Below are 57,671 nucleotides of genomic sequence, written 5' to 3'. Positions count from 1 at the left end.
TTTTAAGGCCGAGAATGCGGGTGGAACGGTTCAAGGGTACAGTGGGAGTATCTATTTTAACTTTAATTTAGCGAATGTGACCTTATCACTTCCGACCTGTTTTTCCTCAGTGATTACAGGAAAAACAGTCAATGGAACGACTGTTGAACTTGGCAGCTATACAACCGGTCAGATCAAAAATGGTGCAACTCCAGTACCTTTTCAAATAGCCCTACAAAACTGTATTCGTGTGCAAAATATTGAAACCAAAATGTCCTCTGGAAACATTGGGGTGCAAAACAAAAAATTAATCACTAATACGTTGACTGGTTCCAATGCCGCAGAAGGCGTCGGTGTTCTGATCGAAGGGTTAAAAAACCGTGTGAGTGAAAAAATGGTTCTCGAACCTAACGTAGGAACCTCTGTGTATAAAGCTTATGAAGATGAAATCGATACTTCAGGTGGCATCTACCCAGGCAAAGGCCAGGGAACAACGCAGGTACTTGAGTTTCAGGCAACATTGCAACAAGACGGAAACGAAGCTATCAAGGGAGGCGCTTTCGAGGCCACCAGCAGATTCCAGATAACTTATCCTTGATAGACAGATCAGATTGCTGGAAAAGTGTTCGTTGTTACATGCCGGATGTGACGCGGACACTTTATCCAGCCTATAAAATTGTGAAAAAATTCAATAAATTGTGATGCGCCATGTAAGCCTGATAAGCGTAGCGCATCAGGCAATTTTGCGTTCGTCATCAGTCTCAAGTCATATCATCAGTTAACTGGTGATATGAGCGTACCGAAATGATTGCCCCACCCGATATGGCTGCTAGAATGCCAATAATTGCACTTTAGCCATCAGGATACGTTATGAAACCGACGACTATTTCGCAGCTTCAAAAATACAAGCAGGAAAAAAAACGCTTCGCAACCATTACCGCTTACGACTACAGCTTCGCCAAATTGTTTGCTGACGAAGGCCTTAACGTGATGCTGGTAGGTGACTCGCTAGGTATGACCGTTCAGGGACATGATTCCACCCTTCCCGTAACAGTTGAAGATATCGCCTATCACACCGCCGCCGTGCGTCGCGGTGCGCCAAACTGCCTGCTTTTGGCCGATCTCCCCTTTATGGCTTATGCCACGCCGGAACAGGCATTTGAAAACGCTGCCAGGGTAATGCGTGCCGGAGCCAATATGGTCAAAATTGAAGGCGGTGCATGGCTGGTAGAAACGGTACAAATGCTGACAGAACGTGCCGTGCCGGTATGTGGTCACTTAGGCTTAACGCCACAGTCCGTGAATATTTTTGGTGGCTACAAAGTGCAGGGGCGTGGTGATGAGGCTGGCGACCAATTACTCAGCGATGCGTTAGCACTAGAAGCCGCAGGTGCGCAATTGCTGGTACTGGAGTGTGTACCCGTTGAGCTAGCAAAACGCATTACCGAGGCACTGGCGATCCCCGTCATTGGCATTGGTGCGGGTAACGTCACTGACGGACAGATCCTCGTGATGCACGACGCATTCGGCATTACCGGTGGTCACATTCCTAAATTCGCCAAAAATTTCCTCGCTGAAACGGGCGACATCCGTGCTGCGGTGCGGCAGTATATGGCTGAAGTGGAGTCCGGCGTCTATCCGGGCGAAGAACACAGTTTCCATTAAGGAGTGACGTTGTGTTAATTATCGAAACCCTGCCGCTGCTGCGTCAGCAAATTCGCCGCCTGCGTATGGAAGGCAAGCGCGTGGCACTGGTGCCCACTATGGGTAACCTGCATGATGGCCATATGAAACTGGTCGACGAAGCCAAAGCCCGCGCCGATGTGGTGGTGGTTAGCATTTTCGTTAACCCAATGCAGTTCGACCGCCCGGAAGATCTGGCGCGCTACCCGCGCACCTTGCAGGAAGATTGCGAGAAGTTAAACAAGCGTAAAGTGGATTTGGTCTTTGCGCCATCGGTAAAAGAGATCTACCCGAACGGTACAGAAACCCACACCTATGTTGATGTTCCCGGCCTTTCCACTATGCTGGAAGGCGCCAGCCGCCCGGGACATTTCCGTGGCGTGTCGACCATCGTCAGCAAGCTGTTCAACCTGGTCCAGCCAGACATCGCCTGCTTCGGAGAAAAGGATTTTCAGCAACTGGCGCTGATCCGCAAAATGGTCGCTGATATGGGCTTTGATATTGAGATTGTCGGCGTGCCGATTATGCGCGCGAAAGACGGCCTTGCGCTCAGCTCCCGTAACGGTTATCTGACGGCAGAACAACGCAAAATTGCACCAGGTCTGTACAAAGTTTTAAGTTCGATTGCTGACAAATTGCAGGCTGGAGAGCGGGATCTCGATGAAATTATCGCCATTGCTGGGCAAGAGTTGAATGAAAAAGGCTTCCGCGCCGATGATATTCAGATTCGCGATGCCGACACGTTGCTGGAAGTCACTGAAAAAAGCAAACGGGCAGTGATTCTGATTGCCGCCTGGCTTGGCGATGCTCGCCTGATCGACAATAAAATGGTCGAACTGGCGTAATACTTAACTGGCGCTACGGCTGATAGCGCCAATTATTAATTGCCACGTCATCTGTCATAACACAGGTAACTTAGTTAAGGTTAATTAGCTTATCAATCTCTGTAAGTGGTAAATTTGCCAACTCTGCAACATCCTCACGAAGCATTCCTTTACTCAGAAGACGCTGGGCGAATTCCTGTCTTACCTTCTGGAGTCCCTCTTTATATCCCTTCTGAAATCCCTTCTCTTCAAACCACTGCGCCAACGTCTGCCTGGTTTCTCTCCGTGTCTTTATGTCCATAGGTTCCCTTAATTATCTGGTCAGTTAATAATAATCATTATCTGGCTATAACTGATAATGCCGGCAACTTAGTTAATTAGCTTATCAAGCTCAGCAAGAGATAAATTCGTCATCTCTGCAACGTCTTCCCGAGACATCCCTTTACTCAGAAAACGCTGGGCGAATTCTTGCCTTTCCTCCTGTCTTCCCTGCTGAATCCCCTTCTCAATTCCCTTCTCAATTCCCCTCTCAATACCCTTCTCAATACCCTTCTCTTCAAACCACTGCGCCAGCGTCATCATAGACTCCCCTCCCGTTTCCCTGTCTCTCACCACACCGTAAAACAAATCCGCTTGTTCAGTATGACCGCGTTGCAGCATATAGTTTTGCATGGCAACTAACTGACTTCCGCTAGTGTACCCTTCGTCAATCAGCGTGACCAGTTGCTCCAGCAATAACATTAAGTCGCGCTGGCGAATATGTTTTTGCAGCAGTTCGAGAATCGCAATCCGCCGATGTTTCATGATTTCATCATCTGGCGTGATGGTGATATCCACCAGCGGGAAAGGGTTGTTATAGACACGTCGCGCCAGCTCCGGTGAGTAAAACATATCAAACCAGCACATCGAGAGTGGGTAAGGCGTGGCCTCGCCCTGATAAAACAGAATCGGCACCACCAGCGGCAGCTTATCGTGGTCCGCTTCCAGATGTCGGTGCATGGCGGCAATAGAGTAGCGCATCATGCGAAAGGCCATTTTTTTGTCCGGCTTGCTTTGATGTTCAATCACAACATGCAGATAGCCGGGATTACCCAGCATTTGCACAGAATAGAGTACGTCAGTGCTATGCCCTTTCAGGCTTTCTTCGATAAAACTCCCCGACTCAAGATGCAGCGTGTCGAGATCACACAGCTCGCGTAATTCCGCTGGCAAATGTATCTCCAGGAAATCGCGGGCCGTTTCCGCATGCATTAAAAATTGTTTAAAAACAGCGTCATGCGGAGTGGTACTTGGTGCGTCCATCTTCCCTGTCTTCCATGTTGGCTTGCGTGAAGGCAGTATCCAGTCAATGTATACCGTCGTCAGCCGTCTCTTTATTGTTTACCGAGCAGCGTTCAGAGAAATTTCAATCGGTTACAGGAGTTGCATAGCGGGCTTCGGCGCGGCACGCAAACTCCCGCTGTAAATGGCCTCAGATGAGTAGACACTAAACAAAAATCGGGCAATACTGCGTGAGAATTTTCTCAAGGCAGGCATCGCCTGCTTCGTTAACGACAGGGTAGAAAGGTAGAAGTTATGATTCGCACGATGCTGCAGGGCAAACTCCACCGCGTGAAAGTGACTCATGCGGACCTGCACTATGAAGGTTCTTGCGCCATTGACCAGGATTTTCTTGACGCAGCAGGTATTCTCGAAAACGAAGCCATCGATATCTGGAATGTCACCAACGGCAAGCGTTTCTCCACCTACGCTATCGCGGCAGAACGCGGTTCGAGAATTATTTCTGTCAACGGTGCGGCGGCCCACTGCGCCAGCGTCGGTGATATTGTGATCATCGCCAGCTTCGTCACCATGCCGGATGAAGAAGCCCGTACCTGGCGGCCAAACGTCGCCTACTTTGAAGGCGACAACGAAATGAAACGTACCGCAAAAGCCATTCCGGTACAGGTTGCCTGAGTATTACCCCTGCGGCTGGTTACTCACCAGCCGCGACATTGTCTCCAGCGAATCCGTTCTTAAGATATAAAGCCGTTTTAACAACAATGGATTATCCCCCGGTTTAACTTTACCTTTCATGGTGGTCACCGCCAGATGAAACCCGGCTTCATTTGCCGCTTTAACCGCTTTATCATTAAATCCGCCAAACGGGTAAGAAAGATACAATACATGCGGATTAAATTGCGTCAGCGCCCGGCGTGAGCGTTCGAAATCAAACAGAATATTGTGCTCACTACGGCTGAGTAATATTGGTCGTCGATAACCATCAACCCGATGTAAAAAATGGGTATGTGACTGGAAATCAAAAACATCGCTGACATCACGTAGTTCAGAAATACTCATAAACTGTAATGACTGCGGATTCCATTTTTGTGGGTGACGTTTAATACGCGAGGTAATAATAAATGCCGTCGCCTTCATACCATATTGTTTCAGAACAGGATACGCATAGCGACTTACCGATTTTAAGCCATCATCAAAAGTCAGCACAACCGCGCGAGCTGGAAGATTTATCGAATTATGCAAATATCCTTCCAGTTGATACAAGGTTAACGTGGTATATCCCCTGTCGCGCAACCAGGTCATCTGGTTATTGAATGCACGTACCGACGTTGTGGTCGAAGTATGGCGAAAACGGGTATTCTCTTCATCGCGTAAAATATGATGGTAGGTCAATACAGGAATACCATTATCCTGCTGCGCATCTAACGCACTGATATAGGCCAGACGTTCGCCAATACGAATTTGATACCAGGTTTGATTCAGGCGATCTTTCAATTTATTAATAATGGGATAACGCAAATTATCGGCCAGCACGCCAAATGGTGCGCTGCCAGCATCAGGCGCGTTGTATATCGGAGTATCTTTCCATGTAATAAGATTTTGGTTGCTCAGTGGCTTATGCAAATCCCCCAGGCCATCTTCAACTTTTTGCCGCCCTTGTACCGGTTCCAGATGACCTTTATCAATATATCCCGTACCAAAACCAAAGTTGAATTCATAATAATCGGCTGCGGTTGGCATGACCGAAATAATCTGCCCGGCGCGAATGTTACCAACAGTTACCGTTTTGTCGCCAATTTTACCCCAGATAGCCGCATCCTGAGTGGTTTGCATATAACGCATGGGAAGCGCTGCGCCGGCACCAGATGAAACCAGCAGCAGTAGAAAAATAAACTTTTTAATCATGAGGAAACAACCAGGCGAGAAACAACGCCGTTAGTGTAGCAAAATCGGAATGCGATTTAATACTCGAACCAATTGTGCTTTAGCACAAAGGGGGGATTTTTTTGTTGCTGATGCCAGAGACTACTGACTTCAGGAGCCCCCAGTTCGACAATGCGATTGCGGAACTCTGCACTCGACATTGTTTCACGACAAGCAATCATCTGTTCAATTAACGGTAGCGTGATACCAGAAATCACTTCGCAACAGGAATGTTTGTGGCTTAATAAAGACGCAACGCGATAAGGCGCTGCGCCCGCGATATCCGTGAAAAAGATCACGCCATCGCCGGAATCCGTCCCATGCAGGGCATCACATAACATTCGGCTAAGCATATTGGCACTAAGACCACGCCAAAAATTCACTGCCCGGCACTGGATAAGTGCGCCATATTTTTTTTCCAGCGCATCCAGTATCTCTTGCGCCCGATCGTCGTGACAGGTAATGACCCAACCTAACATCGCTTTCCTCCTTAGCCGAAAATCAGTCTACCCTGACCATTGTTGATAAAGGGTGATAACCGTCAAAACTCCCCTCCCCCGCATCCGGAGGAGAGGAGATCAACTTAGCTACGCAAGCCGCGTCCGCGCTGAATCAGCGACCAGCAGATCAGATAAAACGCAATAATAAAGACAACCAGCACACCAAAGGTAGTAACCAACGGCACATCATTAATGCCGAGGAAGCCGTAGCGGAAACCACTGATCATATAGACTATCGGGTTCAGGTGCGACAGCCCCTGCCAGAACGGCGGCAGTAAAGTCAGGGAGTAAAATACCCCGCCCAAATAAGTGAGTGGCGTTAACACAAAGGTCGGCACCAGGCTGATGTCATCAAACGTTTTGGCAAACACACCGTTCAGCAGTCCGGCAAGAGAGAACAACACCGCCGTGAGCACCAGCGTTAAAGCAACAAATACCCACGAATGCACCTGAAACGGCACAAAGAATAGCGAAATAGCCGTCACCAGCATGCCAACAAGCAGTCCGCGCGCCACGCCACCGCCGACATATCCGGCAATGATGACGTGTGTTGGCACCGGCGCTACCAGCAATTCTTCAATATTACGCTGGAACTTGGCACCAAAAAATGATGATGCAACGTTAGCGTAGGCATTGGTGATCACCGACATCATGATCAGCCCCGGCACGATAAACTGCATATAACTAAAGCCATGCATATCGCCAATGCGCGAACCAATCAGGTTACCAAAGATAATAAAATAAAGGGTCATGGTGATGACCGGCGGCACCAGCGTTTGTATCCAGATACGCATAAAGCGATGGATCTCTTTCGCCCAGATGCTTTTTAGCGCCACCCAGTAAAGATGCATCATGCGCGATCTCCTTGTTTTTCATTAACCAGTGAAACAAACAGCTCTTCCAGACGGTTGGCTTTGTTACGCATACTTAATACCTGCACGCCCTGCTCACTTAGCTGCGTGAATACGCTGTTAATCCCCTGCTCGCGCAACACTTCAACTTCAAGCGTAGCGGTATCCACCAGCCGATACTGGTAGCCATCGAGCTTCGGTAATGGACTTTTCGGCGCAAGATCGAGAATAAAGGTTTCCGATTTCAGCTTCGCCAATAGCGCCTTCATCGAAGTGTTCTCCACCAGTTCACCATGCTGAATAATGCCGATATTGCGACACAGCATTTCTGCTTCTTCCAGGTAGTGCGTGGTGAGAATGATCGTGGTGCCTTTGTCGTTTAAATCCTTCAAAAATCCCCACATTGAGCGGCGAAGTTCGATATCCACGCCTGCCGTTGGTTCATCCAGAATCAGCAGTTTAGGTTCATGCATTAACGCACGGGCGATCATTAAACGGCGTTTCATCCCACCAGATAACATACGCGCACGTTCGTTGCGTTTTCCCCACAAATCAAGCTGCTTAAGATACTTTTCGCTGCGGATATACGCTTCTTTGCGCTCTACACCGTAGTACCCCGCCTGATTCACCACAATTTGCTGCACGGTTTCAAACGGGTTGAAGTTAAATTCCTGCGGCACCAGTCCTAACTGGCGTTTGGCGTTCACGACATCTTTTTCAAGATCGTAGCCAAATACGCTGACCCGCCCGGAGGTTTTATTCACCAGCGAGCTAATAATACCGATGGTGGTCGATTTCCCGGCTCCGTTCGGCCCCAGAAGCGCATAAAAATCGCCGGCTTCGACCTGTAAATCTATTCCACGAAGCGCCTGAACGCCGCCTGGATAGGTTTTTTTAAGCTGTTGAAGTTCCAGTGCAATGGTCATAAATTTTTACTTACCTTACGTTCTTACACTTTATCTGTGGTTTAAATCGTCCCGGAGTTGCCCTATATTAGCCAAACGTAATTATTTGGTTACAGGTCGTTAACCTCCATGAAAGACATAGATACACTCATCAGCAATAATGCACTATGGTCAAAAATGCTGGTGGAAGAGGATCCCGGGTTTTTTGAGAAACTGGCACAAGCGCAAAAACCGCGCTTTCTATGGATTGGATGTTCCGACAGTCGCGTTCCTGCAGAACGTTTAACCGGTCTTGAGCCGGGCGAACTCTTTGTTCACCGTAATGTTGCCAACCTGGTCATTCACACCGATCTCAACTGCCTCTCCGTGGTGCAGTATGCAGTGGATGTTCTCGAAGTTGAACACATTATTATCTGTGGCCACTATGGTTGCGGTGGTGTGCAAGCCGCGGTTGAAAACCCGGAACTGGGGCTGATCAACAACTGGCTGCTGCACATCCGCGATATCTGGTTCAAACATAGCTCATTGCTTGGCGAAATGCCGCCAGAGCGCCGTCTGGATACCCTGTGCGAACTGAACGTAATGGAACAGGTATATAACCTGGGCCACTCCACCATTATGCAGTCAGCATGGAAACGCGGGCAGAAAGTGACCATCCACGGCTGGGCTTACGGCATTCACGACGGCTTGCTGCGCGATCTGGATGTTACAGCCACCAACCGCGAAACCCTGGAGCAACGTTATCGCCACGGGATTTCCAACCTCAAGCTAAAGCACATCAACCACAAATAAATTCGCCATGCCGGATGCAACACATCCGGCACATCCGCACTTACTCGTCCAGCAGCACCACTTTGCCGATATACGGCAGATGACGGTAACGCTGTGCGTAATCGATGCCGTAGCCAACCACAAACTCATCCGGAATAGAGAAACCGATAAATTCTACCGGTACGTTCACTTCACGGCGAGACGGTTTATCCAGCAGCGTACAAATCGCCAACGATTTCGGTTCGCGCAGGCTTAAGATTTCACGCACTTTCGACAGTGTATTACCCGAGTCGATGATATCTTCAACAATCAGCACATCCTTGCCGCGGATATCTTCATCCAGATCTTTGAGGATTTTCACATCACGGGTGGTGGACATGCCGCTACCGTAGCTGGAGGCGGTCATAAAATCGACTTCATGAGATACCTGAACTTCACGGCACAGGTCCGCCATAAACATAAATGAGCCACGCAGCAGGCCTACCAGCACCATATCGCTGCCGCTGTCTTTGTAACGCTCAGTAATCTGACGACCCAGTTCAGCGATACGCGCTTTAATCTCCGCTTCGGGGATCATTACTTCTACAGTATGTTTCATATCTCTAACCATATGATTTAAAAACAAATCACTTCGCACGGGCGGGTTTCAGCGCCGCAACAAAGCGCAAGACACGCAGTATACCAGCAAAACTATTCATTGGCGGAATCTGTTAATAAAGCTCAAATTGTGATGACGATCACACATGTTAAAACCTATAATTAATTGCTACTAAAATATTAATGAATTGAAATGGTGTTTCTTTATGGCAATTAACAATACCGGCTCGCGACGCTTACTCGTGTCGCTAACCGCCCTTTTTGCAGCACTCTGCGGGCTATATCTTCTCATTGGCGGAGGCTGGTTGGTCGCGATTGGCGGCTCCTGGTACTACCCCATCGCTGGTCTGGTGATGCTTGGCGTCGCCTGGATGTTGTGGCGCAGTAAACGCGCAGCACTTTGGCTGTACGCCGCTCTGCTGCTCGGCACCATGATTTGGGGCGTCTGGGAGGTCGGTTTCGATTTCTGGGCACTCACTCCGCGCAGCGATATCCTGGTCTTCTTCGGTATCTGGCTGATCCTGCCGTTTGTCTGGCATCGCCTGGTCATTCCTGCCAGCGGCGCAGTTGCCGCACTGGTGGTCGCACTGTTGATTAGCGGTGGTATCCTCACCTGGGCCGGATTTCACGATCCGCAGGAAATCAACGGCACCTTAAGCGCTGATGCCACACTTGCCGAAGCTATCTCCCCCGTTGCCGATCAGGACTGGCCTGCCTATGGCCGCAATCAGGAAGGTCAACGCTATTCACCACTGAAGCAGATTAACGCCGATAACGTCCACAAGCTGAAAGAAGCCTGGGTGTTCCGCACAGGCGATGTGAAACAGCCGAACGATCCGGGCGAAATCACCAATGAAGTGACGCCGATTAAAGTAGGCGACACGCTTTACCTGTGTACCGCTCACCAGCGTCTGTTTGCGCTCGATGCCGCCAGCGGCAAAGAGAAATGGCATTACGATCCTGAGCTGAAAACCAACGAGTCTTTCCAGCATGTAACCTGCCGTGGCGTCTCTTACCATGAAGCCAAAGCAGAAACTGCTTCGCCGGAAGTGATGGCGGATTGCCCGCGTCGTATCATTCTTCCTGTGAATGATGGTCGCCTGATTGCAATTAACGCTGAAAACGGCAAGCTGTGCGAAACCTTCGCCAATAAAGGCGTGCTCAACCTGCAAAGCAACATGCCGGATACCAAACCGGGTCTGTATGAACCGACGTCGCCGCCGATTATCACCGATAAAACCATCGTGATGGCCGGTTCAGTCACCGATAACTTCTCAACCCGCGAAACGTCTGGCGTAATCCGTGGTTTTGATGTCAACACCGGTGAACTGCTGTGGGCTTTTGATCCGGGCGCGAAAGATCCGAACGCCATCCCATCAGACGAACACACCTTTACCTTTAACTCGCCAAACTCGTGGGCACCTGCGGCCTATGATGCGAAGCTGGATCTGGTGTATCTGCCGATGGGCGTGACCACGCCCGATATCTGGGGCGGTAACCGCACACCGGAACAGGAACGTTATGCCAGCTCGATTCTGGCACTGAATGCCACCACCGGGAAACTGGCGTGGAGTTACCAGACCGTTCACCACGACCTGTGGGATATGGATCTTCCGGCACAACCAACGCTGGCGGATATCACCGTTAACGGTGAAAAAGTGCCGGTCATTTACGCTCCTGCAAAAACTGGCAACATTTTTGTACTCGATCGTCGTAATGGCGAACTGGTCGTTCCGGCTCCGGAAAAACCGGTTCCACAAGGCGCAGCGAAAGGCGATTACGTTACTCCTACCCAACCGTTCTCTGAACTCAGCTTCCGTCCGACGAAAGATTTGAGCGGTGCGGATATGTGGGGTGCCACCATGTTTGACCAACTGGTGTGCCGCGTGATGTTCCACCAAATGCGCTATGAAGGCATTTTCACCCCACCATCTGAACAGGGTACTCTGGTCTTCCCAGGTAACCTGGGAATGTTCGAATGGGGCGGGATTTCCGTTGATCCGAATCGTGAAGTGGCAATTGCCAACCCAATGGCGCTACCGTTTGTGTCGAAACTGATCCCGCGTGGCCCGGGTAACCCGATGGAACAGCCGAAAGATGCCAAAGGCACAGGTACGGAATCCGGCATTCAGCCGCAATATGGCGTGCCGTATGGCGTAACGCTCAACCCGTTCCTTTCGCCGTTTGGTCTGCCGTGTAAACAGCCTGCCTGGGGATACATCTCGGCGCTGGATCTGAAAACCAATGAAGTGGTATGGAAGAAACGTATTGGTACGCCGCAGGACAGTATGCCGTTCCCGATGCCCGTTCCGGTGCCGTTCAATATGGGGATGCCAATGCTCGGCGGGCCAATCTCCACTGCGGGCAACGTGTTGTTTATTGCCGCTACGGCAGATAACTACCTGCGCGCTTACAACATGAGCAACGGTGAAAAACTGTGGCAGGGCCGTTTACCAGCAGGTGGTCAGGCAACGCCGATGACCTATGAAGTGAATGGTAAGCAATATGTGGTGATCTCCGCAGGCGGTCACGGTTCATTTGGTACGAAGATGGGCGACTATATTGTGGCTTATGCGTTACCGGATGATGTGAAGTAACCATAATGCCCGGAGAGATCCGGGCATATTCCCGAAGACGCTGTTTTTACACTGTAAACCCTAACATCATCCCCGTATCTTCATGCTCCAGCAGATGGCAGTGCGCCATATAAGCATGTTCTTTCGGTGCATCGTGATTAAACTTCACCAGCACCTCACTGACATTACCTTCCACCTTCACAGTATCTTTCCAGCCCGCGCGATGCACCGCTGGTGGTTGGCCATTTTCCGACAAGATACGGAACTGGGTGCCGTGAATATGGAACGGATGCAACATCATGTCGCCAACGCCAGAGATAACCCAACGTTCGAACTTCCCTTTCGCCGCCGCAAACATCGGCTTGTTCATATCGAAGGCCTGACCGTTGATTTTATTAGCATGGTGAAAATCGAACTTCCCGCCGTGGTTCATATGATTCATATTGCCGTGGCCCATGTGGCCCATCATCTGGCTGTGGTTCATTCCGCTCATTGCCTGATCGCCATATTTCTCCATTAACATCTGCATCCCCATCATATCGAGCATCGGATCCATAGAGAGTTGCAGTTTGCGTATCGTTAATCCGTCCAGCGAAGGTAACGCTGGCAGGCTACTCAAGGTATCCGGCAAAGCACCAGAGGCACTAATGGCAATCGGCTGAATACGCATTACCGGGTGCGGCTTGTCAAACGGTGCAATCGCCATTCCCATCTGGCTGACAGGCAGTGTCACCAGATCAAACGGTTTGTTGTCGTTAACCTCCACCAGCACTTCAAAACGCTCGCCCATCAGCACCGGAAGTTCACTCACCTTCACCGGTTCAGGCAACAGGCCACCATCGCTGGCGATCACATACAGCGGGCGATTGTCACTGGTGGCAAAATTGAGCGAGCGGGCGTTACAGCCATTGAGCAAACGCAGCCGCAACCAGCCACGCGGCGCGGCATGTTGCGGGTAAATAGCGCCGTTGGTCAGCAACGTATCGCCAAACCAGCCCACGGCGGCGGTCATCACATCGAGTTGATAATCAATCTGCCCGTCGGCGTTAAATTTTTTATCCTGAACAATCACCGGGACATCATCGATCCCCCACTGTTTTGGCAGCATTAATTTCAGGATCTCATCGTCCTCAATCACCACCAGCCCAGCCAGCCCCATCGCCACCTGACGCCCGGTTTTGCCATGTTGATGCGGGTGGAACCAGCAGGTAGCGGCAGGCTGATCGACATTCAGCGTCACTGTGCGTTTACCGCCAGGCGGAATAATTCCCTGCGGGCCGCCGTCCACTTCCCCCGGCACTTCCAGACCGTGCCAGTGCAACGTCGTCTCTTCCGCCAGTTGGTTATAGATATCAACCGTCACGGCTTTTCCACGCTGTAACTTCACCGCAGGCCCCAATAAATTACCGTTATAGCCCCAGGTGGTCGCCGTTTTTCCAGCAAAGGTGGACTGGCCTGCGCCAATGGTCAACTGAATGCGATTACGGGCATCGGTAGCGAGCAAATCAGGGATCGGTAATGTTGGGCGTTCAGCAGCAAAAACCGCGCGGCTCCATAGTGGTAAAGCAGAAGCCACGCCCAACGCGACGGAATATTTTAAGAAATCACGACGTTGCATAGATATTTCCTTATTCTCAAGCAGGCGAAACAAAATCAAACGTTGAGCATAGTCCTTCCCCTTACGGGAAGGTCAAGCCACAGACACAACTTAATCCACAATAATGGTCGTCGCCTCGCTCGCAGTGTGCTAACGTTTATCTTCTTTAAGCCCCTGGTAGAAGCAATGAAGACGTTTTTCAGAACAGTATTATTCGGCAGCCTGATGGCTGTATGCGCAAACAGTTACGCGCTCAGCGAGTCTGAAGCCGAAGATATGGCCGATTTAACGGCAGTTTTTGTTTTTCTGAAGAACGATTGCGGTTACCAGAACTTGCCTAACGGGCAGATTCGTCGCGCACTGGTCTTTTTTGCCCAGCAAAACCAGTGGGATCTCAGCAACTACGACAACTTCGACATGAAAGCCCTCGGTGAAGATAGCTACCGCGATCTGAGCGGTATCGGCATTCCCGTCGCTAAAAAGTGTAAAGCCCTGGCCCGCGATTCCTTAAGCCTGCTTGCCTACGTAAAATAATTCCTGATACCTTTTTGTAGAAACATTGACCGTGCATCCGCGGTCAATGTTAGCTATTATGTTGCGCCCTTTTTTTACGGGTGTTAACAAAGGAGGTATCAACCCATGGCCGAAAAAAAACTGTGGCATGAAACGCTACACGACCAGTTTGGGCAGTACTTTGCTGTAGATAACGTTCTGTATCATGAAAAGACCGATCACCAGGATCTGATCATTTTTGAGAACGCCGCATTTGGTCGCGTAATGGCGCTGGATGGCGTAGTACAGACCACCGAGCGCGACGAATTTATCTATCATGAGATGATGACCCACGTTCCGCTGCTGGCTCACGGTCACGCTAAACACGTGTTAATCATTGGCGGCGGCGACGGCGCGATGTTACGTGAAGTAAGCCGACATAAAAACGTTGAGTCAATCACGATGGTGGAAATCGACGCGGGCGTAGTGTCTTTCTGCCGTCAGTATCTGCCTAACCATAACGCCGGTAGCTACGACGATCCGCGCTTTAAACTGGTGATCGACGATGGCGTCAATTTCGTGAATCAAACCAGCCAGACTTTTGATGTCATCATCTCCGACTGCACCGATCCCATCGGTCCCGGCGAAAGCCTGTTCACCTCAGCATTTTATGAAGGCTGCAAACGCTGCCTGAATCCTGGCGGTATTTTTGTCGCGCAAAACGGCGTCTGCTTTTTACAGCAGGAAGAAGCCATCGACAGCCATCGCAAACTCAGCCATTACTTCAGCGATGTTGGCTTTTATCAGGCGGCAATCCCGACCTATTACGGCGGCATCATGACCTTTGCATGGGCGACAGATAACGACGCCTTACGCCATCTCTCTACCGAAATTATTCAGGCACGTTTTCTCGCCTCTGGCCTGAAATGCCGTTATTACAACCCGGCAATCCACACGGCAGCGTTTGCCTTACCCCAGTATCTGCAAGACGCACTGGCTTCACAGGCGTCCTAAGGAGAAGATAAGAAATTGAAAAAACTGAAACTGCATGGCTTTAATAATCTGACCAAAAGTCTGAGTTTTTGTATTTACGATATCTGCTACGCCAAAACCGCCGAAGAGCGCGACGGTTATATCGCTTATATCGATGAACTCTATAATGCCAACCGTCTGACCGAAATCCTGTCAGAAACTTGTTCCATTATCGGGGCCAATATTCTTAACATCGCCCGCCAGGATTACGAACCACAAGGTGCCAGCGTCACTATTCTGGTGAGCGAAGAACCTGTCGACCCGAAACTTATCGACAAAACGGAACACCCCGGCCCGCTGCCAGAAGCCGTGGTTGCGCATCTCGATAAAAGTCATATTTGCGTACATACCTACCCGGAAAGCCATCCTGAAGGCGGTTTATGTACTTTCCGCGCCGACATAGAAGTCTCTACCTGCGGCGTGATTTCCCCGCTGAAGGCGTTGAATTACCTGATCCACCAGCTTGAATCCGATATCGTGACCATTGATTATCGCGTGCGCGGTTTTACCCGCGATATTAACGGTATGAAGCACTTTATCGACCATGAGATTAATTCGATTCAGAACTTTATGTCTGAAGATATAAAGGCGCTGTATGACATGGTGGATGTAAACGTCTATCAGGAAAATATCTTCCATACCAAGATGTTGCTTAAAGAGTTCGACCTTAAGCACTACATGTTCCACACCAAACCGGAAGATTTAACCGACAGCGAGCGCAAAGAGATTACCGCTGCGCTATGGAAAGAAATGCGCGAAATTTATTACGGGCGTAATATGCCTGCCGTTTAACGGCTCTGGCGGAGCACGAAGGCTCCGCCAGATTTACCTACTTCTGCAGTACGAAATTGCGGTACGCCGCCACCACCTGAAGAAAATCCTCAACGCCGCACAGCGACAGGCTTTCTTCGTCGTAGTAGTTCATCCCTTCTTCCATTTCGTCACCCGCAAATTCCAGTTGATTGGCGCGGATCATCACCTCCTCGCCATCCATCCACAGGGTGTATTCGTGCCCTGCCCGCTGCCAGGAACGTTCGCTACCTTTTAATGTGCGCGCGGCTTGTTCCACTTCATCAAGCAAGGCCAGGTTTTCTTTCACCTCTTCATTAAACCAGTGCCCGACCACTTCATGCCCCATGGACATGCGCACCTTTACCACTCCGGTAATATCGCGCAGAAATTCGTAATCCATAGTGTGTTCCTCTGCTCCCGGCAATGCGCCGAAATCGCATTGCGCCATTGATGTAATTATCGCAGCCTTACCAGAGAAAAACAGCGGAACGACGATGGTTTAGAGATAAAAATAGTGAAAAAAGCGTTCCAACCACCATGGTCAGAATTTTTGTCATTTTCGACAGACATCTTCTTACCAGGGAAGAAGACAATCCAGTGCTACTCTGCGCACAAAACATAGATTAATAAAGAGGGTGAATTGTTTTATAATCAAAAATCCACCAGTCATCCGTAATCTTGCCATTATCATAAAGTTGAAGATCGCTACTTCCCTCTGCGTCGCTGGTTGTTATCACATCAGCATTTCGCTTCCAGTGTGATATAGGAGATTCAGTGCTCATGGTTAAAAGGTTTTCTTTCATCGGCTCACACTGTGCGCATCCCCTGACATTACCGTCCTCATAAAAACCCACTAATCCACCATTTGCGACAAACAAATATTGTAATTTTGCTGTCGCGGCAAAAGCGTTGCCGCATAGTAGAAAAAAGATAATTATAATAAACGCTTTTTTCATTCACTTTATCTCCATTAAGTGAAAAACTTCACCCTGTAATAACCAGCAGAAAACCAAATAAGATAAACACTATCATTAAGGAAAAGAGTGCGGGTTCTGAGAATTAACGTTATTGAATTGCCCGTCAGATATTCCGGCAAAAAAAAGCCACTCCCCAAAAGAAGTGGCTCAGATTGCTGACAAAGTGCGCTTTGTTCTTGCCGGATGCGGCGTAAACGCCTTATCCGGCCTACAAAATAGTGCAAATTCAATAAATTGCAGAAACGTTGTAGGCCTGATAAGCGCAGCGCATCAGGCAATGTTGCGTTTATCATCAGTCTTAGCCACTTCCCAAAAGAAGTGGCTTTTCACAACAGGCTACTACCTTAAACCGCAGTCTGGAAAATCACCCCATCCGCTTTTTCGGTGTACTGAGAAAGCTGGTTGAAGTTCAGATAACGATAAGTATCAACGGCTGTTTTATCTACCTGCGCAACGTAGGTCTGGTACTCTTCCGGCGTTGGCAGTTTGCCAAGAAGCGCTGCAACGGCTGCCAGTTCCGCAGAAGCCAGGAAGACGTTCGCGCCAGTACCCAGACGGTTCGGGAAGTTACGGGTAGAGGTGGAAACCACCGTCGCGCCGTCCGCCACACGCGCCTGGTTACCCATGCACAGTGAACAGCCCGGGATCTCGATACGCGCGCCGCTCTTACCGAAGACGCTGTAGTAGCCTTCTTCTGTCAGTTGCGCGGCGTCCATCCGGGTTGGCGGTGCTACCCACAGGCGGGTCGGCAACTGGCCTTTATGCGCATCCAGCAGTTTACCTGCTGCACGGAAGTGACCGATGTTGGTCATGCAAGAACCGATAAACACTTCGTCGATCTTCTCGCCCTGAACCGCTGACAGCGGACGTGCGTCGTCCGGATCGTTCGGTGCACAGAGGATTGGCTCTTTGATATCTGCCAGATCGATGTCGATCACTGCCGCGTATTCGGCATCAGCATCGGCTTCCAGCAGCTCAGGATCCGCCAACCATTTTTCCATGCCCTGAATACGACGTTCCAGGGTACGACGATCGCCGTAACCTTCCGCGATCATCCACTTCAGCAGGACAATGTTGGAGTTCAGGTATTCGATGATCGGCTCTTTGTTCAGCTTGATGGTACAGCCCGCAGCGGAACGTTCAGCGGAAGCATCGGTCAACTCAAATGCCTGCTCAACTTTCAGATCCGGCAGACCTTCGATTTCCAGAATGCGGCCAGAGAAGATGTTTTTCTTACCTTTCTTCTCAACGGTCAGCAGACCTTGCTTGATTGCGTACAGCGGGATCGCGTGTACCAGATCGCGCAGGGTGATGCCCGGCTGCATTTTGCCTTTAAAACGCACCAGAACGGATTCCGGCATATCCAGCGGCATGACGCCAGTCGCCGCAGCAAACGCGACCAGACCAGAACCTGCCGGGAAGGAGATACCGATCGGGAAACGCGTATGGGAGTCACCACCGGTGCCCACGGTATCCGGCAGCAGCATACGGTTCAACCAGGAGTGGATTACGCCATCACCTGGGCGCAGCGACACACCGCCACGGTTCATAATGAAGTCAGGCAGCGTATGGTGCGTGTTAACGTCAACCGGCTTCGGATACGCCGCTGTATGACAGAAAGACTGCATCACCAGGTCAGCCGAGAAGCCCAGGCACGCCAGGTCTTTCAGTTCATCACGGGTCATTGGGCCGGTAGTGTCCTGAGAGCCGACAGAGGTCATTTTCGGTTCGCAGTAAGCGCCCGGACGAATGCCTTTCACGCCACAGGCGCGACCCACCATTTTCTGTGCCAGCGAGAAGCCACGATCGCTTTCAGCGACATCTTTCGCCTGACGGAACACATCGCTCTGCGGCAGACCGAGCGCTTCACGCGCTTTGGTGGTCAGACCGCGACCGATAATCAGCGGAATACGACCGCCCGCCCGCACTTCATCAATCAGTACGTCGGTTTTTAGTTCAAAGGTCGCCAGCAGTTCACCGGTTTCGTGGTTACGCACTTCACCTTTGTACGGGTAAACGTCAATCACGTCGCCCATATTCAGGTTGGAAACGTCCACTTCAATTGGCAGTGCACCGGCATCTTCCATCGTGTTAAAGAAGATTGGCGCAATTTTGCCGCCGAGACACAGACCGCCACCGCGTTTGTTCGGCACATGTGGAATATCGTCGCCCATAAACCACAGTACAGAGTTAGTGGCGGATTTACGCGAAGACCCCGTACCCACAACGTCACCCACATAAGCCAGCGGGAAACCTTTCTGTTGCAGGGCTTCGATCTGCTTGATCGGGCCAACAACACCGGGTTGATCTGGCTCGATCCCTTCGCGGGCGTTTTTCAGCATCGCCAGCGCGTGCAGCGGGATATCCGGGCGTGACCACGCATCCGGTGCCGGAGAGAGGTCATCGGTGTTGGTTTCGCCGGTGACCTTGAAGACGGTAACGGTCAGTTTTTCAGCCAGTGCCGGGCGATTCAGGAACCATTCAGCATCCGCCCAGGACTGCATAACCTGCTTCGCGTATTTGTTACCTGCTTTGGCTTTCTCTTCTACGTCATAGAAGTTATCGAACATCAGCAGCGTGTGGGACAGTGCTTTAGCAGCGATCGGTGCCAGTTTGGCATCGTCCAGCGCGTCGATCAGCGGATGAATGTTGTAACCACCCTGCATGGTGCCCAGCAGTTCAATGGCTTTTTCCGGAGTCAGCAGCGGAGATTTGGCTTCACCTTTTGCGACGGCGGCCAGGAAGCCTGCTTTTACATAGGCTGCTTCATCGACGCCAGGGGGAACACGGTTGGTTAACAGATCTAACAGGAATTCTTCTTCGCCCGCGGGCGGGTTTTTCAGCAGCTCTACGAGCGCGGCCATTTGGTTTGCATCCAGGGGTTTGGGCGCAATCCCCTCAGCGGCACGCTCAGCTACGTGCTTACGGTATTCTTCTAGCACGACGGTTCTCCTCGCTCTCATTGTCATAGTGCGGCAGGCGATTCTCTTCACGCTCCTGTGAGACAGCAGTTTGTAGGGTAAATGCCCAGTACCGCAACGGGCAGAATAGCAGGATTTTGACGATGTGTTAATCTGTTTACAAAAAAGCAACATAAAAAAGTGGCTGAATCGTTAAGGATAGTCTAGAGATTGTTTCCCTCCGAAAAACCTGTTAATTCGCATTGTGATAATCACCCTTCTCAACAAATCCCAACATTAGTCAAAATTTAAACTACCGCCTCTTTATACTCGTGCCTACAGCACCTGCGGGTGGCAGTTCGTCGACCATTGCGATTTCCTTGAGATCAGGACTATGAAAATTACTTTGCCGTTTAAACCCCATGTGCTGGCGCTAATTTGCAGCGCCGGGCTATGTGCCGCTTCCGGTACGTTGTATGTGAAAAGTCGCACGGTGGAAGCCCCCGTAGTAGCGCAATCAACACAACAGTCTGCGCCTGACGTCGCTGCGGTTACGCTTCCTGCAACAGTTTCCATGCCCCCGGTAACGCCTGCCGTCGTCAAATCTGCCTTCAGTACTGCGCAAATCGATCAATGGCTCGCACCTGTCGCGCTGTACCCCGATGCACTGCTTTCGCAAGTGCTGATGGCATCGACCTATCCGGCAAATGTCGCCCAGGCCGTGCAGTGGTCGCACGATAACCCGCTCAAACAAGGCGATGCGGCTATTCAGGCAGTATCCGGTCAGCCGTGGGATGCCAGCGTCAAATCACTGGTGGCTTTTCCGCAATTGATGGCGTTGATGGGTGAAAACCCGCAGTGGGTACAAAATCTTGGCGATGCGTTTCTGGCGCAGCCGCAGGATGTGATGGACTCGGTACAACGTTTGCGGCAACTGGCGCAACAAACCGGGTCACTGAAGTCATCAACTGAACAGAAAGTTATTACGACCACGAAGCAAGCCGTACCGCTAAAACAGACTGTCACGGCTCCTGTCACACAATACAATACCGTTTCAACATCCAGCCCCGTCGTCGCAGAACCTGCGCCGACCGTAATAACCATTGAGCCAGCCAATCCGGATGTAGTTTATATTCCCAACTACAACCCAACCGTGGTTTACGGGAACTGGGCCAATACCGCGTATCCGCCGGTTTACCTGCCGCCACCAGCCGGAGAACCGTTTGTTGACAGCTTCGTGCGCGGATTCGGCTACAGCATGGGCGTTGCCACCACATACGCGTTATTCAGCAGCATCGACTGGGATGACGACAACGATGATTATCATCACCACGACGGTGGTCATCGTGACGGCAACGGCTGGCAACACAACGGCGACAACATCAACATCGACGTCAACAATTTCAACCGTATCACCGGTGAGCATCTTACGGATAAGAATATGGCATGGCGGCACAATCCGAATTACCGCGATGGTGTGCCTTATCATGATCAGGATATGACTAAGCGATTTCATCAAACCGATGTCAAAAGCGGTATGAGCGCCACACAACTACCCGCACCGTCGCGCGACAACCAGCGCCAGGCGGCTGCAAGTCAGTTTCAGCAACGAACACATGCTGCACCAGTCACTACGCGCGACACCCAACGTCAGGCTGCGGCACAGCGGTTTAATGAGGCGGAACACGATGGGAGTTATGACGACTTCCGCGAGTTCAGCCGTCACCAGCTACTGACCCGGCAGCAAAAGGACACCGCTCGCCAGCGTTATCAATCGGCCTCTCCTGAGCAGCGCCAGGCAGTCCGCGAGAAAATGCAAACCAGCCCGCAGAATCAGCAGCGAAGAGAGACGGCACGTCAGCATATTCAGTCCACTACTCCCGAACAGCGCCAGGTATTTAAAGAAAAAGTACAGCAGCGCCCGCAGAACCAACAACAGCGTGATAACGCCCGCCAGCGTATTCAATCGGCATCACCAGAACAGCGGCAGGTCGCACGCGCGAGAATTCAGAAGAGTCACCCGCAGCGTTTAAACGACAATAACCGTCCGGCCAGACTGAATAACGAACAACGGTCAGCGGTACGCGAACGGTTGTCTGAGCGTGGAGCAAGGAGACTGGAAAGGTAAATTGCAGGCATAAAAAAAGCGGCGCTGTTAGCCGCTTAAGACTGATGACAAACATCGAATTGCCCGATGCGCAAGCTTATCGGGCCTACACGGAACCTGCAATATATTGAATTTGCATGATTTTGTAGGCCGAATAAGGCGTTTACGCCGCATCCGGCGTAAACAACCAGCACTTTGCCAACAATCTGAAGCCTCAGAATAGCCGCTTCTTAATTTACCGGATGCCCCGGCACAAGAAAAATTACTTCTTCTTCGCTTTCGGGTTCGGCAGGTCGGTAATGCTACCTTCGAACACTTCTGCCGCCAGGCCCACAGACTCGTGCAGAGTCGGGTGCGCGTGGATGGTCAGCGCGATGTCTTCAGCGTCGCAACCCATTTCGATTGCCAGACCGATTTCACCCAACAGCTCGCCGCCGTTAGTACCGACAATCGCACCACCGATCACACGATGAGACTCTTTGTCGAAAATCAGCTTGGTCATACCGTCCGCGCAGTCAGAAGCGATCGCACGACCAGAAGCAGCCCACGGGAAGGTGGCAGTTTCGTAGCTGATGCCTTTCTCTTTCGCTTCTTTCTCGGTCAAACCCACCCATGCAACTTCTGGTTCGGTATAGGCAATAGACGGAATAACTTTCGGATCGAAGTAGTGTTTTTTACCGGCGATAACTTCAGCGGCAACGTGACCTTCGTGAACACCTTTGTGTGCCAGCATCGGCTGACCGACGATATCACCGATAGCAAAGATGTGTGGTACGTTGGTACGCAGTTGTTTGTCAACGCGGATGAAGCCACGGTCGTCCACTTCCACGCCTGCTTTGCCTGCGTCGAGGTTTTTACCGTTCGGCACACGACCAATCGCCACCAGCACGGCGTCGTAACGCTGTGGTTCAGCCGGTGCTTTTTTGCCTTCCATCGTCACGTAGATACCGTCTTCTTTTGCTTCAACGGCAGTGACTTTGGTTTCCAGCATCAGGTTGAATTTCTTGCTGATACGCTTGGTGAAGACTTTAACGATGTCTTTATCTGCTGCCGGGATAACCTGGTCGAACATTTCAACCACGTCAATCTGTGAACCCAGCGCGTGGTATACCGTCCCCATTTCCAGACCGATGATACCGCCACCCATAACCAGCAGGCGTTCTGGCACTTCTTTCAATTCCAGAGCGTCAGTGGAGTCCCAGATACGCGGATCTTCATGCGGAATAAACGGCAGTTGGATCGGGCGAGAACCCGCCGCGATGATCGCATTGTCGAAGTTGATCACAGTCTTACCGTTCTCACCTTCAACTTCCAGGGTGTTCGCCCCGGTGAATTTACCCAGACCGTTGACCACTTTCACTTTACGGCCTTTCGCCATACCAGCCAGACCGCCGGTCAGTTGAGTGATAACTTTCTCTTTCCAGGTACGAATCTTGTCGATATCGGTTTTCGGCTCACCGAAAACGATACCGTGTTCAGCCAGTGCTTTAGCTTCTTCGATAACTTTTGCTACGTGCAGCAGTGCTTTAGAAGGGATACAGCCGACGTTCAGGCAAACACCGCCGAGGGTGTTGTAGCGTTCTACGATTACGGTTTCCAGACCTAAATCAGCGCAGCGGAAGGCAGCGGAGTAACCTGCGGGGCCTGCCCCAAGTACCACGACCTGAGTTTTGATTTCAGTACTCATCATGACCTCTATATATTTATCTCCGGCGGGTCTGACGTTTTTTTTATGACGCCCATTATCCACCGGGTCGTTCTATCCGTCGGTATTTTACAAAATTGTTAACAATTTTTAAACAACAAACGGCAACCGATTTGTCTATTACCTGATAACCTCAATATATTCATAAGATTACCAGAAAAAAGCCGGCCGTTGGGCCGGCTCTTTTATTTACATCACCAGACGGCGAATGTCAGACAGCGTGTTGTTAATGATGGTAATGAAACGCGCACCATCAGCACCGTCGATCACGCGGTGGTCAAAGGAGAGAGAAATCGGCAGCATCAGACGCGGCACGAACTCTTTACCATTCCACACAGGTTCCATCGCGGACTTGGAAACGCCGAGGATAGCCACTTCCGGTGCGTTCACAATCGGCGCGAAGTGGGTAGTACCCAGGCCGCCGATACTGGAGATGGTGAAGCAACCACCCTGCATTTCGCCCGCAGTCAGCTTACCGTCACGCGCTTTCTTGGAAATGGTCATCAGCTCGCGAGACAGCTCGATGATGCCTTTCTTGTTGACGTCTTTGAATACCGGAACAACCAGGCCGTTCGGAGTATCCACCGCCACACCGATGTTGATGTATTTCTTCAGGGTCAGACGCTGACCGTCTTCCGACAGCGAACTGTTGAAGCGAGGCATCTGCTCAAGTGCCGCAGCAACGGCTTTCATGATGAAGACAACCGGGGTGATCTTCACATCCAGCTTACGTTTCGCAGCTTCTTCGTTCTGCTGTTTACGGAACGCTTCCAGCTCGGTGATATCGGTCTTGTCGAAGTGGGTAACGTGCGGGATCATCACCCAGTTACGGCTCAGGTTAGCACCAGAGATTTTCTGAATGCGACCCAGTTCCACTTCTTCGATTTCACCAAACTTGCTGAAGTCCACCTTCGGCCACGGCAACATGCCTGGGATACCGCCGCCAGTCGCTGCCGGAGCCGCTTCTGCACGTTTGATGGCTTCTTTCACATAAGCCTGAACGTCTTCGCGCAGGATACGACCTTTACGGCCAGTGCCCTTCACTTTCGCCAGGTTAACGCCGAACTCGCGAGCCAGACGGCGGATCAGCGGAGTCGCGTGAACATAAGCGTCGTTTTCAGCAAATTCAGATTTGCCTTCCGCTTTTGCAGCCGGTGCTGCTGCCGGAGCTTCAGCTTTTGCAGCCGGGGCCGGAGCAGCCGCTTCCTGTTTCGCCGGAGCTGCCGCAGGCGCTGCGCCTTCAACTTCGAAGATCATAATCAGCGAGCCAGTTTTCACTTTGTCGCCAACATTCACTTTCAGTTCTTTCACCACGCCCGCGAACGGAGCCGGAACTTCCATAGAAGCTTTGTCGCCTTCTACGGTGATCAGTGACTGCTCAGCGGTAACTTTGTCGCCCACTTTCACCATCACTTCGGTCACTTCAACTTCGTCACCGCCGATATCCGGAACGTTAACTTCTTTCACGCCAGTCGCTGCCGCAGGTGCCGGAGCCGCTTCCTGTTTTGCCGCCGGAGCCGGAGCTGCCGCGCTGGCTGCCCCCGCAACTTCGAAGACCATAATCAGTGAGCCGGTAGACACTTTGTCGCCAACGTTCACTTTGATCTCTTTCACGATGCCCGCAAACGGAGCCGGAACTTCCATAGAAGCCTTGTCGCCTTCTACGGTGATCAGCGACTGTTCAGCTTCAACTTTGTCGCCCACTTTCACCAGGATTTCGGTCACTTCAACTTCGTCGCTGCCGATATCCGGAACGTTAACGTCTTTTGCCGCCGCAGCCGCTGGTGCTGCTGCCGGAGCTGCTTCTTTCTTCTCTTCTGCCTGAGCAGGTGCAGCGTCTGCTGCACCGTCGGCGGAATCGAAAATCATAATCAGTGCGCCGGTCTGGGTTTTATCGCCAACAGAGACTTTGATCTCTTTAACGATACCCGCCTGCGGAGACGGAACTTCCATAGAGGCTTTGTCGCCTTCTACGGTGATCAGCGACTGTTCGGCTTCAACTTTGTCGCCCACTTTGACCAGGATCTCGGTGATTTCAACTTCATCAGCCCCGATGTCCGGTACTTTGATTTCGATAGCCATTATTCTTTTACCTCTTACGCCAGACGCGGGTTAACTTTATCTGCATCGATGTTGAATTTGGCGATTGCGTCAGCAACCACTTTCTTATCGATTTCGCCACGTTTAGCCAGTTCGCCCAGCGCCGCAACCACGACATAAGAAGCATCAACTTCAAAGTGGTGACGCAGGTTCTCACGGCTGTCGGAACGACCGAAGCCATCAGTACCCAGTACGCGGTAGTCGTCAGCCGGTACGTAAGTACGGACCTGCTCAGCGAACAGTTTCATATAGTCGGTAGATGCCACTGCCGGAGCGTCGTTCATCACCTGAGCGATGTACGGAACGCGCGGAGTTTCCAGCGGATGCAGCATGTTCCAGCGTTCACAATCCTGACCATCACGCGCCAGTTCGGTGAAGGAGGTCACGCTATAAACGTCAGAACCTACGCCGTAATCTTTCGCCAGGATCTGTGCTGCTTCACGGACGTGGCGCAGGATAGAACCGGAGCCCAGCAGTTGAACTTTACCTTTGCTACCTTCAATGGTTTCGAGTTTGTAGATACCTTTACGGATACCTTCCTCAGCACCTTCCGGCATTGCCGGCATGTGGTAGTTTTCGTTCAGCGTGGTGATGTAGTAGTAAACGTTCTCTTGTTTTTCACCGTACATACGCTCCAGACCATCATGCATGATGACAGCAACTTCGTAAGCGTAAGCCGGGTCGTAAGAGATACAGTTCGGGATAGTCAGCGACTGAATGTGGCTGTGACCATCTTCGTGCTGCAGACCTTCGCCGTTCAGGGTGGTACGACCGGAAGTACCGCCGATCAGGAAGCCACGCGCCTGCTGGTCGCCAGCCGCCCAGCACAGATCGCCAATACGCTGGAATCCGAACATCGAGTAATAGATGTAGAACGGAATCATCGGCAGATTGTTGGTGCTGTAAGAGGTCGCCGCAGCCAGCCAGGAACAACCTGCGCCCAGCTCGTTGATCCCTTCCTGCAGAATCTGACCTTTCTCGTCTTCTTTATAGTACGCAACCTGCTCGCGATCCTGCGGGGTGTACTGCTGACCGTTCGGGCTATAGATACCAATCTGACGGAACAGACCTTCCATACCGAAAGTACGCGCTTCGTCAGCGATGATCGGCACAAGTCGGTCTTTGATCGACTTGTTCTTCAGCATCACGTTCAGGGCACGAACAAAAGCGATAGTGGTGGAGATCTCTTTGCTCTGTTCTTCCAGCAGCGCACCGAAGTCTTGCAGGCTCGGCAGCTCCAGCTTCTCGGTAAAGTTCGGCTGGCGGCTTGGCAGATAACCGTGCAGTTTCTGACGCTGAGCGTGCAGATAGGTATGCTCTTCAGAACCTTCCGGGAAGGTGATGTACGGCAGTTTTTCGATATCTGCATCAGACACCGGCACATTGAAACGGTCGCGGATATGGCGCACGCCGTCCATGTTCATTTTCTTAACCTGGTGCGCAATGTTTTTACCTTCAGCCGCATCGCCCATGCCGTAACCTTTAATGGTATGAGCAAGGATTACTGTCGCTTTGCCTTTGGTTTCCTGCGCTTTCTTGAATGCAGCGTAGATTTTCTTCGGATCGTGACCGCCACGGTTCAATGCCCAGATCTGCTCGTCAGTCCAGTCTGCAACCAGTGCTGCGGTTTCCGGATATTTACCGAAGAAGTGTTCACGAACGTACGCACCATCTTTCGATTTGAAGGTCTGGTAGTCACCGTCAACGGTTTCGTTCATCAGTTGGATCAGTTTACCGCTGGTATCTTTACGCAGCAGCTCATCCCAACGGCTACCCCACATCACTTTGATCACGTTCCAGCCAGCACCTTCGAAGATGCCTTCCAGTTCGTTGATGATCTTGCCGTTACCGGTGACCGGGCCGTCAAGACGCTGCAGGTTACAGTTGATAACGAAGACCAGGTTATCCAGTTTTTCACGGGTAGCGATGGTGATCGCACCTTTGGATTCTGGTTCGTCCATCTCGCCATCACCAAGGAATGCGTAAACGGTCTGTTTAGAGGTATCTTTCAGGCCACGGTGTTCCAGATATTTCAGGAACTTCGCCTGGTAGATAGCACCGATTGGCCCCAGCCCCATAGATACGGTCGGGAACTGCCAGAATTCCGGCATCAGTTTCGGGTGCGGGTAGGAAGAGAGGCCATTACCGTGGACTTCCTGACGGAAATTATCCAGTTGCTCCTGAGTCAGACGACCTTCCAGGAAAGCTCGTGCGTAAACGCCCGGGGAGATGTGCCCCTGGAAGTAAACCAGGTCACCGCCATCCTGCTCGTTGCGTGCACGGAAGAAGTGGTTAAAACACACATCATAAATGGTTGCGGAAGACTGGAAAGACGCCATGTGGCCGCCCAGTTCCAGATCTTTTTTGGATGCACGCAGAACCGTCATGATGGCGTTCCAGCGGATAGCTGAACGAATACGGCGTTCCAGTTCCAGATTACCCGGATACTCCGGCTGTTCTTCAACGGGGATGGTGTTGATGTAGTTGCTGACGCCGGTGCCTGCGGCTACGTTGACTCCGCCTTTGCGGGCTTCAGCAAGCAGTTGGTCGATCAGATACTGAGCACGCTCAACACCTTCTTCACGGATGACCGATTCGATCGCCTGGAGCCAGTCGCGAGTTTCGATCGGATCCACGTCATTTGGGAAACGTTCTGACATGGGTTATTCCTTATCTATCTAATAACGTTGAGTTTTCTGGAACCTGTCCCATTGAACTCTCGCTGGAAAGCTCAATAAGACAGGTTCTACGTTTAGTTGCTGCGCTTTTATATGCGCTTGATTTACAACATCTTCTGGCTAATTTTCACCAGAAAAATCACTAATTCTTTCGTTGCTCCAGACGGCGCAGAGAACGTTCACGGCGGCTCTCCTCACGGCTTCTGTCGAGCAAGATTTCTTCGATAAAGGCCAGATGGCGATGCGATGCTTCGCGCGCTTCTTCTGGCTTACCGGCCATAATTGCTTCGAATATGCGAGTGCGGTGACTACTCACCAGCGGCAGCATCTCTCGACGCGAATAGAGCAATTCGAAGTTTTGACGGACATTCTGGGCCAACATCGGCTCCATACACCTTAGCAGATGAAGCAAAACCACATTGTGGGCCGCTTCGGTGACGGCAATCTGATACTGGAGTACGGCGTTTGATTCCGCGTCCAGATCGCCAGACTGCTGCGCCAGCTCTATGGCGTGGTGGAGTTCACGAATGCGTTCCTTGTCTTCATCGGTACTACGCAACGCGGCGTAATAGGCGGCTATGCCTTCCAGGGCGTGTCGTGTTTCGAGCAAGTCGTATTGTGATTCAGGATGGTCGGAGAGCAGCTCCACCAGCGGATCGCTGAAGCTTTGCCAGAGGCTGCTCTGGACAAAAGTGCCGCCACCCTGGCGACGAAGCAACAAGCCCTTCGCTTCGAGACGTTGAATCGCCTCACGCAAGGAGGGACGGGAGACGTCGAACTGTTTCGCCAGTTCGCGTTCCGGTGGGAGTTTTTCACCAGGGCGAAGGGTGCCCTCGAGGATCAAAAACTCCAGTTGCTGCTCAATCACATCGGAGAGTTTTGGTTGGCGGATTTTGCTGTAGGCCATGAGTTCCTGTCTTAAGCCACTTGCCGAAGTCAATTGGTCTTACCAATTTCATATCTGTGACGCTAAAGTAACAAAGTATTCACCTTATGTCTATACAGGTTTTGATTGAAATCATGAAACTGTGCACATTTTAACAACTTGACATATATAGCGTTTCAAAATTGTAACTATGCACAAATGTAGGCTTTACGTGAGCAAGGTTTTTTTTAACGATTATTAAACTATAAAAATCCGAATTGAACCGATTCACTTACCAATTTTTCGATTTTTAATTCAATAAAAATGAATTTATATTCTTTGTTATGGGTGGGATTGTTTGAGACTGGTCTTTACAAATGGTTTCTTTTTAGACAACCCATCTTCAACCATGCATAAAGCGGGTGCATTCGCTGCCGCATACCATTATTCTTGATCTGACGGAAGTCTTTTTGTAACAATTCAAACTTCCAAGTTGTAAACAAATTAATACAACACACGGAATTGCAAACTTACACACGCATCACTGCGTAGATCAAAAAAACAATCACCGCACGAGGTTTCATGATGGAAGGTCAACAGCACGGCGAGCAGCTAAAGCGCGGCCTTAAAAACCGCCATATTCAGCTTATCGCGCTGGGTGGCGCGATAGGGACCGGGCTATTCCTGGGAAGCGCCTCCGTAATACAGTCCGCAGGGCCAGGGATCATTCTGGGTTACGCCATTGCTGGTTTTATCGCCTTTCTGATCATGCGTCAGCTAGGTGAAATGGTGGTCGAAGAACCGGTAGCAGGCTCCTTCAGCCACTTTGCTTATAAATACTGGGGGAGCTTTGCTGGCTTCGCCTCAGGCTGGAACTACTGGGTATTGTACGTATTAGTTGCCATGGCGGAGCTTACTGCCGTCGGCAAATACATTCAGTTCTGGTATCCGGATATCCCAACCTGGGCTTCTGCCGCCGTGTTCTTTGTGGTGATCAACGCCATCAACCTGACCAACGTTAAAGTGTTTGGCGAGATGGAGTTCTGGTTTGCCATTATCAAAGTTATCGCGGTGGTGGCGATGATCATCTTCGGCGGCTGGCTGCTGTTCAGTGGCAACGGCGGTCCGCAAGCGACCGTCCGTAACCTCTGGGAACAGGGCGGATTCCTGCCGCACGGCTTCACCGGGCTGGTGATGATGATGGCGATTATCATGTTCTCGTTTGGTGGTCTGGAGCTAGTGGGGATCACCGCCGCAGAAGCCGATAACCCGGAGCAAAGCATCCCGAAAGCAACCAATCAGGTTATCTACCGCATCCTGATTTTCTACATTGGTTCGTTAGCCGTCCTGCTCTCACTGATGCCGTGGACGCGCGTTACCGCTGATACCAGTCCATTCGTGTTGATCTTCCATGAACTGGGCGACACCTTTGTGGCTAACGCCCTGAATATCGTGGTGTTGACGGCGGCACTTTCCGTGTACAACAGTTGCGTCTACTGCAACAGCCGTATGCTGTTTGGTCTGGCACAACAGGGAAATGCACCGAAAATGCTCGCTTCCGTCGATAAACGCGGCGTACCGGTCAACACCATTCTGGTATCTGCGCTGGTTACGGCATTGTGCGTACTGATTAACTACCTTGCCCCAGAGTCCGCATTCGGACTGTTAATGGCGCTGGTGGTTTCCGCTCTGGTAATCAACTGGGCGATGATAAGTCTTGCGCACATGAAATTCCGTCGTGCCAAACAAGCACAAGGTGTGGCTACCCGCTTCCCTGCCCTGCTCTATCCGCTGGGTAACTGGATCTGCCTGCTGTTTATGGCGGCGGTACTGGTAATTATGCTGATGACGCCGGGGATGGCGATTTCGGTTTACCTGATCCCGGTATGGCTGGTGGTGTTAGGCATCGGCTATCTGTTTAAAGAGAAAACAGCAAAAGCAGTAAAAGCGCATTAATCTCTCTACGCCCTCACCCTGTCTGGGTGAGGGCAACAATCTTTACACCAATGTCCCGTAAATCGTCAGTAGCGCAATCACTACCACGACCACAAACGAGGTTTTCTTCGCCATTGAAACTGCTGCTTTCGGTGTCTCCACTTTATCGACATGCGGTTCACGCGCCAGAGAGAACTGCGCCAGACGCGTTAACACCTGATATTGCGAAGTATGGAAATCGGCCAGCGAAGCAAACCAGGCAGGTAACGCTTTCTCACCGTGGCCGATCAAGGCATAAACCACACCCGCAAGGCGAACCGGCACCCAATCCGCGACATGAAGCACTGCATCAATCCCCGACTGTAAACGATGATGCGGCGTCTGGTAACGCGCCAGCCAGTATTGCCATGCGCGCAAAAACGCATACCCCATCAGCGTAACTGGCCCCCAACTTCCCCCCACAATCAACCAGAACAGCGGTGCCAGGTAAAAACGAAAGTTAATCCACAGCAGTGCATTTTGCAGTTCCCGCAAGTATTCACGTTCATCGCAGCCTGCAGGGACGCCGTGAATCATAGTGAGTTCGCCAGCCATTGTGGAACGGGCATGGCTATCATTACGTGAAGCGGCTGCCAGATAAGCATGATAATGAAGACGAACTTTACCTGCGCCAATACACAGCAAACCAATCAGCAGCCACACCAGCAGCGTCGGAACGTTGAACAATAGCCCATGCAACGCGCGCAACAGCAAAAAAGTCACCCCCATCGCAATAATGGTCATACCTAACGTGCGCCCGAGTGAAAAATGTTTCACCCGCCGAAAGAACGCCTCAAGTCGGTGATCAAGCTGCCAGTGCTCGCCCAACTTAAACAGGCGCTCAAAAATTAACACCAGTAAGGTTGTGAATAGCGTCATGTTGTCTCCTTGCTGACCAGCGCGCGAAACCGTGCCCAATCAAATGCAGGACCAGGATCGGTTTTACGATCCGGCGCAATATCGCAATGCCCCGTCATGTTATTAGCAATAGCTGGATAGCGATCAATCAGCGCCCGAGTGACCGCCGCCAGTTGCTGATACTGCGCATCGGTGTAAGCCAGCGTATCGGTGCCTTCCAGCTCAATCCCAATAGAAAAATCATTACAGCGTTCACGACCTTGATACTGAGAGACACCCGCGTGCCAGGCGCGTTTATCGAAAGGAACATACTGGACAATTTCACCATCACGGCGAATCAAACAGTGAGCGGAAACGCGCAAATGAGCTATCTCAGCAAAGAAGGGATGCGCCTGCGGATCAATAGTTCCGGTGAATAATGCGTCGATCCACGGGCCGCCAAACTCACCTGGCGGCAGGCTAATATTGTGCACCACCAGCAGGGTGGGAACTTCGTCATCCGGGCGACAATCGTAATGAGGCGAGGGAACGCGGCGCGCGCCGGTCAGCCACCCCTGTTCTAACAACATGCAGGATCTCCTTATATGTGGTGCTAATATCCGGTTCAGAGTAGCATGTTTCTACCTTATGATTCGTTAGCTATCTGGAGTTTTAACATGCCGCCTCGCCGCTATAACCCTGACACCCGACGTGACGAGCTGCTGGAACGCATTAATCTCGATATACCCGGCGCGGTGGCCCAGGCGCTGCGGGAAGATTTAGGCGGAACAGTCGATGCCAACAATGATATTACGGCAAAACTTTTACCGGAAAATTCTCGCTCTCATGCAACAGTGATCACCCGCGAGAATGGCGTATTTTGCGGCAAACGCTGGGTTGAAGAGGTGTTTATTCAACTGGCTGGTGACGATGTCACCATTATCTGGCATGTGGATGACGGTGATGTCATCAACGCCAATCAACTCCTTTTCGAACTTGAAGGCCCCTCCCGCGTGCTGTTAACGGGTGAACGCACGGCGCTCAATTTTGTACAAACCCTTTCTGGGGTTGCCAGTAAGGTTCGCCACTATGTCAAACTGCTGGAAGGCACCAACACGCAGTTGCTGGATACTCGCAAAACCTTGCCCGGTCTGCGTTCGGCTCTGAAATATGCGGTACTTTGCGGCGGCGGAGCGAATCACCGCCTGGGACTTTCTGACGCCTTCCTGATTAAAGAAAACCATATTATTGCCTCTGGCTCAGTACGTCAGGCGGTCGAAAAAGCGTCCTGGCTGCACCCGGATGCGCCAGTAGAAGTCGAAGTCGAGGATCTGGAAGAACTTGATGAAGCCCTGAAAGCAGGTGCCGATATCATCATGCTGGATAACTTCGAAACAGAACAAATGCGCGAAGCTGTCAAACGTACCAATGGTAAGGCGCTGCTGGAAGTTTCGGGTAACGTCACCGACAAAACTCTGCGCGAATTTGCCGAAACAGGCGTGGACTTTATCTCTGTCGGCGCACTGACCAAACACGTACAGGCACTCGACCTTTCAATGCGTTTTCGCTAATTGCTGACAGATTCATCCGCTCCGTAGCGAGCGGATGAATCTTACCTTCTCCAACTTTCTTCGTAACGCCTCGCAAATATCTTGTCTTTCACTGCAACATAATAAAAAACCTCGGAACCCGCCTTCCCGTTTCGTTTTTTGCCCCTCGCCTGTGCCGATGGCGTTTGCCAAAGTAGCGCCAACGAAATCAAGGAGCGAAACAGATGGACAAACAACGCGGCTTTACACTCATCGAACTAATGGTAGTTATTGGCATTATTGCCATTTTAAGCGCCATTGGTATTCCCGCTTATCAGAACTACCTGCGCAAAGCAGCGCTCACCGACATGCTGCAAACCTTTGTGCCTTACCGCACCGCCGTAGAATTATGCGCACTGGAGCATGGCGGATTAGATACCTGCGACGGCGGCAGTAACGGCATCCCCTCGCCCACCACCACTCGCTATGTCTCTGCTATGAGTGTGGCAAAAGGCGTGGTGTCGCTGACAGGACAAGAGAGCCTCAATGGGTTAAGCGTCATCATGACACCAGGTTGGGATAACGCCAACGGCGTCACCGGCTGGACGCGCAACTGCAATATTCAAAGTGACAGCGCGTTGCAGCAAGCCTGCGAAGATGTCTTCCGCTTTGATGACGCCAACTAAGGAGCGGCAATGAATATTTCACAGCTCACCGCTCTGTGCCTGCGTTACCAGGGCGTCTTGCTGGATGCCAGCGAAGAGGTGGTTCATGTTGCGGTGGTCGATGCGCCCTCACATGAGTTACTTGACGCTTTGCATTTCGCTACTACCAAACGCATTGAGATCACCTGCTGGACGCGCCAGCAGATGGAAGGCCACGCCAGCCGGTCACAACATAGGTTGCCCGTAGCAGCCCCGGAAAAATATCAGCCCAAAACAGAATTGCTGACTCAAACGTTACAATCTGCACTCGAACAACGCGCTTCTGATATTCATATCGAACCAGCGGACAATAGCTACCGCATCCGCTTACGCATCGACGGCGTGTTGCATCCTTTACCAGATGTTCCACTGGATGCCGGAATAGCATTAACCGCCAGATTAAAAGTGCTGGGAAGCCTGGATATTGCGGAACATCGCCTGCCGCAGGATGGGCAATTCACTGTCGAACTGGCGGATAACACAGTCTCATTTCGCATTGCTACCTTGCCATGTCGGGGCGGTGAAAAAGTGGTATTGCGGCTGTTACAGCAGGTGGACCAGGCGCTGGATGTCAACACGCTGGGAATGCAGCAGTTACAACTGGCGGACTTTGCTCATGCCCTACAGCAACCACAAGGGCTGGTGTTGGTTACCGGTCCTACCGGTAGCGGTAAAACGGTCACACTTTATAGCGCTCTGCAAACGCTGAATACCGCCGATATTAATATTTGCAGCGTCGAAGATCCGGTGGAGATCCCCATCGCAGGGCTTAACCAGACGCAAATCCATCCGCGTGCTGGTCTTACCTTTCAGGGGGTTTTGCGTGCGTTATTACGTCAGGATCCCGATGTCATCATGATCGGAGAGATCCGTGATGGTGAAACGGCAGAAATTGCCATTAAAGCCGCACAAACGGGTCACCTGGTGTTGTCCACGCTACACACCAACTCTACCTGCGAAACACTGGTGCGTTTACAGCAAATGGGAGTTGCCCGCTGGATGCTCTCATCAGCACTCACGCTGGTGGTAGCCCAACGTTTGGTTCGCAAACTTTGCCCGCATTGTCGCCTGCAGCAAGGGGAAGCAATCCGCCTTCCAGGCAATTTATGGTCATCGTCGTTGCCCCGCTGGCAAGCACCTGGTTGTAAACATTGCTACCACGGTTTTTATGGCCGCACGGCCTTATTTGAAGTTCTGCCCATAACACCTGTCATACGCCAGCTCATTTCCGCTAATACCGACGTTGAATCGCTGGAAACGCACGCCCGACAAACTGGAATGCACACGCTTTTTGAAAACGGCTGCCTGGCCGTGGAACAAGGTTTAACCACCTTTGAAGAGTTAATCCGCGTATTGGGGATGCCACATGGCGAGTAAGCAACTCTGGCGCTGGCATGGCATAACCGGCGACGGCAATGCGCAAGATGGAGTACTGTGGGCAGAGAGCCGTTCTTTGCTACTTATCGCACTACAGCAACAAGCCGTTACCCCACTGCACCTGAAGCGGATATCTATTAATTCAGCCCAGTGGCACGCAGACAAAAGCGCGGAAGTCATTCATCAACTGGCAACATTACTCAAAGCCGGACTAACCCTTTCGGAAGGATTAGCCCTATTGGCGGAGCAACATCCGAGCAGGCAATGGCAGGCGTTATTGCAATCGCTGGCACACGATCTCGAACAGGGTATTGCCTTTTCCAATGCCTTATTGCCCTGGTCAGAGGTTTTTCCGCCGCTTTATCAGGCGATGATCCGCACAGGCGAACTGACCGGTAAGCTGGATGAATGCTGCTTTGAACTGGCTCGTCAGCAAAAAGCCCAGCGCCAGTTAGCCGACAAAGTGAAATCAGCATTGCGTTATCCCATTATCATTTTAGCGATGGCGATAACGGTAGTTGTAGCAATGCTGCATTTTGTTCTGCCCGAGTTTGCCGCTATCTATAAAACCTTTAACACCCCGCTACCGACACTTACGCAGGGGATCATGACGCTGGCAGATTTCAGCGGTGAGTGGGGCTGGCTGCTGCTGTTGTTCGGCTTACTGCTGGCAATAGCCAATAAGTTGCTGATGCGCCGCCCGAACTGGCTTATCGTGAGGCAGAAATCGCTGTTACGCATCCCAATTATGGGTTCACTAATGCGGGGACAAAAGCTCACGCAGATCTTTACGATTCTGGCGCTGACACAAAGTGCAGGTATTACTTTTTTGCAAGGGGTAGAGAGCGTCAAAGAGACAATGGGCTGCCCGTACTGGGCACAACTTCTGACACAAATCCAGCACGATATCAGCAACGGTCAGCCCATCTGGCTGGCGTTAAAAAATGCCGGTGAGTTTAGCCCACTCTGTTTGCAGTTAGTGAGAACGGGAGAAGCATCCGGGTCGCTGGATCTCATGCTGGAGAATCTCGCCCACCATCATCGGGATAACACGTTGGCGCTGGCAGATAATCTTGCTGCTTTACTGGAACCGGCCTTACTGGTCATTACCGGAGGAATTATCGGCACGCTGGTGGTGGCAATGTATTTGCCAATTTTCCATCTGGGCGACGCGATGAGTGGGATGGGATAACGCTGGCGCAGTGATCCACGCCAGCATTGGGAGATTACAGGTTATTGAAGATGCGGTTTTCTTGTTCCAGTACGCGGATAAACGTGGTGCGCTTGGTCAGTTCTTTCAGGCGAGAAGCCCCAACATATGTACAAGCTGAACGCAGGCCACCCAAAATATCACGCGCGGTGTTTTCAACTGGGCCACGCAGCGGCAGCTTAACGGTTTTACCTTCCGCTGCACGATATTCTGCAACGCCGCCAACGTGACGTTTCATCGCAGACTCGGAGCTCATACCGTAGAACAACATAAATTTTTCGCCGTTCTCTTCGACGATACGACCGCCGCTCTCTTCGTGCCCCGCCAGCATACCGCCGAGCATCACGAAATCAGCACCGCCACCAAAGGCTTTAGCTACATCGCCCGGCGTGGTGCAACCGCCATCGCTGACGATCATCCCGCCCAGACCGTGCGCGGCATCAGCGCATTCGATTACTGCAGAAAGCTGCGGGTAACCGACGCCCGTCTTGACGCGAGTCGTACAAACAGAACCTGGGCCAATGCCAACTTTAACGATATCGGCACCGGAGAGGATAAGCTCCTCACACATTTCACCTGTCACTACGTTGCCAGCACAAATGGTTTTGGTCGGCCACGCTTCACGCGCTTTCGCAACGAACTGTACGAAGTGCTCGGAATAACCATTCGCCACGTCAATACAAACGAAGTTTAATGCCGGGTTCAGGTCGAGAATCTGTTTAGTTTTTTCGAAATCCGCATCTGACGTGCCGGTAGAAACCATCACATGTTTCAGCACATCAGCGGAAGAATTGTTGATAAACGCTTGCCACTCTTCAACAGAGTAATGTTTATGTACAGCAGTCAGAATATCGAAAGAAGCCAATGCCGTAGCCATGGTAAAAGTGCCTACGGTATCCATATTTGCGGCGATAATCGGCACGCCGGACCAGCTCTGACCTGAATGTTTGAAGGTGAATTGACGTTCCAGTTCAACATCGGAACGGCTTTTAAGAGTGGAGCGTTTAGGACGGATGAGAACGTCTTTAAAACCTAACTTCAGATCTTCTTCAATACGCATGTGCGGATTCCTGGGGTTAATGGCTATAAGGGTAAGAGCACAACTCCAGTGACGCTATCATACGCACTAATCTATGTGGCGCAAGACTGCGAAATTGTCTTTTTTTACGCTACAATCCCATAAATTTACCTGGTAAATAATGGGCGAACGTTTCATTAATCCCGCTTTCGCGTGCTCATTTTTAATGTTTTGATAATCATGATGAATTCCCGGGAATATAAAATATGAGGTATACGGTTGCCTTAACGGGTGGCATTGGCAGTGGCAAGAGTACCGTTGCAAATGCGTTTGCTGACCTCGGAATTAACGTCATTGATGCCGATATTATTGCGCGTCAGGTAGTTGAACCGGGTAGACCTGCACTGCGTGCCATTGCTGAACATTTCGGCGCTGATATGATTGCTGCTGATGGAACATTGCAGCGCCGGGCCTTACGCGAGCGGATCTTCGCCAACCCGGAAGAGAAAAACTGGCTTAATGCCCTGCTACATCCGTTGATTCAGCAGGAGACGCAACGTCAGTTCCAGCAAGCAACTTCCCCCTATGTACTTTGGGTTGTGCCATTGCTGGTAGAAAACTCGCTGTATAAAAAAGCGAATCGTGTGCTGGTGGTGGATGTCAGCCCAGAAACGCAACTTAAGCGCACCATGCAGCGCGATGATGTTACTCGCGAACATGTCGAACAAATTCTTGCTGCCCAGGCAACGCGCGAAGCCCGCCTTGCCGTGGCGGATGACGTCATTGATAATAACGGCGCACCGGATGCTATTGCATCGGATGTTGCCCGCCTGCACGCAAATTACTTGCAGCTTGCGTCGCAGTTTGTCTCACAGGAAAAACCTTAATGCAGACCCAGGTCCTTTTTGAACATCCACTAAATGAAAAAATGCGTACATGGCTACGCATTGAGTTTTTGATTCAGCAACTCACCGTAAATTTACCCATCGTTGACTACGCTGGCGCTCTGCATTTCTTCCGTAATGTCAGTGACTTGCTGGATGTTTTCGAGCGTGGGGAAGTACGCACCGAATTGTTGAAAGAGCTTGACCGCCAGCAGCGTAAACTCCAGACCTGGATTGACGTGCCAGGCGTGGACCAGAGCCGTATTGAAGCATTAATTCAGCAGTTAAAAGCGGCGGGCAGCGTGCTGATTTCCGCACCGCGTATCGGGCAATTTCTGCGTGAAGATCGTCTGATTGCTTTAGTGCGCCAGCGTCTGAGCATACCCGGCGGTTGTTGTAGCTTTGATTTGCCAACTTTGCATATCTGGCTGCATTTACCCCAGGCGCAGCGCGACAGCCAGGTAGAAACCTGGATTGCCAGCCTGAATCCGCTCACCCAGGCACTTACCATGGTGTTAGATTTAATTCGCCAGTCGGCACCGTTTCGCAAACAAACCAGTCTGAACGGTTTCTATCAGGATAATGGCGAAGACGCTGATCTTCTACGGCTGAATCTGGCCCTTGATTCACAGCTTTATCCGCAAATTTCCGGTCATAAGAGTCGTTTTGCGATTCGTTTTATGCCGTTGGACAGTGAAAATGGTCTGGTGCCAGAGCGCCTGGATTTTGAACTGGCGTGCTGCTAAGGAGTTACGATGTCAGAAACTATTACGGTGAACTGCCCAACTTGCGGGAAAACGGTGGTATGGGGTGAAATCAGCCCGTTTCGGCCATTTTGTTGCAAACGTTGTCAGTTGATCGACCTCGGAGAATGGGCTGCTGAAGAAAAACGCATCCCCAGCAGCGGCGATCTGTCCGAAAGCGATGACTGGAGCGAAGAGCTGAAGTAATTGGGTGTAAGAGGTGAGGCATTGTCGGATGCGGTGTAAACGCCTTATCCGACCTGCAAGATCTTGCATATCAACGGATTACAAAATCCCGCAGGCCTGATAAGACGCGCCTGCGTCGCATCAGGCATCAGGGCAAATGTCGGATGCGGCGTGAACGCCTTATTTGACCTACAGGCGCTTAAGCTTCGCAATTACCGGTTCATTGGCTGGCGGAAAATCTTCTGCATTGAGGCTGGCCAGCGCCATCCACTCACCAGGTTGCCCTTCTTTTCCCCACGGTTCCCCTTCCCAGCCTTCGACCAGCCAGAACCACAGTGTGATATGCCTGTCAGGGAACTGATATTCCAGCTTTTCAAACAGCGAAAAACGTTGTGGCGTAATCCCGACTTCTTCCTGAAGCTCCCGCACCACCGCCTGTTCTGGCGTTTCGCCCGCTTCAATTTTACCGCCAGGAAACTCCAACTTATTCGCCATGTGCGCATCTGCGGCACGGCGGGTTATAAAGATTTCGTGGTTCTCGTTGCGAATAATACCTACCGCAATTTGCAGTTTTTTCATTGTCTTAAACCTATAAAAAAGGCGCAGATTTCTGCGCCTTTTGTCTTATTGATTAGCTTTTATTGCAGGCGACCATGGCACTGCTTGTATTTTTTACCGGAACCGCACGGGCAAGGATCGTTACGCCCAACTTTACGCTCGCCGGTTTGTGCAGCCAGCGCCGCTGCGGCTGCAGAGTCGTCATCCTGATGGCTAAGCTGCTGCATTTGCGCTAAACGCTCGGCTTCCATACGACGCTGTTGCTCCAGCTCTTCAACTTCTTCCGGCATACGAACCTGAACTTTGCTCAGCGTGCTAACCACTTCATATTTCAATGATTCCAGCATCGCCGCAAACATTGCGAAGGATTCACGTTTGTATTCCTGCTTCGGATCTTTCTGCGCGTAACCACGCAGGTGGATCCCCTGACGCAGGTAATCCATCGCCGCCAGGTGCTCTTTCCACAGGGAGTCCAGCGTTTGCAACATCACACCTTTCTCGAAGTGACGCATCATCTCGGCGCCAACCACTTCTTCTTTACGCTGATACACTTCGATGGACTGCGCCAGAATACGCTCACGCAGCGTCTCTTCATGCAGCTCTGGCTCTTTGTCCAGCCACTCGGCAATCGGCATATCGAGATCGAAATCGTTTTTCAGACGCTCTTGCAGCCCAGGAATGTCCCACATTTCTTCCAGTGATTGTGGCGGAATGTAGGCATCGATGGTCGCTTTGAACACATCTTCACGAATGCTGTTGATGGTTTCGCTCACATCGCTGACATCCAGCAGTTCGTTACGCTGGGAGTAAATGGCGCGACGCTGATCGTTAGCTACGTCATCGTATTCCAGCAACTGTTTACGAATGTCGAAGTTACGGCTTTCAACTTTACGCTGGGCGTTGGCAATTGCTTTGGTTACCCAAGGGTGTTCAATCGCTTCACCAGGTTTCATACCCAGTTTACGCATCATGCCGGAAACACGGTCGGAGGCAAAAATACGCATCAGCGCATCTTCCATCGACAGGTAGAAACGGGAAGAACCGGCATCGCCCTGACGACCCGAACGGCCACGCAACTGGTTATCGATACGACGAGATTCGTGACGTTCTGTACCGATGATATGCAAACCACCTGCTGCCAGAACCGCGTCGTGGCGTACCTGCCAGTCAGCTTTAATTTTTTCAATTTGCTCTGCGGTCGGGTTTTCCAGCGCGGCAACTTCTGCCTGCCAGCTACCGCCGAGCACAATGTCAGTACCACGACCCGCCATGTTGGTCGCGATAGTCACAGCCGCCGGATAACCCGCCTGGGCAACAATCGCAGCTTCGTTGGCGTGGAATTTGGCGTTCAGAACGTTATGCTTGATACCCGCTTTGGTCAGCTCGTTTGATACCAGTTCTGATTTTTCGATGGAGATAGTACCAACCAGCACCGGCTGGCCTTTCGCGGTACGCTCTTTGATATCTTCAATGATCGCCTGGATTTTTTCCGCTTCGGTCATGTAGACCAGATCCGGCAGATCTTTACGAATCATCGGACGGTTAGTCGGAACGACGACGGTATCCAGCTTGTAGATTGAGCTAAATTCGAATGCTTCGGTATCAGCCGTACCGGTCATCCCCGCCAGTTTTTCATACAAACGGAAGTAGTTCTGGAAGGTGATAGAAGCCAGCGTCTGGTTTTCGTTCTGGATCTGCACACCTTCTTTCGCTTCCACAGCCTGGTGCAGGCCATCGGACCAGCGACGCCCTTGCATGGTACGACCGGTATGTTCGTCAACGATGATAACTTCACCATCTTTAACGATGTAATCGACGTCGCGGGTAAATAGCGCGTGGGCACGCAGCGCCGCCGTTACGTGGTGCATCAGCATGATATTAGCCGGAGAATACAACGACTCGCCTTCGGCCATGATCCCTTCTTTCACCAACAGCTCTTCAATCAGCACCAAACCACGTTCGGTCAGGTTCACCTGACGAGATTTTTCATCAACCGAGAAGTGACCTTCGCCCTGGAAGGTTTCAGAGTCTTCTTTTTCCTGGCGGATCAGGTGTGGAATGATTTTGTTGACGCGCTTATACATTTCCGAACTGTCTTCTGCCGGACCAGAAATGATCAGCGGTGTACGCGCTTCATCGATCAGGATGGAGTCCACTTCGTCCACCAGCGCATAGTGCAGTTTACGCTGTACACGCTCTTCTGGGCTGAACGCCATGTTGTCGCGCAGGTAGTCGAAACCGTACTCGTTGTTAGTACCGTAAGTAATGTCGGCCGCATAGGCTTCACGTTTCGCTGGCGCAGGCATGCCCGGTAGGTTGATGCCGACGGTCATACCGAGGAATTCAAACAGCGGACGGTTGTTTTCGGCGTCACGCTGCGCCAGGTAATCGTTGACGGTAACAACGTGCACGCCCTTACCGGTTAATGCGTTCAGGTAAGCAGGCAGCGTTGCGGTCAGTGTTTTACCTTCACCAGTACGCATTTCCGCGATACAGCGTTCATTAAGAACCATGCCGCCGAGCAACTGAACGTCGAAGTGACGCATCCCAAAGACACGCTTACTTGCTTCACGCACAACGGCAAAGGCTTCCGGGATCAGGTTTTCCAGCACTTCGCCTTTTTCCAGACGTGCGCGAAACTCTGCAGTTTTTCCCTTCAGTTCTTCGTCGGAGAGTTTTTCCATCTCCGGTTCCATGGCATTGATGAGGTTGACGACTTTGCGCATCCGGCGCAGGGTGCGGTCGTTACGGCTACCGAAAACTTTTGTTAATAATTTGATTAGCATAATAAAATCTCAAACGCCCCGCAGTGCGGAGTTAATAAAATGAAATAAAGGTTTTGTCGTTATTAGCTAAGGCGTTGAGGGCCAGCACGGATACCTTGCGCCTGGCTGATCCAGACGGGCGTGCTGAATGCTGCTTGCGGAGTAAAATGCGCATAATCAATGCGATAACCATTTTCAGGCGGCGTGCCTTCCTGGGTCAGCAGCGCGCTGAGCGTATCCAGTAAAGCAAGATGTTGCGCCTGAAACGGTAAAGACTCTTCAGCAACGGGCAGCGTTTGCGGTGCCATTGCGAAGGAAAGATGACGGATTACCGTGCGAATTGCGTGTTGATGCCAGTAATCAACGGAATAGTTCGAGTTTGGGCGGCGCGTATTCGCTTCCAACAAGGCCAACTGACTAAAGTTAACTTTGGCGGAAGGCTCGTGGTTGCGGGTTGTCGCTTTTGCGGGCGCATTTGGTTCGGCGGCGTTGCTGAGCGCAGGCAAACCTAAACTCGCCGCGACCATCCCTAATAAGAGATGCGGCCAGAAGTAGCGTTTACCAAACTGTCGCCAGCGCGTCAGTATTCCACTCACGTTATTGCCATCCCAATCGTATTCAAACGTTTTTAGCGCACAAATCTTATCATTAAAGGCCGAAGTCCACAGCAGGAATGAAGATAAGTTGTGCGTAAAAGTGCTTAAGAAAACAGCGTTCGCACCGTTTCTTACGGCCCTGATAACAACTCAAAAAAAACGACTGGTTCACCTGGCCGGAGAGAGTGCCAGATTTGCCAGTCGAATTTTATACGACAGTATAAATGTCGTTATGCCAGTACCGTCGAAGGCGCTTTGAAGGCCAACGGCAGTTCTGCGTCGTCCTGGAAGGTCACATATTCCCAGGCTTCCTGTTTTGCCAGGACAGCCTGCAACAGTTTGTTATTCAGTGCATGACCGGATTTATAGGCGGTAAATGCACCAATAATATTGTGACCACACATGAACAAGTCACCGATCGCGTCAAGCATTTTGTGACGCACAAATTCGTCTTCAAAACGCAAACCGTCTTCGTTCAGTACGCGATAATCGTCAACAACGATGGCACAATCGAAGCTGCCGCCCAGGCACAAACCACGAGACTGCAGATATTCAATATCGCGCATGAAACCGAATGTACGCGCACGGCTGATCTGACGCATAAACGCATCAGCAGAGAAGTTCATCGCATAGCGTTGATTGCTGGAATCGATAGCCGGATGGTTGAAATCGATGGTGAAATCCAGCGAAAAACCATTATATGGCTTAAATTCAGCCCACTTATCGCCATCTTCGACACGAACAGTCTCTTTGATGCGAACAAATTTCTTGGCGCAGTTGAGTTCGTCGATACCAGCATCAAGCAGCAGGTAAACAAACGGAGCAGCGCTGCCGTCCATAATCGGGATTTCCGGTGCGTTAACTTCGATAACGATGTTATCGATGCCTAAGCCCGCGAGCGCAGCGTTCAAGTGCTCAACGGTTGAAATCCGTACATCATGCTCGTTGACCAGACACGTACAGAGCATGGTATCACGCACAGATTTGGCATCGGCCGGGAAATCTACCGGTGGATTCAAGTCGGTGCGACGATAGATGACCCCGGTGTTGGCCGGCGCAGGGCGTAACGTCAGGGTGACTTTCTTGCCGGTATGTAAACCGACACCCGTCGCCTGAACGATACGTTTAAGTGTCCTTTGTTTGATCATCGTATTATCTCGCCAAATTATCTATCCAACCGAAGTGTACTATACATTCGGCAGGCCAGTTTAGCACAAAGAGCCTCGTAACCCAAATTCCAGCTTATTCTTAGTCAGCTTGCTTACGCAAGAATGCAGGGATATCCAGATAATCAGGTTCTTTCGCGGTTTGCGGCGTATTGTCGTTCACCACTTTAGCGACCGGTTTCTGTTCCTGAGTCAGCGGTGCCATACCGTGCTGTTGGTAACGATCCATCACCGGCTGCTGAACTTGTTTATTGGTCACGAGAGTGATTTCAGGACGTTTGTCCATGCCGATGCCTGTTGCAACCACGGTTACACGCAGTTCATCGTTCATATCCGGGTCAAGAGATGTACCGATAACCACAGTCGCGTTATCCGAAGCAAATGCACGGATGGTGTTACCTACGGTTTCGAATTCATCCAGACGCAGGTCGAAGCCCGCCGTGATGTTAACCAGCACGCCGCGCGCGCCAGACAGGTCGATGTCTTCCAGCAGCGGAGAAGAGATAGCCATTTCAGCCGCTTCTTCCGCACGGTCTTCGCCGCTTGCCACACCAGAACCCATCATCGCGTAGCCCATTTCAGACATCACGGTACGAACGTCTGCAAAGTCGACGTTCATCAGACCCGGACGAGTAATCAGTTCAGCGATACCCTGAACAGCACCTTTCAGCACATCATTCGCTGCGCCAAACGCATCAAGCAGGGAAATACCGCGACCGAGCACCTTCAGCAGTTTATCGTTCGGGATGGTAATCAGTGAGTCCACATGCTTGGACAATTCAGTGATCCCCTGCTCCGCGAAGGCCATACGCTTCTTGCCTTCAAAGTTGAAAGGCTTAGTCACGACAGCAACGGTCAGGATCCCCAAATCTTTTGCAACTTCAGCAACGACCGGCGCAGCACCTGTACCAGTACCGCCCCCCATACCTGCTGCAATAAATACCATGTCTGCACCTTCCAGCGCCGCACGCAGTGCATCGCGATCCTCATCAGCCGCATTACGGCCAACTTCTGGATTAGCGCCAGCTCCCAGTCCTTTGGTTATACCACTACCGATCTGAATCGTCTGCCCAACCGCTGTTTTACGCAGCGCCTGTGCATCGGTATTTACCGCGAAGAATTCAACACCTTCAATGCGCTCACGCACCATGTGCTCAACAGCATTACCGCCGCCGCCGCCGACGCCGATGACTTTAATCACCGCGTCGTTGGTAAGTTCCATTGGTTCAAACATAGTTTCTCTCCGATATGTGCCTGTCGCCTGAGGCCGTAATCACCGTCGACCTCATAAAAATTAAAACTCTTTTCGCAGCCAACTATTGAGTCGCTTGATCCACGAGCCAACTGATGCTGTAACACGTTTTTCTACTTCCGCTTCACCGTTAAGATGTGACTCTTTCCCGTAGTGAAGCAATCCCACAGCCGTCGAGTAATACGGCTCCTGAGCATAATCAGTTAAACCAGTGATATTCAGCGGCGCGCCAATACGCACCTGCGTATGAAACACTCGCTGAGCGCAGGCGGCAAGACCTTCGATCTGCGCCGCGCCACCGGTTAATACAATGCCCGCCGCCAGGTGATGTTTCACACCTTGTTGGCGAAGCTTTTCCTGCAACTGCAATATCTCTTCGTTGACCAGATTGAGCAGCTCGGTATACCGTGGCTCAATCACCTCCGCCAGCGTCTGACGTTGCAGACTACGCGGTGGTCGCCCACCTACGCTCGGCACTTCCACACTCTCATCTTTACCAACGATGGAGCCTAACGCGCAGCCATGGCGAACTTTAATCGCTTCGGCGTCGCTTGGCGGCGTGCCAAAGGCATAGGCGATATCACTGGTCACCACATTGCCAGCATAAGGAATTACCTTGGTGTGGCGCAATGCCCCACCGGTATAAACGGCGATATCCATTGTACCACCACCGATATCGACGACGCAGACTCCCAATTCACGTTCGTCTTCCGTCAATACCGAATAACTTGATGCCAGTCCGGCAAATATCAGTTGGTCAACTTTCAGGCCACAACGTTCAACCGCTTTAACAATGTTTTTCGCCATATCATTGTGACATGTGATCAGGTGCACTTTTGCCTGCATTCGCACGCCGGAAAGCCCCACCGGGTTCTTGATCCCTTCCTGATAGTCAATCGCGTACTCTTGCGGGATCACGTGCAACACACGATGTTCATCACGCACGCGCACCGATTTCGCGGTATGGACGACGTTTTCCACATCTTCTTGCGTCACTTCTTCTTCAGAAATGGGCACCATACCTATTTCATTCTGACAACTGATGTGCTTACCAGAAAGCGCCAGATATACTGAAGAGATCTGACAATCTGCCATCAATTCTGCCTGGTCAATAGCGCGTTGTACGCATTTGACCACGGATTCGAGGTCGTTAACCCCGCCTTTATCCATACCACGTGACGGGCAACTGCCCACACCAATGATATTGACCATACCGTCGGGCAGAACTTCCCCTACTAAAGCGGCAACCTTCGCGGTACCAATCTCCAGTCCTACTACCAGTTTTCTGTCCGTCGCCTTGATCATTGTTGTTCTGCCTGTGCCTGATTTTGTTGCTGAGTAGATTCCTCTGGCGGCAAGGGCGCCCAGCCTACTGCCGCACCAGAGTCATAACGCAAATCAACGTAGCTAATCCGTTTGCCATCGGTTTGCGCCTGCTGCTGTAAAACCGGATAAAGTTCTACAAAGCGAGCCAAACGTTTCATCGTATCGCCCCGGCCAAGGTTGAGCTTAATATCGTTATTCAGCGTCAACTGCCAGGAACGCCGCGCGGTCATCGCCGCTTCCTTCAGAGTAAATCTGTCCTTTGCCAGCATCTGCCCCATTTCGCGATAGCCCTGCAACACTTCATTTGCGCTGCCTTCCGGGCCATACAACATCGGGAGCACCTGCTTGCTGGTGCGATCTGGTGGCACGCTGAAGGTATTTCCTTCGGCGTCTACCATATGTTGATCATTCCACCGCGCAATCGGCACATATTCAACCAGATGAATCTTCAATTCATCAGGCCACTGCTTTCTGACGCTCACCTGCTTAATCCACGGCAGGCGTTGTTCTATTTGCGTCTGGATGATGTTGACATCCTGGGTCATAAAAGTACCCGGCTCACCCAACGCCAGGATCGACTGCCGGATATCGTCATTACGCGTGTAATGCCGTTCACCGGTCAACACCAGCTTTGAGAGCGGCAGGCGTTGCGCATCTTCCATCCAGCCCAACACGACCCAGCCGCTCACCAACACTGTCGTTAAAACCGTCAGCAGGAAAAGGATCCCCGCCAGACGTGTTCCATTATTGCGGCGAGAAGAAATCTCTTCCTCGCTGTTTCGCGTGTTCAGAGCAGCCTGCGACATATTAGTCCGCCAGTTCCAGAATTCGTACTACCAACTGCGAGAAGCTTAACCCCGCCTGACGCGCCGCCATCGGCACCAGACTATGGCTGGTCATACCCGGTGAGGTATTGGCTTCCAGCAGATAAAACTGTCCATCACTGTCCAGCATGACGTCAATACGCCCCCATCCTTTGCAGCCTAAAGTCGTCCATGCTTTCAGCACTAATGCCTGCAAATTGGCCTCTTGTGACGCTTCCAGACCTGCGGGGCAGAAATACTGTGTCTCATCAGAGAGATACTTTGCCTCATAATCATAGAAGGTTCCGGCGGGTTGAATACGTATTGACGGTAAAATTTCTTCACCGAGTATCGCAACCGTGAACTCCGGCCCACTTAGCCATTTTTCAATCAATACTTCTTCATCGTGCTGAAATGCCAATCTTAATGCATCTTGTAGAGCATTTTCTGCTACTACTTTTGACATTCCAACGCTGGAACCTTCGCGACTCGGCTTGACAATAAGCGGCAAACCTAAGGCAGAAATTTCTGCTAACTGCTTATCACTAAGGCCTTTTTCAAATTCTGCGCGGGTTAATGCCACCCACGGCGCTACCGGTAAACCTGCTCCCTGCCACAGCAATTTGCTGCGTAGTTTATCCATTGAAAGCGCAGATGCCATCACCCCGCTGCCGGTATAAGGTAGCCCCATCAGCTCGAGCATGCCCTGCAATGTGCCGTCTTCACCGCCGCGCCCGTGCAGAGCGATAAATACTTTCTGAAAGCCCATCGCCTTCAGTTGCGTCACGTCGACTTCTTTCGGATCGACAGGATGCGCGTTGATACTGCCTTCACGCAGCCCGGCTAACACTGCAGCACCAGAATTCAAAGAAACTTCTCTCTCTGCGGAGTTCCCGCCCAACAGGACCGCGATTTTATCAGTCATGTTGCTCTTCCTCCGGAGTTTGCGGCTTCAGTTTGATTTCAGCTAAAGAACGAGCAATTTTTCCGATATTACCCGCCCCCTGCACAAGAATCAGGTCGTTACCAGTTAATACCGGTGCTAACATCTCGGCTACCTGCGCCGGATCAGGCACCAGAATGGGATCAATTTTCCCACGTCCACGAATTGTACGACACAACGAACGGCTGTCCGCTCCCGGAATCGGTGCTTCGCCAGCCGGATAAACGTCCAGCATCAATAAGGTATCGACCTGGGTCAGGACATTGGCAAAATCGTCATACAGATCACGAGTGCGGGTGAAACGGTGCGGCTGAAACAGCATCACCAGGTTTTTATCCGGCCAGCCAGCACGCGCCGCTTTAATCGTGGCATCCACTTCTGTCGGATGGTGGCCGTAGTCATCGACCAGCATTGCTGTACCGCTTTTACCGTTGACCGGCTCCAGCGGAAACTCACCGAGGAAATCAAAGCGACGACCGGTTCCCTGGAAGCTCTCCAGCGCACGCAGAATAGCGTCGTCGTCAATCCCCTCTTCCGTGGCGACCGCAACCGCAGCGGCAGCGTTCAGCGCATTATGACGGCCTGGCGCATTCAGAGTAACGCGCATCGGCTCTTTGTCCTGGCGCAGCAACGTAAAGTGCCCCTGCGGGCCAATCTGCTGATAATCTTCCACACGAACGTCAGCATCTTCACTGAAACCATAAGTGGTAATCTGACGGCCAACGCGCGGTAACAACTCACGGATCACCGGGTCGTCAACACACATCACCGCACGTCCGTAAAACGGCAGGTTGTGCAGAAAATTAATAAAAGTCTGTTTTAAATTCTCGAAGTCACCCTGGTAGGTATCCATGTGATCGGCTTCGATATTGGTGACAATCGCCACCATCGGTTGCAGATGCAGGAACGATGCGTCGCTCTCATCCGCTTCGGCAATCAGGTAACGCCCGTGACCTAAACGCGCATGAACACCCGCCGCTTTTACCAACCCACCGTTAACGAAGGTCGGGTCGAGGCCCGCTTCTGCGTAGATACTGGAAACCATCGCGGTGGTGGTGGTTTTACCGTGTGTCCCGGCAATGGCGATGCCATGACGAAAACGCATTAACTCAGCCAGCATTTCCGCACGACGAATAACCGGAATACGCGCTTCATGGGCAGCAACAATCTCTGGGTTGTCAGCAGAAATCGCGCTGGAAACAACGACCACGCTGGCGTCACGCACGTTTTCCGGGCGATGGTTGAAGTAAATCGTCGCCCCCAGATTCATTAACTGCTGCGTGACCGGATTTGGCGCTAAATCGGAACCACTGATCTGATACCCTTCATTGGCCAGAACTTCGGCAATACCGCCCATACCGGCACCACCGATGCCGACAAAGTGTATGTGCCGAACGCGACGCATTTCGGGCACGATGGAACGCAGTTTTGCCAATTGTTGTGTATTCATTCTTTACGCCATTAACTTCTCAAATTCATGCGATGCAAAAGGCATCGCCACAATTACGCCCGGGCAGCCCGGCTCACTTCATTTGCCACTCGCTCGGTGGCATCCGGAATGGATGCAGCACGGGCGCGTTCTGCCATGGTTAATAAGGTTTCTCGCGACCACCCGGCCAGGGTGTTGGCGACAGCGTCCACAGTAAGTTGCGGTTGCTCGATAATTTTGGCTGCGCCCGCTTTTTCCAGCGGCAGCGCATTCCAGTATTGCTGGCGGTCTTTATGCTGAAACGGCACAAACAATGCCGGTAGCCCCGCCGCGGCGATTTCACTCACCGTCAACGCGCCGGAGCGGCAAACAACGACATCCGCCCATGCATAGGCCGCCGCCATATCATCAATAAATTCTGTCACTTTATGCTGCGGTTGCCCCGCTTCGGCATAAGCCTGTTCAACAGATTGTTGCGAACCTTTGCCACTCTGATGCCAGATAGTTACCGTATCGCCCAGCTTTGCTGCGACCTGAGGCATTGTCTGGTTAAGAATACGCGCGCCCTGCGAACCGCCCACCACCAACACACGAATCGGGCCTTCACGCCCGGCCAAACGTTGCTGCGGTAATGGCAGCGCCAGCACATCGGTACGCACCGGGTTACCAACCACTTCCGCATTGGGGAAAGCGCCTGGAAACGCCTGCATCACTTTGGTGGCAATTTTCGCCAGCCATTTATTGGTCAAGCCTGCAATGCCGTTTTGTTCGTGAAGTACAACCGGAATGCCTAACGACCATGCTGCCAGACCACCAGGCCCGGAAACGTAGCCGCCCATCCCGAGCACCACATCAGGCTTGTAAGCTTTCATAATTGCCCGCGCCTGCCGCCAGGCGTTAAAGATACGCAGCGGAGCCACGAGTAATGCTTTGATCCCCTTACCACGCAGGCCGGAGATACGAATAAAGTCGATCTCAATACCGTGCTTCGGCACTAAGTCCGCTTCCATACGATCGGCAGTACCCAGCCAGCGAACTTGCCACCCCTGGGTCATTAAATGGTGCGCAACCGCCAGCCCGGGGAACACATGTCCGCCAGTACCGCCAGCCATCACCATTAATCGCTTCCCTTGACCACTCATCGTGAACCTCGTGCAAACGCCTGCGCTTTCTCCAGACGCGTTTCATAATCAATACGCAACAGCATCATGATGGCTGTCGACATAATCAGTAAACTCGAACCACCGTAACTGATCAGCGGCAATGTCAAACCTTTGGTCGGTAGCATCCCCGCCGCCGCGCCTACGTTAACCAGCGCCTGGAAACTAAACCAGATGCCAATTGAACAGGCGAGAAAACCAGAAAAGCGGTGGTCAATTTCTAACGCTTTACGGCCAATCGACATCGCACGAAAAGCGACGAAGAATACCATTAAAAGCGCCAGCACCACACCGATATACCCCAGTTCTTCTCCGATAATGGCGAAAATAAAGTCAGTATGCGCTTCCGGCAGATACTCCAGTTTTTGTACCGAGTTACCTAAACCTTGCCCCCACAATTCGCCACGACCAAACGCCATCAATGATTGCGTCAACTGATAGCCGCTGCCGAACGGGTCTTCCCACGGGTTCCAGAACGCGGTAACGCGGCGAATACGGTATGGTTCAGCGAGGATCAGCAACACAACCGCTGAAATCCCCATGCCGATAATGGCAATGAATTGCCATAATTTCGCCCCCGCCAGGAACAGCATCGCCAGCGTGGTCACAAACAACACCACCACCGTACCGAGGTCAGGCTGCGCCAGCAGCAACACTGCCAGTACCAGAATCACCCCCATCGGTTTCAGGAAGCCGCGCAAGTTATTACGCACTTCGTCACCTTTACGCACCAGATAGTTGGCGATATAGCAAAACAGCGACAGCTTAGTCAGTTCCGCAGGCTGAATACGCAGCAGGCCGAGATCGATCCAACGCGATGCCCCTTTAACTGAGCTACCCACCACCAGCACGATCATCAGCAAGATGATTGACCCGAGCAGCATTGTGGCGCTGTAGCGCTGCCAGAACTCCATCGGCAGGCGCAGCGTAATGATCGCCAGAATGAACGCCAGGATCAGGTAAACACCATCACGCTTCGCGAAGAAGAACGGATCGTTGGTTAAGCGTTGCCCGATGGGCATTGACGCCGAGGTCACCATGATAAAGCCAATCGCCGCGAGGCCGAAGGTCAGCCACAGCAAGGTACGATCGTACATGATCAGGCTGTCGGTATCTTTTTCCCGCGAGCCCATCACCCAGCCCTTCAGCGCCGTGGAGATCCAGACCAGGATACTGAATCCCGGCAGACGCGGCATTTTCAGGCGAGGGAAAGATAAACGCATCAACCAAACTCCTTCGCCAGACGAGCAAATTCATTGCCCCGTTGTTCAAAGTTCTTGAACTGATCGAGGCTGGCACAGGCCGGAGAGAGCAGAACCATATCTCCCGGTCGCACGCGCGGAGCCAATAGACGCATCGCCTGCTCCATGGTTTCGGTTTGTTCAGCCACTTCCGGGCGTAAAGCCGCTAACTGCGCACCGTCGCGACCGAAGCAATACAGACGAACGTTATCGCCATTCAGATAGCGCGCCAGCGGACTAAAATCCGCCGATTTGCCATCGCCGCCTAACAACAAGTGCAGCGTACCGTCAACATGCAAGCCGTTTAGCGCGGCTTCCGTACTGCCGACGTTGGTAGCTTTCGAGTCGTTAATCCAGCGTACGCCATTGTGCTCAAGCACCACTTCAAAGCGATGCGGCAGACCGGTAAAAGTCGTTAGCGCTGTCAGGCTGCTGGCTCGCGGTAACCCTGCGGCATCCGCCAGCGCCAGTGCCGCCAGCGCATTGGTGTAGTTATGTTGCCCTGAAAGTTTCATCTCTTTCACGTTCAACACTTTCTCACCTTTCACCCGCAGCCAGGTTTCGCCCTGCTGATGATTCAGGTGATAGTCACCCATGTTGACGCCAAAGCTGACGCAACGTTCATCCGCACCGCGGATCGGCATCGTTAAGGCATCATCGGCATTAACCACGCAAACTTTCGCATTTTCGTAAATGCGCAGTTTTGCCGCACGATACTGTTGCAAACCAAACGGATAACGATCCATATGATCTTCAGTTACGTTCAGAATGGTCGCTGCCACCGCCTGTAAACTGGAGGTTGTTTCCAGTTGGAAGCTCGACAGTTCCAACACGTACAGTTCGCACTCATCATCAAGTAACATCAACGCTGGCAGACCAATGTTGCCACCTACGCCAACGTTAACACCTGCTGCTTTCGCCATTTCGCCCACTAAGGTGGTGACCGTACTTTTGCCGTTAGAACCCGTGATCGCCACAATCGGCGCTTGCGCTTCGCGGCAGAACAGTTCGATATCACCAACGATTTCGATTCCGGCATCGGCAGCGGCGCTTAAGGATGGATGCGCCAGCGCAATGCCGGGGCTGGCGACAATAAGATCTGCCGCCATCAGCCATTCATCATTAAGACCGCCAGTATGACGTTCTACCGTTTCGGGTAATTTATCCAGGCCAGGCGGTGTCATACGCGTATCCATAACGCGCGGCGTCACGCCGCGAGCAAGGAAAAAGTCTACGCAGGAAAGCCCGGTGAGGCCCAGGCCGATAATGACGACATTTTTACCCAGGTAATCAGCCATGATTAACGCACCTTCAGCGTTGCCAGACCAATCAGGACCAGCATCAGCGAAATAATCCAGAAACGCACGATGACACGCGGTTCCGGCCAGCCTTTAAGTTCATAGTGGTGATGGATCGGCGCCATGCGGAAAATACGTTGCCCGCGCAGTTTAAAGGAGCCGACCTGCAAAATAACCGACAGGGTTTCGACAACAAACACGCCCCCCATAATCACCAGCAGGAATTCCTGACGCAGCAGCACAGCGATAATGCCCAACGCGCCACCTAACGCCAGCGAACCAACGTCGCCCATAAAGACCTGCGCGGGATAGGTGTTAAACCACAGGAAGCCCAGCCCTGCCCCGACTATCGCGGTGCAGACGATAACCAGCTCCCCGGCGTGTCGCAGATACGGTATATGTAAGTAGCTGGCAAAGTTCATGTTGCCGGTAGCCCAGGCCACCAGTGCAAAACCACCTGCGACAAAGACGGTCGGCATAATGGCCAGACCGTCGAGGCCATCGGTCAGGTTTACCGCGTTGCCCGTACCGACAATCACAAAATACGCCAGCAGGATATAAAACAAGCCTAACTGCGGCATCACATCTTTAAAGAACGGCACCACCAGTTGCGTTGCTGGCGTGTCTTTTCCTGCAAGATAAAGTGCGAAAGCAACGCCCAACGCAATCACCGACATCCAGAAATACTTCCAGCGCGCGATCAAACCTTTGGTGTCTTTGCGCACGACTTTGCGATAGTCATCAACAAAACCAATAATGCCGTAACCGACCAGCACCACCAGTACGCACCAGACATACGGGTTGGAGGGATAAGCCCACAAGATCACGGAGACGACAATCGCAGTCAGGATCATGATCCCACCCATGGTCGGCGTGCCGCGCTTACTGAAGTGTGATTCAGGGCCATCGTTACGAACAACCTGCCCGAAGGAGAGTTTTTGCAAATGAGCAATCATGCGCGGGCCCATCCACAATGAGATGAACAGCGCAGTCAGCAGGCTGACGATGGCGCGAAACGTCAGATAGGAAAAGACGTTAAAGCCGGAATAATATTTGACCAAATGTTCGGCCAGCCAAACTAACATGTCCCATTCTCCTGTAAAGCGCGTACTACCTCTTCCATGGCAGCACTACGTGAACCCTTAACTAAAATCGTAATCACCTGTTGCTCTGCAATCAGTGATTTAAGACGCGTAATCAACGCGGATTTATCAGCAAAATGTTCGCCAGCACCGCTGGCGGTGCTGATAGCATGGCTTTGCTTGCCCACGCTTAACACGCGGTCAATACCAGCCGCCTTCGCCGCTTCCCCCACCTGGACATGACAGGCATCACTTTCAGCACCCAGCTCAGCCATATCACCAACCACCAGCACGCGATAACCCGGCATTTCAGCCAGTACCTGAACTGCGGCGGTCATTGAGCCAACATTGGCGTTGTAGGAGTCGTCGAGCAGCAACTGGTTTTCCGCCAGTTGAATGGGAAACAGACGACCAGGAACAGCTTGCAGATTTGCCAGTCCCGTTTTGATGGCATCAAGCGTTGCACCCACGGACATGGAGAGCGCCGCGGCAGCCAACGCATTTGCGATATTGTGACGCCCCGGCAGCGGCAGCAGAACATCGACGCTACCTGTTGGGGTTTGCAGCGTAAATTCAGTACCATGTGAAGTCACATGGATATTGGTAGCGGTAAAATCGCTGTTGGCGGCATTTGGCGAAAAACGCCACACTTTGCGTGGGCCAATCACACTCTGCCAGTTCAGCCAGTCGTTGTTATCGGCATTCATGATAGCGATACCGTTTTCTGGCAGGCCGGTAAAGATTTCGCCTTTCGCTTTCGCGACACCCGCAAGCGAGCCGAAACCTTCCAGATGCGCAGCCGCCAGATTGTTGACCAGTGCGGCTTCCGGACGGGTCAGGCTAACAGTCCAGGCAATTTCGCCCTGATGGTTAGCGCCAAGCTCAATGACCGCGTAATCGTATTCCGGCGTTAAACGCAGCAGCGTCATTGGCACGCCGATGTCGTTGTTGAGATTGCCAGCCGTATAAAGCGTGTTGCCACACTGACTTAAAATCGCCGCGGTCATCTCTTTCACGGAGGTTTTACCGGAGGAACCGGTCAGGGCAACCACACGAGCAGGAACTTGCTGACGAACCCATGCTGCCAGTTCACCAAATGCCAGACGCGTATCGTTAACGATTAACTGTGGCAGGTCGATATCCAGCGGACGGCTAACCAGCAGCGCGCCCGCCCCTCCAGCTTTCGCCTGGTCGGCAAAATCATGGGCATCGAAACGTTCGCCTTTCAGGGCGACGAACAGACAGCCAGGCGTCAATTTACGGGTATCGGTGGTTACGGCGTCAAGGGTGATATCAGCCCCTTTCAGTTCGCCGTTGAGAATATTCGCCAGTTGGCTAAGGGTTACACTAATCATGCGATTACCCCCAGCAAACGCGCCACCGTGACGCGATCGGAGTAGTCCAGACGCTGATTACCGACAATCTGGTAATCTTCATGGCCTTTACCCGCGACCAACACGACATCATTTTCTTTCGCCTGCATAACGGCGCACGTTACCGCTTCTGCGCGACCTTCCATCACTTTGGCATGTCCGGCGTCTAACATCCCCGCCAGAATATCGTTGATGATGGCACGCGGCTCTTCAGTACGCGGGTTGTCATCCGTTACCACCGCCACGTCGGCAAACTCTTCAGCAATCGCCCCCATCAGTGGGCGCTTGCCTTTATCGCGATCGCCGCCACAGCCGAAGACGCACCACAGCTTACCCGCACAGTGCAGGCGCGCAGCCTGCAAGGCTTTTTCCAGCGCATCCGGAGTGTGAGCATAATCCACAACAACCGTCGGTTTGCCTGGCGCAGTGAACACTTCCATACGTCCGCAAACCGGTTGCAGACGCGCGGCGGTTTTCAGCAGGTCAGCTAATGGGTAACCGAGCGCCAGCAGCGTCGCCAGCGCCAGCAGCAGGTTACTAACGTTGAATGCGCCCATCAGGCGGCTTTCTATTTCCCCATCGCCCCAGCTTGAGGTGAAGCGAATGGTCGCACCGCTGTCGTGATAGTTCACGCCAGTCGCTTTCAACCAGCGGCCATGACAGTTCGGATTGATATTTTCTTCCATCGACACGGCAACCGCGTCCGGCAATTTTGCCAGCCAGCGGCGGCCTACTTCGTCATCAGCGTTGACAATCGCCTGACCGCAATGATGTTCGGAGTAAAGCAACCATTTCGCCGCTTCGTAGTGTTCCATATCACCATGATAATCAAGGTGATCGCGACTTAAGTTAGTAAAGACCGACGCCGCAAATTTCAATGCCGCCACACGGTGCTGTACCAGCCCGTGTGAGGAAACTTCCATTGCGCAAAAAGTCGCGCCCTGATCCACCAGCCCCGCCAGCTCATGCTGAACGTCGACTGCCGAACCGGTGGTATTTTCCGTCGGGATCACTTTACCCAGCAGGCCATTACCAACAGTGCCCATTACCGCGCTGGTTTCACCAAGCAGTTGGCTCCATTG

The 57,671-nt window shown here is 51.8% G+C and carries 51 protein-coding genes and 1 pseudogene (1 of these 52 running past the window's edge); 18 read left to right on the top strand and 34 right to left on the bottom strand.

Annotation, left to right across the window (positions count from 1 at the left end):
- The 3 genes from A9587_RS12115 to panC all read left to right on the top strand — a co-directional run.
- Positions 1-577 carry the final stretch of a fimbrial-like adhesin gene (locus tag A9587_RS12115; RefSeq protein WP_105263349.1) on the top strand. 671 nt of this gene lie to the left of the window's left edge, so only the last 577 of its 1,248 coding nucleotides appear in the window; the start codon falls outside the window, past its left edge; the stop codon is at positions 575-577.
- 272 nt (positions 578-849) lie between these two features.
- The gene (panB, locus tag A9587_RS12110; RefSeq protein WP_000805500.1) at positions 850-1,644 is read left to right on the top strand and encodes a 3-methyl-2-oxobutanoate hydroxymethyltransferase; all 795 of its coding nucleotides are present in this window, start codon (positions 850-852) and stop codon (positions 1,642-1,644) included.
- An 11-nt stretch (positions 1,645-1,655) separates the two neighbouring features.
- Positions 1,656-2,507 (top strand): pantoate--beta-alanine ligase, encoded by an 852-nt coding sequence (gene panC / locus A9587_RS12105; RefSeq protein WP_000905373.1) that lies wholly within the window; start codon positions 1,656-1,658, stop codon positions 2,505-2,507.
- Between the two features lie 70 nt (positions 2,508-2,577).
- On the opposite strand, the pseudogene A9587_RS24720 reads toward panC, so the two are convergent.
- Together A9587_RS24720 and A9587_RS12095 are read right to left on the bottom strand one after the other, a co-directional pair.
- A pseudogene (locus A9587_RS24720) lies at positions 2,578-2,760 on the bottom strand (hypothetical protein); the annotation flags it as partial.
- A gap of 95 nt (positions 2,761-2,855) precedes the next feature.
- On the bottom strand, positions 2,856-3,788 hold the full coding sequence (locus tag A9587_RS12095) for an Rpn family recombination-promoting nuclease/putative transposase (protein WP_105263350.1): 933 nt from the start codon (positions 3,786-3,788) through the stop codon (positions 2,856-2,858).
- 273 nt (positions 3,789-4,061) lie between these two features.
- Between A9587_RS12095 and panD the strand changes: the two genes are divergently transcribed.
- Positions 4,062-4,442: an aspartate 1-decarboxylase gene (gene panD / locus A9587_RS12085; protein WP_000621515.1), complete on the top strand. Its 381-nt coding sequence runs from the start codon at positions 4,062-4,064 to the stop codon at positions 4,440-4,442.
- Positions 4,443-4,445: 3 nt separating this feature from the next.
- Here the strand turns inward: panD and A9587_RS12080 are convergent, their stop codons facing one another.
- The 4 genes from A9587_RS12080 to A9587_RS12065 all read right to left on the bottom strand — a co-directional run bounded on the left by A9587_RS12080 (position 4,446) and on the right by A9587_RS12065 (position 7,967).
- Complete coding sequence (locus tag A9587_RS12080) at positions 4,446-5,672, bottom strand: polysaccharide deacetylase family protein (protein ID WP_001517754.1); 1,227 nt, start codon at positions 5,670-5,672, stop codon at positions 4,446-4,448.
- A gap of 56 nt (positions 5,673-5,728) precedes the next feature.
- A complete protein-coding gene (locus A9587_RS12075) occupies positions 5,729-6,169 on the bottom strand; it encodes a PTS sugar transporter subunit IIA (protein ID WP_000901999.1) in 441 nt (146 codons plus the stop codon).
- A gap of 104 nt (positions 6,170-6,273) precedes the next feature.
- A complete protein-coding gene (locus A9587_RS12070) occupies positions 6,274-7,044 on the bottom strand; it encodes an ABC transporter permease (RefSeq protein ID WP_000972195.1) in 771 nt (256 codons plus the stop codon).
- The gene (locus A9587_RS12065; RefSeq protein ID WP_000150640.1) at positions 7,041-7,967 is read right to left on the bottom strand and encodes an ABC transporter ATP-binding protein; all 927 of its coding nucleotides are present in this window, start codon (positions 7,965-7,967) and stop codon (positions 7,041-7,043) included. Before A9587_RS12065 ends, A9587_RS12070 begins: the two co-directional genes overlap by 4 nt.
- Positions 7,968-8,075: 108 nt before the next feature.
- Here A9587_RS12065 and can point away from each other — a divergent pair, with 108 nt between their 5' ends.
- A complete protein-coding gene (gene can / locus A9587_RS12060) occupies positions 8,076-8,738 on the top strand; it encodes a carbonate dehydratase (protein ID WP_000651596.1) in 663 nt (220 codons plus the stop codon).
- A 40-nt stretch (positions 8,739-8,778) separates the two neighbouring features.
- Here the strand turns inward: can and hpt are convergent, their stop codons facing one another.
- Positions 8,779-9,315, bottom strand: coding sequence for a hypoxanthine phosphoribosyltransferase (gene hpt / locus A9587_RS12055; protein WP_000683336.1), 537 nt, complete (start codon positions 9,313-9,315; stop codon positions 8,779-8,781).
- A 205-nt stretch (positions 9,316-9,520) separates the two neighbouring features.
- Between hpt and gcd the strand changes: the two genes are divergently transcribed.
- Entirely contained in the window at positions 9,521-11,911 is a 2,391-nt protein-coding gene (gene gcd, locus A9587_RS12050) for a quinoprotein glucose dehydrogenase (protein WP_105263351.1), read from the top strand.
- 46 nt (positions 11,912-11,957) lie between these two features.
- On the opposite strand, the gene cueO is transcribed toward gcd, so the two are convergent.
- Positions 11,958-13,508, bottom strand: coding sequence for a multicopper oxidase CueO (gene cueO / locus A9587_RS12045; RefSeq protein ID WP_038354962.1), 1,551 nt, complete (start codon positions 13,506-13,508; stop codon positions 11,958-11,960).
- Positions 13,509-13,673: 165 nt separating this feature from the next.
- On the opposite strand from cueO, the gene A9587_RS12040 reads away from it, so the two are divergent.
- The 3 genes from A9587_RS12040 (at position 13,674) to speD (ending at position 15,803) form a co-directional block, all read left to right on the top strand.
- Positions 13,674-14,021, top strand: coding sequence for a YacC family pilotin-like protein (locus A9587_RS12040; RefSeq protein ID WP_000846616.1), 348 nt, complete (start codon positions 13,674-13,676; stop codon positions 14,019-14,021).
- A gap of 105 nt (positions 14,022-14,126) precedes the next feature.
- Positions 14,127-14,993: a polyamine aminopropyltransferase gene (gene speE / locus A9587_RS12035; protein ID WP_000818362.1), complete on the top strand. Its 867-nt coding sequence runs from the start codon at positions 14,127-14,129 to the stop codon at positions 14,991-14,993.
- A gap of 15 nt (positions 14,994-15,008) precedes the next feature.
- Positions 15,009-15,803, top strand: coding sequence for an adenosylmethionine decarboxylase (gene speD / locus A9587_RS12030; protein ID WP_000734282.1), 795 nt, complete (start codon positions 15,009-15,011; stop codon positions 15,801-15,803).
- Positions 15,804-15,840: 37 nt separating this feature from the next.
- Here the strand turns inward: speD and yacL are convergent, their stop codons facing one another.
- The 3 genes from yacL to acnB form a co-directional block, all read right to left on the bottom strand.
- A complete protein-coding gene (yacL, locus tag A9587_RS12025) occupies positions 15,841-16,203 on the bottom strand; it encodes a protein YacL (RefSeq protein WP_105263352.1) in 363 nt (120 codons plus the stop codon).
- A gap of 223 nt (positions 16,204-16,426) precedes the next feature.
- Complete coding sequence (locus A9587_RS12020) at positions 16,427-16,759, bottom strand: hypothetical protein (RefSeq protein WP_105263353.1); 333 nt, start codon at positions 16,757-16,759, stop codon at positions 16,427-16,429.
- 365 nt (positions 16,760-17,124) lie between these two features.
- Complete coding sequence (gene acnB, locus A9587_RS12010) at positions 17,125-19,722, bottom strand: bifunctional aconitate hydratase 2/2-methylisocitrate dehydratase (protein WP_001517749.1); 2,598 nt, start codon at positions 19,720-19,722, stop codon at positions 17,125-17,127.
- 352 nt (positions 19,723-20,074) lie between these two features.
- Here acnB and A9587_RS12000 point away from each other — a divergent pair, with 352 nt between their 5' ends.
- Positions 20,075-21,808 carry a DUF3300 domain-containing protein gene (locus A9587_RS12000; protein ID WP_105263355.1) on the top strand — a complete coding sequence of 578 codons (1,734 nt, stop codon included), beginning with the start codon at positions 20,075-20,077 and terminating at the stop codon, positions 21,806-21,808.
- Positions 21,809-22,049: 241 nt separating this feature from the next.
- Here the strand turns inward: A9587_RS12000 and lpdA are convergent, their stop codons facing one another.
- The 4 genes from lpdA to pdhR form a co-directional block, all read right to left on the bottom strand.
- Entirely contained in the window at positions 22,050-23,474 is a 1,425-nt protein-coding gene (gene lpdA, locus A9587_RS11995) for a dihydrolipoyl dehydrogenase (RefSeq protein ID WP_000102487.1), read from the bottom strand.
- Positions 23,475-23,681: 207 nt separating this feature from the next.
- Entirely contained in the window at positions 23,682-25,574 is a 1,893-nt protein-coding gene (aceF, locus tag A9587_RS11990) for a pyruvate dehydrogenase complex dihydrolipoyllysine-residue acetyltransferase (protein WP_000963495.1), read from the bottom strand.
- Positions 25,575-25,588: 14 nt separating this feature from the next.
- Positions 25,589-28,252 carry a pyruvate dehydrogenase (acetyl-transferring), homodimeric type gene (aceE, locus tag A9587_RS11985; protein ID WP_000003835.1) on the bottom strand — a complete coding sequence of 888 codons (2,664 nt, stop codon included), beginning with the start codon at positions 28,250-28,252 and terminating at the stop codon, positions 25,589-25,591.
- 160 nt (positions 28,253-28,412) lie between these two features.
- A complete protein-coding gene (pdhR, locus tag A9587_RS11975; protein WP_000331776.1) occupies positions 28,413-29,177 on the bottom strand; it encodes a pyruvate dehydrogenase complex transcriptional repressor PdhR in 765 nt (254 codons plus the stop codon).
- A gap of 540 nt (positions 29,178-29,717) precedes the next feature.
- Between pdhR and aroP the strand changes: the two genes are divergently transcribed.
- Positions 29,718-31,091, top strand: a complete 1,374-nt coding sequence (gene aroP, locus A9587_RS11970; RefSeq protein WP_000969908.1) for an aromatic amino acid transporter AroP — start codon at positions 29,718-29,720, stop codon at positions 31,089-31,091.
- 42 nt (positions 31,092-31,133) lie between these two features.
- Here aroP and ampE read toward each other — a convergent pair whose 3' ends face one another.
- Together ampE and ampD are read right to left on the bottom strand one after the other, a co-directional pair.
- Positions 31,134-31,988, bottom strand: a complete 855-nt coding sequence (ampE, locus tag A9587_RS11965; RefSeq protein ID WP_000171988.1) for a beta-lactamase regulator AmpE — start codon at positions 31,986-31,988, stop codon at positions 31,134-31,136.
- Entirely contained in the window at positions 31,985-32,536 is a 552-nt protein-coding gene (gene ampD, locus A9587_RS11960; protein WP_000923708.1) for a 1,6-anhydro-N-acetylmuramyl-L-alanine amidase AmpD, read from the bottom strand. Before ampD ends, ampE begins: the two co-directional genes overlap by 4 nt.
- 87 nt (positions 32,537-32,623) lie before the next feature.
- Here ampD and nadC point away from each other — a divergent pair, with 87 nt between their 5' ends.
- The 4 genes from nadC to hofC all read left to right on the top strand — a co-directional run bounded on the left by nadC (position 32,624) and on the right by hofC (position 36,748).
- Positions 32,624-33,517 (top strand): carboxylating nicotinate-nucleotide diphosphorylase, encoded by an 894-nt coding sequence (gene nadC / locus A9587_RS11955; RefSeq protein WP_001135155.1) that lies wholly within the window; start codon positions 32,624-32,626, stop codon positions 33,515-33,517.
- Positions 33,518-33,720: 203 nt separating this feature from the next.
- A complete protein-coding gene (ppdD, locus tag A9587_RS11950) occupies positions 33,721-34,161 on the top strand; it encodes a prepilin peptidase-dependent pilin (protein WP_000360899.1) in 441 nt (146 codons plus the stop codon).
- A gap of 9 nt (positions 34,162-34,170) precedes the next feature.
- Positions 34,171-35,556, top strand: a complete 1,386-nt coding sequence (gene gspE / locus A9587_RS11945) for a type II secretion system protein GspE (RefSeq protein ID WP_061091015.1) — start codon at positions 34,171-34,173, stop codon at positions 35,554-35,556.
- The gene (gene hofC, locus A9587_RS11940; RefSeq protein WP_105263356.1) at positions 35,546-36,748 is read left to right on the top strand and encodes a protein transport protein HofC; all 1,203 of its coding nucleotides are present in this window, start codon (positions 35,546-35,548) and stop codon (positions 36,746-36,748) included. Before gspE ends, hofC begins: the two co-directional genes overlap by 11 nt.
- Positions 36,749-36,782: 34 nt before the next feature.
- On the opposite strand, the gene guaC is transcribed toward hofC, so the two are convergent.
- Together guaC and A9587_RS24865 are read right to left on the bottom strand one after the other, a co-directional pair.
- Positions 36,783-37,826 carry a GMP reductase gene (gene guaC, locus A9587_RS11935; RefSeq protein WP_001217354.1) on the bottom strand — a complete coding sequence of 348 codons (1,044 nt, stop codon included), beginning with the start codon at positions 37,824-37,826 and terminating at the stop codon, positions 36,783-36,785.
- A gap of 155 nt (positions 37,827-37,981) precedes the next feature.
- A complete protein-coding gene (locus A9587_RS24865) occupies positions 37,982-38,026 on the bottom strand; it encodes a hypothetical protein (protein WP_175419238.1) in 45 nt (14 codons plus the stop codon).
- 24 nt (positions 38,027-38,050) lie between these two features.
- Between A9587_RS24865 and coaE the strand changes: the two genes are divergently transcribed.
- From coaE to yacG, 3 genes are read left to right on the top strand one after another with little or no spacing between them, the layout of a single operon-like run.
- On the top strand, positions 38,051-38,671 hold the full coding sequence (gene coaE, locus A9587_RS11930) for a dephospho-CoA kinase (RefSeq protein WP_016249611.1): 621 nt from the start codon (positions 38,051-38,053) through the stop codon (positions 38,669-38,671).
- A complete protein-coding gene (gene zapD, locus A9587_RS11925) occupies positions 38,671-39,414 on the top strand; it encodes a cell division protein ZapD (RefSeq protein ID WP_001194740.1) in 744 nt (247 codons plus the stop codon). Before coaE ends, zapD begins: the two co-directional genes overlap by 1 nt.
- Positions 39,415-39,423: 9 nt before the next feature.
- Positions 39,424-39,618 (top strand): DNA gyrase inhibitor YacG, encoded by a 195-nt coding sequence (yacG, locus tag A9587_RS11920; RefSeq protein ID WP_000005032.1) that lies wholly within the window; start codon positions 39,424-39,426, stop codon positions 39,616-39,618.
- A gap of 168 nt (positions 39,619-39,786) precedes the next feature.
- Here yacG and mutT read toward each other — a convergent pair whose 3' ends face one another.
- From mutT to murE, 15 genes are all read right to left on the bottom strand, one after another.
- Complete coding sequence (gene mutT, locus A9587_RS11915; RefSeq protein ID WP_001517744.1) at positions 39,787-40,176, bottom strand: 8-oxo-dGTP diphosphatase MutT; 390 nt, start codon at positions 40,174-40,176, stop codon at positions 39,787-39,789.
- Between the two features lie 59 nt (positions 40,177-40,235).
- A complete protein-coding gene (gene secA / locus A9587_RS11910; protein WP_000905806.1) occupies positions 40,236-42,941 on the bottom strand; it encodes a preprotein translocase subunit SecA in 2,706 nt (901 codons plus the stop codon).
- Positions 42,942-43,003: 62 nt separating this feature from the next.
- Positions 43,004-43,516 carry a secA translation cis-regulator SecM gene (secM, locus tag A9587_RS11905; RefSeq protein WP_000014327.1) on the bottom strand — a complete coding sequence of 171 codons (513 nt, stop codon included), beginning with the start codon at positions 43,514-43,516 and terminating at the stop codon, positions 43,004-43,006.
- A gap of 230 nt (positions 43,517-43,746) precedes the next feature.
- Positions 43,747-44,664: a UDP-3-O-acyl-N-acetylglucosamine deacetylase gene (lpxC, locus tag A9587_RS11900; protein ID WP_000595484.1), complete on the bottom strand. Its 918-nt coding sequence runs from the start codon at positions 44,662-44,664 to the stop codon at positions 43,747-43,749.
- Positions 44,665-44,764: 100 nt separating this feature from the next.
- Positions 44,765-45,916 carry a cell division protein FtsZ gene (gene ftsZ, locus A9587_RS11895; protein WP_000462777.1) on the bottom strand — a complete coding sequence of 384 codons (1,152 nt, stop codon included), beginning with the start codon at positions 45,914-45,916 and terminating at the stop codon, positions 44,765-44,767.
- A gap of 60 nt (positions 45,917-45,976) precedes the next feature.
- Positions 45,977-47,239 carry a cell division protein FtsA gene (ftsA, locus tag A9587_RS11890; protein WP_000588474.1) on the bottom strand — a complete coding sequence of 421 codons (1,263 nt, stop codon included), beginning with the start codon at positions 47,237-47,239 and terminating at the stop codon, positions 45,977-45,979.
- On the bottom strand, positions 47,236-48,066 hold the full coding sequence (gene ftsQ / locus A9587_RS11885; protein WP_000075732.1) for a cell division protein FtsQ: 831 nt from the start codon (positions 48,064-48,066) through the stop codon (positions 47,236-47,238). The genes ftsA and ftsQ overlap by 4 nt, the downstream gene beginning before the upstream one ends.
- A 1-nt stretch (position 48,067) precedes the next feature.
- The gene (gene ddlB, locus A9587_RS11880) at positions 48,068-48,988 is read right to left on the bottom strand and encodes a D-alanine--D-alanine ligase (RefSeq protein ID WP_000130029.1); all 921 of its coding nucleotides are present in this window, start codon (positions 48,986-48,988) and stop codon (positions 48,068-48,070) included.
- Positions 48,981-50,456: a UDP-N-acetylmuramate--L-alanine ligase gene (gene murC / locus A9587_RS11875; protein WP_001096039.1), complete on the bottom strand. Its 1,476-nt coding sequence runs from the start codon at positions 50,454-50,456 to the stop codon at positions 48,981-48,983. The genes ddlB and murC overlap by 8 nt, the downstream gene beginning before the upstream one ends.
- Positions 50,457-50,509: 53 nt before the next feature.
- Positions 50,510-51,577 (bottom strand): undecaprenyldiphospho-muramoylpentapeptide beta-N-acetylglucosaminyltransferase, encoded by a 1,068-nt coding sequence (gene murG / locus A9587_RS11870; RefSeq protein ID WP_000016580.1) that lies wholly within the window; start codon positions 51,575-51,577, stop codon positions 50,510-50,512.
- Complete coding sequence (ftsW, locus tag A9587_RS11865) at positions 51,574-52,818, bottom strand: cell division protein FtsW (RefSeq protein ID WP_001517743.1); 1,245 nt, start codon at positions 52,816-52,818, stop codon at positions 51,574-51,576. The genes murG and ftsW overlap by 4 nt, the downstream gene beginning before the upstream one ends.
- Positions 52,818-54,134: a UDP-N-acetylmuramoyl-L-alanine--D-glutamate ligase gene (gene murD, locus A9587_RS11860; RefSeq protein WP_000796427.1), complete on the bottom strand. Its 1,317-nt coding sequence runs from the start codon at positions 54,132-54,134 to the stop codon at positions 52,818-52,820. Before murD ends, ftsW begins: the two co-directional genes overlap by 1 nt.
- A 2-nt stretch (positions 54,135-54,136) precedes the next feature.
- The gene (mraY, locus tag A9587_RS11855) at positions 54,137-55,219 is read right to left on the bottom strand and encodes a phospho-N-acetylmuramoyl-pentapeptide-transferase (protein WP_000964135.1); all 1,083 of its coding nucleotides are present in this window, start codon (positions 55,217-55,219) and stop codon (positions 54,137-54,139) included.
- The gene (gene murF, locus A9587_RS11850; protein ID WP_105263357.1) at positions 55,213-56,571 is read right to left on the bottom strand and encodes a UDP-N-acetylmuramoyl-tripeptide--D-alanyl-D-alanine ligase; all 1,359 of its coding nucleotides are present in this window, start codon (positions 56,569-56,571) and stop codon (positions 55,213-55,215) included. Before murF ends, mraY begins: the two co-directional genes overlap by 7 nt.
- Positions 56,568-57,671 (bottom strand): UDP-N-acetylmuramoyl-L-alanyl-D-glutamate--2,6-diaminopimelate ligase (gene murE, locus A9587_RS11845; RefSeq protein ID WP_105224678.1); only part of this gene is annotated, 1,104 nt, incomplete at its 5' end. The genes murF and murE, both read right to left, overlap by 4 nt.

It is taken from the genome of Escherichia sp. MOD1-EC6162 (assembly GCF_002965125.1).
Classification (GTDB): domain Bacteria; phylum Pseudomonadota; class Gammaproteobacteria; order Enterobacterales; family Enterobacteriaceae; genus Escherichia; species Escherichia marmotae.
Note: the sequence above shows the minus strand (reverse complement) of the source record. Positions and strands in the feature narration are given on the sequence as shown.

Excerpts from the sequence above, each read along its gene's own strand:
- gcd (WP_105263351.1), top strand. The coding sequence starts at position 9,521 with ATGGCAATTAACAATACCGGCTCGCGACGCTTACTCGTGTCGCTAACC.
- A9587_RS12065 (WP_000150640.1), bottom strand. The coding sequence starts at position 7,967 with ATGACCATTGCACTGGAACTTCAACAGCTTAAAAAAACCTATCCAGGC.
- mutT (WP_001517744.1), bottom strand. The coding sequence starts at position 40,176 with ATGAAAAAACTGCAAATTGCGGTAGGTATTATTCGCAACGAGAACCAC.
- guaC (WP_001217354.1), bottom strand. The coding sequence starts at position 37,826 with ATGCGTATTGAAGAAGATCTGAAGTTAGGTTTTAAAGACGTTCTCATC.
- A9587_RS12070 (WP_000972195.1), bottom strand. The coding sequence starts at position 7,044 with ATGATGCATCTTTACTGGGTGGCGCTAAAAAGCATCTGGGCGAAAGAG.
- mraY (WP_000964135.1), bottom strand. The coding sequence starts at position 55,219 with ATGTTAGTTTGGCTGGCCGAACATTTGGTCAAATATTATTCCGGCTTT.
- A9587_RS12075 (WP_000901999.1), bottom strand. The coding sequence starts at position 6,169 with ATGTTAGGTTGGGTCATTACCTGTCACGACGATCGGGCGCAAGAGATA.
- ftsW (WP_001517743.1), bottom strand. The coding sequence starts at position 52,818 with ATGCGTTTATCTTTCCCTCGCCTGAAAATGCCGCGTCTGCCGGGATTC.
- lpdA (WP_000102487.1), bottom strand. The coding sequence starts at position 23,474 with ATGAGTACTGAAATCAAAACTCAGGTCGTGGTACTTGGGGCAGGCCCC.
- ftsQ (WP_000075732.1), bottom strand. The coding sequence starts at position 48,066 with ATGTCGCAGGCTGCTCTGAACACGCGAAACAGCGAGGAAGAGATTTCT.
- hofC (WP_105263356.1), top strand. The coding sequence starts at position 35,546 with ATGGCGAGTAAGCAACTCTGGCGCTGGCATGGCATAACCGGCGACGGC.
- speE (WP_000818362.1), top strand. The coding sequence starts at position 14,127 with ATGGCCGAAAAAAAACTGTGGCATGAAACGCTACACGACCAGTTTGGG.
- ftsZ (WP_000462777.1), bottom strand. The coding sequence starts at position 45,916 with ATGTTTGAACCAATGGAACTTACCAACGACGCGGTGATTAAAGTCATC.
- nadC (WP_001135155.1), top strand. The coding sequence starts at position 32,624 with ATGCCGCCTCGCCGCTATAACCCTGACACCCGACGTGACGAGCTGCTG.
- can (WP_000651596.1), top strand. The coding sequence starts at position 8,076 with ATGAAAGACATAGATACACTCATCAGCAATAATGCACTATGGTCAAAA.
- ppdD (WP_000360899.1), top strand. The coding sequence starts at position 33,721 with ATGGACAAACAACGCGGCTTTACACTCATCGAACTAATGGTAGTTATT.
- ampE (WP_000171988.1), bottom strand. The coding sequence starts at position 31,988 with ATGACGCTATTCACAACCTTACTGGTGTTAATTTTTGAGCGCCTGTTT.
- ftsA (WP_000588474.1), bottom strand. The coding sequence starts at position 47,239 with ATGATCAAGGCGACGGACAGAAAACTGGTAGTAGGACTGGAGATTGGT.
- coaE (WP_016249611.1), top strand. The coding sequence starts at position 38,051 with ATGAGGTATACGGTTGCCTTAACGGGTGGCATTGGCAGTGGCAAGAGT.
- panB (WP_000805500.1), top strand. The coding sequence starts at position 850 with ATGAAACCGACGACTATTTCGCAGCTTCAAAAATACAAGCAGGAAAAA.
- A9587_RS12095 (WP_105263350.1), bottom strand. The coding sequence starts at position 3,788 with ATGGACGCACCAAGTACCACTCCGCATGACGCTGTTTTTAAACAATTT.
- ampD (WP_000923708.1), bottom strand. The coding sequence starts at position 32,536 with ATGTTGTTAGAACAGGGGTGGCTGACCGGCGCGCGCCGCGTTCCCTCG.
- A9587_RS12000 (WP_105263355.1), top strand. The coding sequence starts at position 20,075 with ATGAAAATTACTTTGCCGTTTAAACCCCATGTGCTGGCGCTAATTTGC.
- ddlB (WP_000130029.1), bottom strand. The coding sequence starts at position 48,988 with ATGACTGATAAAATCGCGGTCCTGTTGGGCGGGAACTCCGCAGAGAGA.
- lpxC (WP_000595484.1), bottom strand. The coding sequence starts at position 44,664 with ATGATCAAACAAAGGACACTTAAACGTATCGTTCAGGCGACGGGTGTC.
- aroP (WP_000969908.1), top strand. The coding sequence starts at position 29,718 with ATGATGGAAGGTCAACAGCACGGCGAGCAGCTAAAGCGCGGCCTTAAA.
- A9587_RS12020 (WP_105263353.1), bottom strand. The coding sequence starts at position 16,759 with ATGAAAAAAGCGTTTATTATAATTATCTTTTTTCTACTATGCGGCAAC.
- murG (WP_000016580.1), bottom strand. The coding sequence starts at position 51,577 with ATGAGTGGTCAAGGGAAGCGATTAATGGTGATGGCTGGCGGTACTGGC.
- panD (WP_000621515.1), top strand. The coding sequence starts at position 4,062 with ATGATTCGCACGATGCTGCAGGGCAAACTCCACCGCGTGAAAGTGACT.
- A9587_RS12040 (WP_000846616.1), top strand. The coding sequence starts at position 13,674 with ATGAAGACGTTTTTCAGAACAGTATTATTCGGCAGCCTGATGGCTGTA.
- aceE (WP_000003835.1), bottom strand. The coding sequence starts at position 28,252 with ATGTCAGAACGTTTCCCAAATGACGTGGATCCGATCGAAACTCGCGAC.
- pdhR (WP_000331776.1), bottom strand. The coding sequence starts at position 29,177 with ATGGCCTACAGCAAAATCCGCCAACCAAAACTCTCCGATGTGATTGAG.
- zapD (WP_001194740.1), top strand. The coding sequence starts at position 38,671 with ATGCAGACCCAGGTCCTTTTTGAACATCCACTAAATGAAAAAATGCGT.
- hpt (WP_000683336.1), bottom strand. The coding sequence starts at position 9,315 with ATGAAACATACTGTAGAAGTAATGATCCCCGAAGCGGAGATTAAAGCG.
- cueO (WP_038354962.1), bottom strand. The coding sequence starts at position 13,508 with ATGCAACGTCGTGATTTCTTAAAATATTCCGTCGCGTTGGGCGTGGCT.
- murD (WP_000796427.1), bottom strand. The coding sequence starts at position 54,134 with ATGGCTGATTACCTGGGTAAAAATGTCGTCATTATCGGCCTGGGCCTC.
- secA (WP_000905806.1), bottom strand. The coding sequence starts at position 42,941 with ATGCTAATCAAATTATTAACAAAAGTTTTCGGTAGCCGTAACGACCGC.
- murC (WP_001096039.1), bottom strand. The coding sequence starts at position 50,456 with ATGAATACACAACAATTGGCAAAACTGCGTTCCATCGTGCCCGAAATG.
- gspE (WP_061091015.1), top strand. The coding sequence starts at position 34,171 with ATGAATATTTCACAGCTCACCGCTCTGTGCCTGCGTTACCAGGGCGTC.
- aceF (WP_000963495.1), bottom strand. The coding sequence starts at position 25,574 with ATGGCTATCGAAATCAAAGTACCGGACATCGGGGCTGATGAAGTTGAA.
- yacL (WP_105263352.1), bottom strand. The coding sequence starts at position 16,203 with ATGGATTACGAATTTCTGCGCGATATTACCGGAGTGGTAAAGGTGCGC.
- murF (WP_105263357.1), bottom strand. The coding sequence starts at position 56,571 with ATGATTAGTGTAACCCTTAGCCAACTGGCGAATATTCTCAACGGCGAA.
- yacG (WP_000005032.1), top strand. The coding sequence starts at position 39,424 with ATGTCAGAAACTATTACGGTGAACTGCCCAACTTGCGGGAAAACGGTG.
- A9587_RS12080 (WP_001517754.1), bottom strand. The coding sequence starts at position 5,672 with ATGATTAAAAAGTTTATTTTTCTACTGCTGCTGGTTTCATCTGGTGCC.